General features: G+C 55.0%; 56 protein-coding genes and 1 other RNA gene (1 of these 57 running past the window's edge). 39 read left to right on the forward strand and 18 right to left on the reverse strand.

Features of this window, described 5'->3' with window-relative positions; genetic code table 11:
- Nucleotides 1-332, forward strand: the final stretch of a protein-coding gene (locus DBR37_RS10885) for an enolase C-terminal domain-like protein (RefSeq protein ID WP_124574492.1). It extends 766 nt beyond the left edge of the window; the window shows 332 of its 1098 coding nt (coding positions 767-1098); its start codon lies beyond the left edge, outside the window; it ends in the stop codon at nt 330-332.
- 47 nt (nt 333-379) lie between these two features.
- On the opposite strand, the gene DBR37_RS10890 is transcribed toward DBR37_RS10885, so the two are convergent.
- The 5 genes from DBR37_RS10890 to DBR37_RS10910 all read right to left on the reverse strand — a co-directional run bounded on the left by DBR37_RS10890 (nt 380) and on the right by DBR37_RS10910 (nt 5533).
- A complete protein-coding gene (locus DBR37_RS10890) occupies nt 380-1330 on the reverse strand; it encodes a LysR substrate-binding domain-containing protein (protein ID WP_124574493.1) in 951 nt (316 codons plus the stop codon).
- Nucleotides 1331-1392: 62 nt separating this feature from the next.
- A complete protein-coding gene (locus DBR37_RS10895; protein WP_124574494.1) occupies nt 1393-1857 on the reverse strand; it encodes an NINE protein in 465 nt (154 codons plus the stop codon).
- A gap of 4 nt (nt 1858-1861) precedes the next feature.
- A complete protein-coding gene (locus DBR37_RS10900; protein WP_124574495.1) occupies nt 1862-3148 on the reverse strand; it encodes a cytochrome c in 1287 nt (428 codons plus the stop codon).
- A 12-nt stretch (nt 3149-3160) separates the two neighbouring features.
- Nucleotides 3161-3910 (reverse strand): c-type cytochrome, encoded by a 750-nt coding sequence (locus DBR37_RS10905; RefSeq protein ID WP_233588346.1) that lies wholly within the window; start codon nt 3908-3910, stop codon nt 3161-3163.
- A gap of 207 nt (nt 3911-4117) precedes the next feature.
- Nucleotides 4118-5533 carry a PLP-dependent aminotransferase family protein gene (locus DBR37_RS10910; RefSeq protein WP_124574496.1) on the reverse strand — a complete coding sequence of 472 codons (1416 nt, stop codon included), beginning with the start codon at nt 5531-5533 and terminating at the stop codon, nt 4118-4120.
- Between the two features lie 379 nt (nt 5534-5912).
- Here DBR37_RS10910 and rnpB point away from each other — a divergent pair.
- From rnpB to DBR37_RS10930, 4 genes are all read left to right on the forward strand, one after another.
- Nucleotides 5913-6264: RNase P RNA component class A (rnpB, locus tag DBR37_RS10915), an RNA gene on the forward strand.
- Between the two features lie 181 nt (nt 6265-6445).
- Nucleotides 6446-7000 carry a fasciclin domain-containing protein gene (locus tag DBR37_RS10920; protein ID WP_124574497.1) on the forward strand — a complete coding sequence of 185 codons (555 nt, stop codon included), beginning with the start codon at nt 6446-6448 and terminating at the stop codon, nt 6998-7000.
- A 167-nt stretch (nt 7001-7167) separates the two neighbouring features.
- Complete coding sequence (locus DBR37_RS10925; protein WP_124574498.1) at nt 7168-7320, forward strand: DUF3096 domain-containing protein; 153 nt, start codon at nt 7168-7170, stop codon at nt 7318-7320.
- A 183-nt stretch (nt 7321-7503) separates the two neighbouring features.
- On the forward strand, nt 7504-7953 hold the full coding sequence (locus tag DBR37_RS10930; RefSeq protein WP_124574499.1) for a hypothetical protein: 450 nt from the start codon (nt 7504-7506) through the stop codon (nt 7951-7953).
- Between the two features lie 10 nt (nt 7954-7963).
- Here the strand turns inward: DBR37_RS10930 and DBR37_RS17160 are convergent, their stop codons facing one another.
- The gene (locus DBR37_RS17160; RefSeq protein ID WP_158610247.1) at nt 7964-8131 is read right to left on the reverse strand and encodes a hypothetical protein; all 168 of its coding nucleotides are present in this window, start codon (nt 8129-8131) and stop codon (nt 7964-7966) included.
- 88 nt (nt 8132-8219) lie between these two features.
- Between DBR37_RS17160 and DBR37_RS10935 the strand changes: the two genes are divergently transcribed.
- The 18 genes from DBR37_RS10935 (at nt 8220) to lpxC (ending at nt 28059) form a co-directional block, all read left to right on the forward strand.
- On the forward strand, nt 8220-8726 hold the full coding sequence (locus DBR37_RS10935) for a DUF4124 domain-containing protein (protein WP_124574500.1): 507 nt from the start codon (nt 8220-8222) through the stop codon (nt 8724-8726).
- 542 nt (nt 8727-9268) lie between these two features.
- The gene (mraZ, locus tag DBR37_RS10940; RefSeq protein WP_124574501.1) at nt 9269-9697 is read left to right on the forward strand and encodes a division/cell wall cluster transcriptional repressor MraZ; all 429 of its coding nucleotides are present in this window, start codon (nt 9269-9271) and stop codon (nt 9695-9697) included.
- Between the two features lie 7 nt (nt 9698-9704).
- Entirely contained in the window at nt 9705-10673 is a 969-nt protein-coding gene (rsmH, locus tag DBR37_RS10945) for a 16S rRNA (cytosine(1402)-N(4))-methyltransferase RsmH (protein ID WP_124574653.1), read from the forward strand.
- Nucleotides 10670-10942 (forward strand): cell division protein FtsL, encoded by a 273-nt coding sequence (gene ftsL / locus DBR37_RS10950; protein ID WP_124574502.1) that lies wholly within the window; start codon nt 10670-10672, stop codon nt 10940-10942. Before rsmH ends, ftsL begins: the two co-directional genes overlap by 4 nt.
- Nucleotides 10939-12699, forward strand: a complete 1761-nt coding sequence (locus DBR37_RS10955; protein ID WP_124574503.1) for a penicillin-binding protein 2 — start codon at nt 10939-10941, stop codon at nt 12697-12699. Before ftsL ends, DBR37_RS10955 begins: the two co-directional genes overlap by 4 nt.
- Nucleotides 12699-14225: a UDP-N-acetylmuramoyl-L-alanyl-D-glutamate--2,6-diaminopimelate ligase gene (locus tag DBR37_RS10960; RefSeq protein ID WP_124574504.1), complete on the forward strand. Its 1527-nt coding sequence runs from the start codon at nt 12699-12701 to the stop codon at nt 14223-14225. Before DBR37_RS10955 ends, DBR37_RS10960 begins: the two co-directional genes overlap by 1 nt.
- Complete coding sequence (murF, locus tag DBR37_RS10965) at nt 14225-15592, forward strand: UDP-N-acetylmuramoyl-tripeptide--D-alanyl-D-alanine ligase (RefSeq protein ID WP_124574505.1); 1368 nt, start codon at nt 14225-14227, stop codon at nt 15590-15592. Before DBR37_RS10960 ends, murF begins: the two co-directional genes overlap by 1 nt.
- 1 nt (nt 15593) lies before the next feature.
- Complete coding sequence (mraY, locus tag DBR37_RS10970) at nt 15594-16763, forward strand: phospho-N-acetylmuramoyl-pentapeptide-transferase (protein ID WP_124574506.1); 1170 nt, start codon at nt 15594-15596, stop codon at nt 16761-16763.
- Between the two features lie 10 nt (nt 16764-16773).
- Complete coding sequence (gene murD / locus DBR37_RS10975) at nt 16774-18270, forward strand: UDP-N-acetylmuramoyl-L-alanine--D-glutamate ligase (RefSeq protein WP_124574507.1); 1497 nt, start codon at nt 16774-16776, stop codon at nt 18268-18270.
- Nucleotides 18267-19475 carry a putative lipid II flippase FtsW gene (gene ftsW, locus DBR37_RS10980; protein ID WP_124574508.1) on the forward strand — a complete coding sequence of 403 codons (1209 nt, stop codon included), beginning with the start codon at nt 18267-18269 and terminating at the stop codon, nt 19473-19475. The genes murD and ftsW overlap by 4 nt, the downstream gene beginning before the upstream one ends.
- Nucleotides 19472-20548 carry an undecaprenyldiphospho-muramoylpentapeptide beta-N-acetylglucosaminyltransferase gene (gene murG / locus DBR37_RS10985; protein WP_124574509.1) on the forward strand — a complete coding sequence of 359 codons (1077 nt, stop codon included), beginning with the start codon at nt 19472-19474 and terminating at the stop codon, nt 20546-20548. Before ftsW ends, murG begins: the two co-directional genes overlap by 4 nt.
- The gene (murC, locus tag DBR37_RS10990; RefSeq protein WP_124574510.1) at nt 20545-21945 is read left to right on the forward strand and encodes a UDP-N-acetylmuramate--L-alanine ligase; all 1401 of its coding nucleotides are present in this window, start codon (nt 20545-20547) and stop codon (nt 21943-21945) included. Before murG ends, murC begins: the two co-directional genes overlap by 4 nt.
- Nucleotides 21946-21953: 8 nt before the next feature.
- A complete protein-coding gene (locus tag DBR37_RS10995; protein ID WP_370454248.1) occupies nt 21954-22931 on the forward strand; it encodes a D-alanine--D-alanine ligase in 978 nt (325 codons plus the stop codon).
- Nucleotides 22932-22958: 27 nt separating this feature from the next.
- Entirely contained in the window at nt 22959-23726 is a 768-nt protein-coding gene (locus tag DBR37_RS11000) for a cell division protein FtsQ/DivIB (protein WP_124574511.1), read from the forward strand.
- Between the two features lie 10 nt (nt 23727-23736).
- Nucleotides 23737-24969 carry a cell division protein FtsA gene (gene ftsA, locus DBR37_RS11005; protein WP_124574512.1) on the forward strand — a complete coding sequence of 411 codons (1233 nt, stop codon included), beginning with the start codon at nt 23737-23739 and terminating at the stop codon, nt 24967-24969.
- Nucleotides 24970-25104: 135 nt separating this feature from the next.
- Nucleotides 25105-26289 carry a cell division protein FtsZ gene (gene ftsZ, locus DBR37_RS11010; protein ID WP_124574513.1) on the forward strand — a complete coding sequence of 395 codons (1185 nt, stop codon included), beginning with the start codon at nt 25105-25107 and terminating at the stop codon, nt 26287-26289.
- A gap of 164 nt (nt 26290-26453) precedes the next feature.
- A complete protein-coding gene (locus DBR37_RS11015; protein WP_124574514.1) occupies nt 26454-26957 on the forward strand; it encodes a peroxiredoxin in 504 nt (167 codons plus the stop codon).
- Nucleotides 26958-27123: 166 nt separating this feature from the next.
- Nucleotides 27124-28059 carry a UDP-3-O-acyl-N-acetylglucosamine deacetylase gene (gene lpxC, locus DBR37_RS11020; protein WP_124574515.1) on the forward strand — a complete coding sequence of 312 codons (936 nt, stop codon included), beginning with the start codon at nt 27124-27126 and terminating at the stop codon, nt 28057-28059.
- A gap of 70 nt (nt 28060-28129) precedes the next feature.
- Here the strand turns inward: lpxC and DBR37_RS11025 are convergent, their stop codons facing one another.
- Nucleotides 28130-28630: a DciA family protein gene (locus DBR37_RS11025; protein ID WP_124574516.1), complete on the reverse strand. Its 501-nt coding sequence runs from the start codon at nt 28628-28630 to the stop codon at nt 28130-28132.
- Nucleotides 28631-28678: 48 nt separating this feature from the next.
- Here DBR37_RS11025 and DBR37_RS11030 point away from each other — a divergent pair, with 48 nt between their 5' ends.
- The 5 genes from DBR37_RS11030 to DBR37_RS11050 all read left to right on the forward strand — a co-directional run bounded on the left by DBR37_RS11030 (nt 28679) and on the right by DBR37_RS11050 (nt 35448).
- The gene (locus tag DBR37_RS11030) at nt 28679-29623 is read left to right on the forward strand and encodes a M23 family metallopeptidase (RefSeq protein WP_124574517.1); all 945 of its coding nucleotides are present in this window, start codon (nt 28679-28681) and stop codon (nt 29621-29623) included.
- A gap of 247 nt (nt 29624-29870) precedes the next feature.
- Nucleotides 29871-32633 (forward strand): preprotein translocase subunit SecA, encoded by a 2763-nt coding sequence (gene secA / locus DBR37_RS11035; RefSeq protein WP_124574518.1) that lies wholly within the window; start codon nt 29871-29873, stop codon nt 32631-32633.
- A gap of 173 nt (nt 32634-32806) precedes the next feature.
- Nucleotides 32807-34042 carry a bifunctional glutamate N-acetyltransferase/amino-acid acetyltransferase ArgJ gene (argJ, locus tag DBR37_RS11040; protein WP_124574519.1) on the forward strand — a complete coding sequence of 412 codons (1236 nt, stop codon included), beginning with the start codon at nt 32807-32809 and terminating at the stop codon, nt 34040-34042.
- A 44-nt stretch (nt 34043-34086) separates the two neighbouring features.
- Nucleotides 34087-34959, forward strand: coding sequence for an ATP-binding protein (locus DBR37_RS11045; RefSeq protein ID WP_124574520.1), 873 nt, complete (start codon nt 34087-34089; stop codon nt 34957-34959).
- Between the two features lie 57 nt (nt 34960-35016).
- A complete protein-coding gene (locus tag DBR37_RS11050; RefSeq protein WP_124574521.1) occupies nt 35017-35448 on the forward strand; it encodes an NUDIX domain-containing protein in 432 nt (143 codons plus the stop codon).
- Nucleotides 35449-35462: 14 nt separating this feature from the next.
- Here DBR37_RS11050 and yacG read toward each other — a convergent pair whose 3' ends face one another.
- From yacG to ispB, 7 genes are all read right to left on the reverse strand, one after another.
- On the reverse strand, nt 35463-35657 hold the full coding sequence (yacG, locus tag DBR37_RS11055) for a DNA gyrase inhibitor YacG (RefSeq protein WP_124574522.1): 195 nt from the start codon (nt 35655-35657) through the stop codon (nt 35463-35465).
- A 2-nt stretch (nt 35658-35659) separates the two neighbouring features.
- Entirely contained in the window at nt 35660-36415 is a 756-nt protein-coding gene (gene zapD, locus DBR37_RS11060; RefSeq protein ID WP_124574523.1) for a cell division protein ZapD, read from the reverse strand.
- Nucleotides 36416-36594: 179 nt separating this feature from the next.
- Nucleotides 36595-37221 (reverse strand): dephospho-CoA kinase, encoded by a 627-nt coding sequence (gene coaE / locus DBR37_RS11065; protein WP_124574524.1) that lies wholly within the window; start codon nt 37219-37221, stop codon nt 36595-36597.
- 5 nt (nt 37222-37226) lie between these two features.
- On the reverse strand, nt 37227-38087 hold the full coding sequence (locus DBR37_RS11070; protein WP_124574655.1) for an A24 family peptidase: 861 nt from the start codon (nt 38085-38087) through the stop codon (nt 37227-37229).
- A gap of 2 nt (nt 38088-38089) precedes the next feature.
- Complete coding sequence (locus tag DBR37_RS11075) at nt 38090-39322, reverse strand: type II secretion system F family protein (protein ID WP_124574525.1); 1233 nt, start codon at nt 39320-39322, stop codon at nt 38090-38092.
- Nucleotides 39323-39337: 15 nt separating this feature from the next.
- Nucleotides 39338-41062 (reverse strand): type IV-A pilus assembly ATPase PilB, encoded by a 1725-nt coding sequence (gene pilB / locus DBR37_RS11080; RefSeq protein ID WP_124574526.1) that lies wholly within the window; start codon nt 41060-41062, stop codon nt 39338-39340.
- A gap of 226 nt (nt 41063-41288) precedes the next feature.
- Complete coding sequence (ispB, locus tag DBR37_RS11085) at nt 41289-42239, reverse strand: octaprenyl diphosphate synthase (RefSeq protein WP_370454250.1); 951 nt, start codon at nt 42237-42239, stop codon at nt 41289-41291.
- 291 nt (nt 42240-42530) lie between these two features.
- On the opposite strand from ispB, the gene rplU reads away from it, so the two are divergent.
- The 4 genes from rplU to proB all read left to right on the forward strand — a co-directional run bounded on the left by rplU (nt 42531) and on the right by proB (nt 45554).
- Complete coding sequence (gene rplU, locus DBR37_RS11090; RefSeq protein ID WP_012080843.1) at nt 42531-42842, forward strand: 50S ribosomal protein L21; 312 nt, start codon at nt 42531-42533, stop codon at nt 42840-42842.
- 38 nt (nt 42843-42880) lie between these two features.
- Nucleotides 42881-43138 (forward strand): 50S ribosomal protein L27, encoded by a 258-nt coding sequence (gene rpmA, locus DBR37_RS11095; protein ID WP_124574528.1) that lies wholly within the window; start codon nt 42881-42883, stop codon nt 43136-43138.
- Nucleotides 43139-43228: 90 nt separating this feature from the next.
- Nucleotides 43229-44338: an Obg family GTPase CgtA gene (gene cgtA, locus DBR37_RS11100; protein WP_124574529.1), complete on the forward strand. Its 1110-nt coding sequence runs from the start codon at nt 43229-43231 to the stop codon at nt 44336-44338.
- A 97-nt stretch (nt 44339-44435) separates the two neighbouring features.
- A complete protein-coding gene (gene proB / locus DBR37_RS11105; protein ID WP_124574530.1) occupies nt 44436-45554 on the forward strand; it encodes a glutamate 5-kinase in 1119 nt (372 codons plus the stop codon).
- Nucleotides 45555-45616: 62 nt separating this feature from the next.
- Here the strand turns inward: proB and DBR37_RS11110 are convergent, their stop codons facing one another.
- Together DBR37_RS11110 and DBR37_RS11115 are read right to left on the reverse strand one after the other, a co-directional pair.
- Nucleotides 45617-46177 (reverse strand): CNP1-like family protein, encoded by a 561-nt coding sequence (locus DBR37_RS11110; RefSeq protein WP_124574531.1) that lies wholly within the window; start codon nt 46175-46177, stop codon nt 45617-45619.
- Complete coding sequence (locus DBR37_RS11115) at nt 46170-46754, reverse strand: RNA pyrophosphohydrolase (RefSeq protein WP_124574532.1); 585 nt, start codon at nt 46752-46754, stop codon at nt 46170-46172. Before DBR37_RS11115 ends, DBR37_RS11110 begins: the two co-directional genes overlap by 8 nt.
- Nucleotides 46755-46956: 202 nt before the next feature.
- Here DBR37_RS11115 and DBR37_RS11120 point away from each other — a divergent pair, with 202 nt between their 5' ends.
- Together DBR37_RS11120 and DBR37_RS11125 are read left to right on the forward strand one after the other, a co-directional pair.
- The gene (locus DBR37_RS11120) at nt 46957-48690 is read left to right on the forward strand and encodes a proline--tRNA ligase (RefSeq protein ID WP_124574533.1); all 1734 of its coding nucleotides are present in this window, start codon (nt 46957-46959) and stop codon (nt 48688-48690) included.
- A 140-nt stretch (nt 48691-48830) separates the two neighbouring features.
- Nucleotides 48831-49448 carry a lytic transglycosylase domain-containing protein gene (locus DBR37_RS11125; RefSeq protein ID WP_124574656.1) on the forward strand — a complete coding sequence of 206 codons (618 nt, stop codon included), beginning with the start codon at nt 48831-48833 and terminating at the stop codon, nt 49446-49448.
- Nucleotides 49449-49525: 77 nt separating this feature from the next.
- Here the strand turns inward: DBR37_RS11125 and DBR37_RS11130 are convergent, their stop codons facing one another.
- Nucleotides 49526-49966, reverse strand: a complete 441-nt coding sequence (locus tag DBR37_RS11130; RefSeq protein ID WP_124574534.1) for an SWIB/MDM2 domain-containing protein — start codon at nt 49964-49966, stop codon at nt 49526-49528.
- Nucleotides 49967-50314: 348 nt separating this feature from the next.
- Complete coding sequence (gene ffh / locus DBR37_RS11135; protein ID WP_124574535.1) at nt 50315-51682, reverse strand: signal recognition particle protein; 1368 nt, start codon at nt 51680-51682, stop codon at nt 50315-50317.
- A gap of 345 nt (nt 51683-52027) precedes the next feature.
- On the opposite strand from ffh, the gene DBR37_RS11140 reads away from it, so the two are divergent.
- The 5 genes from DBR37_RS11140 to ampD are packed head-to-tail and all read left to right on the forward strand — an operon-like array spanning nt 52028 to nt 56865.
- Nucleotides 52028-52837, forward strand: a complete 810-nt coding sequence (locus DBR37_RS11140; protein WP_124574536.1) for an inner membrane protein YpjD — start codon at nt 52028-52030, stop codon at nt 52835-52837.
- Nucleotides 52834-53088 carry a PP0621 family protein gene (locus DBR37_RS11145; RefSeq protein WP_124574537.1) on the forward strand — a complete coding sequence of 85 codons (255 nt, stop codon included), beginning with the start codon at nt 52834-52836 and terminating at the stop codon, nt 53086-53088. Before DBR37_RS11140 ends, DBR37_RS11145 begins: the two co-directional genes overlap by 4 nt.
- Nucleotides 53089-53091: 3 nt before the next feature.
- Entirely contained in the window at nt 53092-54792 is a 1701-nt protein-coding gene (locus DBR37_RS11150; RefSeq protein WP_124574538.1) for a PAS domain-containing sensor histidine kinase, read from the forward strand.
- A 29-nt stretch (nt 54793-54821) separates the two neighbouring features.
- Entirely contained in the window at nt 54822-56243 is a 1422-nt protein-coding gene (locus DBR37_RS11155) for a sigma-54 dependent transcriptional regulator (protein WP_124574539.1), read from the forward strand.
- Between the two features lie 4 nt (nt 56244-56247).
- Complete coding sequence (gene ampD / locus DBR37_RS11160) at nt 56248-56865, forward strand: 1,6-anhydro-N-acetylmuramyl-L-alanine amidase AmpD (RefSeq protein ID WP_124574540.1); 618 nt, start codon at nt 56248-56250, stop codon at nt 56863-56865.
- Nucleotides 56866-56872: the final 7 nt, after the last annotated feature.

Here is a 56872-nt window from a genome sequence, read left to right on the forward strand (position 1 = left end):
GGGGGCCGCGTCAGGTGGCAGAGAGCTTGCGCATGAAGGCGTCGGATTACATGATGCCGGATCTGATGAAGATAGGTGGTGTGTCGGGCTGGATGCAGACGGTCGGTTTGTGCGCGGCGAATAATATGCGCGTCTCGAATCACTTCTTCCAGGAAATCAGTGTGCACTTGCTGCGCGTGACACCGACTGCGCATTACATAGAGTATTTCCAGATGGCAGATCCGATACTGGTCGATCCATTGCAGGTGCGCAATGGCAACGCGATCGTACGGGATAGTCCTGGCAACGGTATCCAGTGGAAAGAGGAGGCCGTTGAACGTTACACCCTCTGATGATGGTGTGTCTCTTCAGGCAGTGCCGCGCGCGTGCGAGGTGCTGCCTATTTTTTTCTTTTGCCTGATGGTTTGGCGGCTAGCGCCAATGCCTGCATTGCATCTTCACGCTCAAGGTCGCTGCGCAGCCAGTTGATTACTTCCAGCGACTCCGTATGTTGCAAGGCTTCCGGCAAACAGGTTGCGAAGTAAGAGTATGCAGGTTTCGCACTCAAATCAAATACCGGTACCAGCCGACCGCTGTCTGTCAGTGAGGCTGCCATCTTCGGGCGTGCCAGCGCGACGCCATGCCCCCATGCTGCCGCCTGCATGCAGGAACCGATATCAACGAATTGCAGCGTACCGACCGGCTCGCGCCAGTCCAGTCCGGCCGCCTGGAACCAAGGGTGCCACGGTTCTATCGTGCAGCGTAGCAAGGTCGCGCGCTGCAGGTCTTCATAAGTCTCAAACGGGCCGTGTTGCGCCAGGTATTCCGGGCTGCACATGGGTAGCACATCTTCATCGAGTATGCGCGTGACGTGATAGCCGGGATAGTGGCCTATGCCAAAGCGTATCTCTATATCCGAATCGTCCGCTTTCAAGCCGACCAGTGGTACCGATAGCTGCAATTCAAAGCGCAGTGCCGGGAAGTTTTCCTGCAATAAGCTCAGGCGCGGAATGATGATCTGGTAGGCAAAGGTTGGCGGTGCGGCGATGCGCAATTGCTTTTTGACTTTGCTGCTGGCAGCCGGATTGCGGCCGAAGTGACTCAGTGTATTGAGGGCATTGCGTACAGCTTCCAGGTAAGCCTGACCGTCGGCGGTGAGCACTGCTTCGCCACTGGTCTTGCGGAATAGTTGCAGATTGGTCGCTTCTTCCAGCTGCTTGATGCGATGACTGACTGCACTCGGTGAGATACACAATTCGCGTGCAACCAGTACGCCGCTGCCCAGACGTGCACGCGCTTCAAATGCAATCAGACAGGGAATCGGTGGCAGGCGGAAATCGATAGTAGACATGGACGTGCTAGCTCGATGGTGATGTGCAATGAACGATTATAGAGCGCTATGCGGAGATACGATTAACCGTAAGCACCACCAGTGAGAAATAAATCTGTCATGCGCGCCATGCTGATGACGATGGTGGTGAATGTGCAGGCGAAAGTGAGCACGATCAGAATGACGACAGACCAGCGTGAGTCTGATTGTTGCGCCGAAAGTTCATTATGTTTCGCATCCCATTTTTCATCCGGTGTGAGTCCGATCACGAGCGCTTCTATCCACGCCGCGAAGACAGGAATAGGGAACAGGCTGAGCAAATTCAGCGCCAGTGAATTCGATGTCTGCGCGACGAGCAAGGTCAGCACGAAGAGAACGAAAGCGCAGAAGTAAATCCACGCCCAAAAGTCCTTGCGACCATATAAATAAAAACGATGTGCACCGGTACCGCCGAGCAAGACCGCCAGCAAAGTGGTGCTGGTTTTGCTTTTGTGTCTGCTGCTCAGTAGTGGCGTGTGACGGCTGGAAGAATGATGTGATGCAGGCATGGACTTAACGTGAGCGATAGCGATTGACATCGTTGGGTGATACCGCGCTGGCCTGGTTGCCCCAGGCGTTGCGGATGTAGGTCACGACAGAAGCGACTTCTTCATCCGTCATGGAGTGGCCGTATGGCGGCATGCCATAAGGACGTGGATTGCCTGCAGTGCTTGGCGCATAGCCACCATGCAAGACCATGCGGATGGCATTGGTCGCAATCGGTGTGGTGATGGCGCGACTGCCTGCCAGTGCCGGATAGATGGACGGCACACCTTTGCCGGATTCCTGATGGCAACTGGCGCACTGGTTTTCATACAGCTTGGCGCCGGCCTTGACCATGTTCTTTTTCGTTTCATCCGGCATGCTGTCAGCTGTCACTACTGGCGCCGCGATTTGCTGTGGCAGTGATTTCAGATAGACCGCCATCGCCTTGATGTCTTCATCCTTCGCATATTGCAGGCTGCCGAATACGACTTCCGCCATCGGTCCGCTGACGGAACGACTTGGTGCGACGCCGGTTTTCAGCAGTGCTGCCAGATGTTCGGTTTCCCATTTTCCGAGACTGGTCTGGGCGTCGCTATTCAACGGTGGGGCGTACCAGTTCAGCACCGGAATCATGCCGCCGCCGAGTTCTGCTTTCAGGTCGGTACCACCGAGTCCATCGCGCGGTGTATGACAGGCACTGCAATGGCCCAGGCCTTGCGTCAGGTAAGCACCACGATTCCATTCCACCGATTGCCTGTCGTCATTCGTATACTGACCGGGACGGAAGTAGAGCGCACGCCATACATAGAGTGCAAGGCGATTGTCGTAAGGGGAGCGTAGCTCAGGTGCGCGATTCGGCTGGCTGACGGCGGGCAGGGTTTGCAGGTAAGCGAAGATGGCATCCGAATCCGCACGTGTGACCCTGGTGTAGTTGGTGTACGGGAAGGCCGGATAGAGCAGGCTGCCATCTTTCGATTTGCCGTTGTGCATCGCTTGCCAGAAATCGTCGCTGTTCCATTTACCCAGACCGGTTTCAGCATCCGGCGTCAGGTTGGATGTATAGATATTGCCAAACGGTGTCGGTACCGCACGGCCACCGGCATACGACTCGCCGCCGCGTGCAGTGTGGCAGCTCATGCAATTGCCGACGCGCGCCAGGTAGGCGCCTTGTACCAGTTGCAGGGCCGGATCAGCCGGCGGTACTGACGGCTGGTCGAGGTCAGGGTTGCGATTAGCGAGGAACAGCCAGACGACGAAGACCGTGAAGATGCCGAGCAGCAGAGCGAAAAAGCGCAATAGATAGGATCGTTTCATGAGTCTGCTTCCCTACGGTGCGAGTTTGCCGCATTCCAGCGGGAGCCTAGCCGTAATGGCGGGAGCTGGTGAGGCATCGGCCGGGACGCGCTGTTCGGACAACCATGCAGCGGCGGCGCTGATGTCTTCGGCGCTCATTTTTTTGACGATGTCGGCCATGCAGTCCGGCTTGGCGGCGTGGCGCGTGCCGATTTTCCATGCGCCTATCTGGCCCAGCAGGTAATCGCGTGGCAAACCGATCAGGCCGGGGATGGCGGGTGCAGTGCCTGTCATCTTCGCGCTGTGGCAGGCGACGCAGGCCGGTATGCCTTTGGCCTTGTCACCGTCATGCACCAGGCGGCGACCGCGTTCCAGTTCGGCCGGATTCGATTGCGAGGCTTGCGGTTCAGGGTAGGGCGGGTGCTGATTGGAGAAATATTGTGCGATTTCACGCAGATAGGCATCCGACATGTTTTCCAGCATGGCGGTCATGACCGGGTAAGTACGTTTGCCGTCGCGGAAATTGATGAGCTGGTTATATAGATAGCCCGCCGGTTTGCCCGCGATGCGCGGATAGTAGCCATCGCTGCCGGCGCGGCCTTCCTTGCCGTGGCACACCACACAGGCCGCCACGCGTTGCGCGATGGTGTCGGGGATTTTACCAGTGTCGGGAGCCACGTCAGCTGCAGCAATTGCAGTACCGGCGGCAAGTACGAGGCTGGCGCTTGCGAGCAGGCGTATCAAGGCTGAGCATTTACTACGCATGGTGTGCGATGCACTCATTGTTATAGGTCTCTAGTCTTAGGCCGAGGGACTGATGATGCGTGCTTAACCCTCTGCAGCTTGTCGGATTTTCTACATGATACTGCAAGGGTAAGGGTGCAAGCCTGCTTTGCCTAGCATCAGTAGCTGCGCAAAAAACCATAGCAGTTTGCGTACAAGTGCCTGATAACCATTTTGTGATGATTAAAAAGGCATCGTTGCGCAGGCTCAGACCATCTTTTGTACCAATGCGCCGAGCGTCGCGAGCGCAGTCTCGCTGCGCTGATTCCATGCATGTCCATAGTTCAGGCGTATGCAATTGCTGAAGCCGTGATGGGCAGAAAAGATAGGCCCCGGCGCAATGCTGATGCCCTGTGCCAGTGCCAGGCGGTGCAGTTCCAGCGCGTTCACCGTCGCTGGCAATTCCAGCCACAGGAAATAACCACCTTTCGGCCGGGTCGCCTGCGTACCCGGCGGGAAGTAGCGGGCGATTGCTTCCATGAATAGCGTTTGCTGGACTGACAAGGTGTGGCGTAGCTGGCGCAGGTGTTTGTCGTAGCCGCCTTTTTCCAGATAGGCGGCGAGTGCAGCCTGTGCCGGGGCGGATGCTGCGAGTGTCGTGGTCAGCTTGTGGCGTGCCACGGCGCGGGTAAAACGACCGGGTGCCGCCCAGCCGACGCGATAGCCCGGGGCCAGGCATTTGGAAAAAGACGAGCAATGCATGACCAGACCTTTGCTGTCGTAGGCCTTGGCTGGCATTGGTCGTTTATCATCGAAATACAGTTCGCCATAGACATCATCTTCGATCAGTGGAATGTCGTGTTGCGCCAGCAGCGCGACCAGATCGCGTTTTTTTTCATCCGGCATCAGGCTGCCGAGCGGATTCTGGAAGGTAGTCATCAGCCAGCATGCTTTGGGCTGGTGCCGCTCGATGGCGCGTGCCAGTGCTGCCAGGTCCATACCTTCACGCGGATGGGTAGGTACTTCTATTGCGTGCAGGCCGTTACGTTCCAGCGCCTGCAATGCGGCGTAAAAGGTTGGTGACTCGACCAGCACCGCGTCGCCGGGGCGCGTCACGGCACTCAGACACAGGTTAAGCGCATCCAGCGCGCCGTTGGTGATGACGATTTCATCGGTGTGGATATGTAAGCCGTCGGCCAGGTAGCGTAGCGCGATCTGGCGGCGCAATTGCGGATTGCCGGGAGTCAGGTCATCGACCGCGCTCCACGGATCGAGTTGCTGCACGCTGGAGGCCATTGCCCGCGCCAGCCTGGCCATAGGGAATAGCAAAGGACTGGGGAAAGCCGAGCCGAACGGCACCAGCTCGCGCATCCTGGCGGATTCCAGCACTTCAAACACGCGTTCACTGATGTCGACAGGTGATGATGCTTCATCCGGTTGCGAGGCCTGTTCCGGTTCCGGTGGTAGTTTTTGCGCGGCACCGGCGACGTAGTAGCCGGAACGTTCACGTGCCCGTATCAGGCCGCGTGCTTCCAGCAGGTAGTAAGCCTGGAATACAGTGGACGGGCTGACTGCGCGGCTGGTGCTGGCCTGGCGTACCGATGGCAGACGATCACCTATACGCAAGACGCCATCCTGTATGGATTGCGCGAGTTCGGCGGCGAGCGTTTCATACAATTTCATCTAGAACTCATTTCACAAATATCCGCGAGTGCGAACGCGGCTATTTGGGAGGTAGTGCAAGGCGTGTCGCGCCGCCAAGGGTGGTCCCCTTGGCAAGCGGCGCAACGCAGCAATACGCCCAAATAGCCCGTTCCCTTCGGGTTCTTAGCAAAAGCGGCGCTGGCCGCGTTGCGCTCCTTGCGCATAGGCCACTATGCGACGCGTCGCACGCCTTGCCAGCACCGCTTTTGGTAAGAACGCATCTCACGGATATTTATGAAATGAGTTCTAATGCTCTGCGTGCGGGGAAAGTGGGTGAAATCGGGGAAATTTCTATCGCGCAAGCCATGATAAAACATAATTCACGCTTGCCGACGCCTGCTGGACTACAATGTCGCCTGAAGTAAGCCAAGACAACCGCTGGCTGTCATTTCGGTGATGGCGGGAGGAAGGTCCGGACTCCATAGAGCAGGGTGACGGTTAACGGCCGTCCGCCGTGAGGCGAGGAATAGGGCCACAGAGACGAGTCTTTGGGACCGGGAGGCGCTAGCGCTCCCCGCGTCACAAAGGGTGAAACGCGGTAACCTCCACTCGGAGCAATTCCAAATAGGCACGCGTTGACGTTGCTCGCGGAGCGTGCGGGTAGGAAGCTTGAGCCGTGGAGTAATTCACGGCCTAGAGGAATGGTTGTCATAACGCATGGGCTTGCTCATGCGTCGTAACAGAATCCGGCCTATCGGCTTGCTTCAACTTCTATGCAAAACGGTGCGATGAAAATCGCACCGTTTTTTTTGCGCCATCGGTATTGCCATGCAGCCAGATAAGTTGCTGCAGGCATATATGCAGAAAATACACATGCAAGTAGTTGAATCTATCCGTGTCGGGACACCGTATATCACTACGCAATCCTGCACACTCCGGAAGGAAACGATCATGCGCAAACTTTCTTATGCCTTGCTGCTATCTGCTTCACTCGCTTCAGTTACCTTCGCTTATGCTGCCGATGCCGTGATGGTCGGTGGACAAAGCATGCTGCCCAGTAAGGACATCGTTGATAACGCAGTTAATTCGGCCGATCACACCACCCTGGTCGCTGCTGTGAAAGCAGCAGGCCTGGTGGATACCCTGAAAGGGAAAGGTCCGTTCACTGTATTCGCCCCAACCAATGCTGCATTCGGCAAATTGCCGGCCGGTACGGTAGAGAATCTGGTTAAGCCCGAAAGCAAGGCAACGCTGACAAAAATTCTGACTTACCACGTAGTACCCGGCAAATATGACTTTGCCGCACTCGAAAAAGCTATCAAGAAAAACAAAGGCAGCGCACAACTGGCAACCGCCAATGGTGCAAAACTGACCTTTGTCATGAATGGCAAACACAATATCAATGTGAAGGATGACAGCGGTAATACGGCCAGCATCAGTACCTATGATGTGTATCAGTCTAACGGTGTCATCAATGTGATCGATACGGTCCTGCTGCCGAAATAAATAAATCCTGATGCGATGCCTGAGGGTGTTGCTTGGCGCGCGATCGTTACCGATTGCGCGCTTTTTTATTTGCAGCATGGCGTGCTGTGCAAGTGAACGAGCGATGCGTATAGAGTAAGCTTCTGCCGCAAGAATTTGCCTTGACGGTTTACATATAGGAGTTTGTCTTGAATCTGCACATTACCCTCGCCCCGCTGCTCGCCCTGATCGCCGGTATCCTGATTTTGCTGATGCCGCGTTTGCTGAATTTCATCGTTGCCTTGTATCTGATCGTGATCGGTCTCATCGGCTTGTTCGGCACAGGCCACTTCTTCCGCTGAAACGACGCGCGCATGCGCGTTTGAGGTGTGCTGTAACACTACCGTCTCTTTGCGTATAAGCGTTGCATAACGCATCTATAAGATAGATCTACTAAAAAGGCAGAAAAAAGAGTGTTAAAAGGCGGGATTAGGTACGAAGAAAAATTTAACTGAACTTGTTGGATTTTAATGATGAGGCAGATCATGGAATACTTTGAGTTTTTGGGGCTTTATTACGGTGAAGAAAAGCTCAAGCTCTTGCTTGATGAACTTGCGATCGATAAAGCTCCTGTATTGTCTCGCGGAGATTTTGACACCTATTTGCTGAAAAAGGCTGCTGGGATAGAGCTGACTTTTTCGGATTCTGTTTCACTAAAATTTTCAGAGCGAGCGTATCCGGATAAATCGTTAGTTTTGGTGAACGTTCGGTACTACGGGGAAAAAATACAAGGATTTTCTATTTTTCAAGGCGACCTGCCATATGGCATAGCGTTCGGGCGAAAAAAGGCCGATCTTCTTTTATTATTGGGTGAACCAGAATGGAAGAACCCTGAACAAAGTCGTCTGCGCTGGATACGCGGCAACCATCGCGTTCACCTTACTTTTGATGACAATGACAAAGTCATCATCGTATCGGTTGGATTGCCATTTTAGTTATTTGAAATTAAATCGACATCTGCTCATCCCAGCTGAGTTTGGCGGAACTAACCTTCCATTTTTCAGCGTCGATATTGATAAGTTCACGTAATAACGCACAGCGCTTCCATGCCCATGCTCGCTCAGAGTGATGCGACAAGGAGTACTCATCACGACCAGCACTCCCGTTCGACACCGTATACTTCCTGCGTTGAGGTTGCATGGGCATGCGCGTGTCAGACATGCTATAAAGCTATTACCTGTCCGCGTATACAAGGCGACTCATGGCACACACTTTCCTAACTTTTATCGCTTGCTGCTGCATGGCGTCGGCCGTGCATGCAGATGAAATCTATCGCTGGGTAGATGAAAAAGGGCGTATCCAGTTTTCGGATCAGGTACCTGAGCGCTACCGGAATGCGGCGACCCGGGTCGATACCAATCCGTCTGAATTGACTGATGCGCAGCGCCAGGAAGCGGCTGCGCGTGTCGCGCGGGAAAAGGCGATGGTCGAACGTGCGAGTGAGGAAAGGGCCGTGCCGTTACAACCTGCGGCCGGTGCGGTCATGGGTGCCGGTAGCAGCCTGACGCAGAAAAAGCTCGATTGCGAACGCATGCAGCGTGAGTATCGTGAAAGCCAGGAATGTTTTGCTCCCTTCATCATACGGGGGCGTGATGGTCGTCCGCGTCGGCGCGGCGCTGCAGTACGGGAGGAGGCTTTCCTCTACTGCAAACCGGTCCCTGATCCGTCGCAGCAATGTGGGGCACCGCCACAGTACATCGGGCAGTAAACCCGGGTACTCAATTCCGCTCTTCAGAGCGGCGGCGAATTGTTAAATTGCCGGCAAATACGGTGCCAAATAAGCAATGGAATTGGCTTGTTTTTGCGCCGCATCATATTTTTTTGATATCAAATGCTGCTGCTCGCAGCGAAATTTCCGATATCTGCCAAGAAATCGGCATTAAGCCGATTTTTCCGCGATCTTGACGACAAGACGCATCAAAATCCTACAGAAATTTCCCCATCTTGCACTGCATTTTCCTGGATAAACACATGTGTTTATCTGAAGTGCCACTTTCACTATCAATCATAAGTACTTAATTCTTAGAGGTATTTCATTTACATGTTGCGTCAACGTAATGCGCTAAGTCCTTGACTTCATTGAAAAAATTCTTGTTTTTACCCCTGAATATCGCTTGACCGGTAATGGTGCATCCTCTAAAGTGGGCGACAGTGTGAAAAAGTGTTTATTTGTGGGTATTTGAAACGTAAAAAATAAACGCGGAATCCACCCGATTCAGCATGTAAAACGTACAAAAAAAGGATTTCAGGGTGTTTCAAGGCGCGTCCTCTCTCAATCTCGATGCCAAAGGCCGGATGACTATTCCGTCGCGGCATCGTGACGCACTGCTTTTGCAGTGCGAGGGTCGCGTCACCCTGACCAAACATCCGCACGGCTGCCTGCTGTTCTTCCCGCGCCCGGTATGGGAAACCCATCGCGAGCAAATCGCTGCATGGCCTATGTCTGCGCGCGCGTGGCAACGTATTTTCCTCGGTAATGCTTCCGACGTAGAGATGGATGGCGCTGGTCGCATCCTGATCGCGCCTGAATTGCGTTCGGCTGTAGGCATGACGCGTGACGTGATGTTGCTCGGTATGGGTAGCCATTTCGAGATTTGGGATGCAGCGAAACTGGCGGAAAGCGAAGCGGCGGCCGTAGCCAACGGCATGCCGGATGTACTCAACGATTTTTCTTTCTGACGCCGTGATGAATGCAGATGCGGTGCAGCAATACCAGCACCGTACGGTGTTGTTGGATGAGGCGGTCGATGCGCTGGCGCTGAGTGGTGATCGCGTCAACGGCGTATACGTCGATGGTACCTTCGGACGCGGCGGGCATAGCCGCAAGATTTTGCAGCAACTTGGTAGTGGTGGTCGTTTGCTGGCCTTTGATAAGGATACGCAGGCGATAGCCAATGCAGCGACGATTAATGACCAGCGTTTTGAGATTGCGCACGACAGTTTTGCAACCTTGAGTGAAGCTTTGGCTGTACGCGGTATCAAGCAGGTGGATGGGGTATTGCTGGACCTGGGGATTTCGTCACCGCAAGTTGACGATGCGACGCGAGGTTTCAGTTTTCGCGCAGACGGGCCGCTCGATATGCGCATGGATACAACGCGCGGCATGTCGGCAGCGGAATGGCTGGCGACGGAAACTGAACAAAAAATCGAGAAAGTGATACGAGATTATGGGGAAGAACGGTTTGCTTTTCAGATTGCAAAGGCGATTGTTGCTCGCAGGGCAGTCGAGCCAATTTCAAGCACACGACAGCTTGCCGAGATCGTGGCACGCACCGTCAAAACCCGCGAGAAAGGCAAAGACCCGGCCACTCGCACCTTTCAGGCTATCCGGATTTTCATCAATCAGGAGCTTGAAGAACTCGAAGTAGTCTTGGACGAGGCATATCGGTATCTGGCCCCGCATGGGAGATTGGTTGTGATCAGCTTTCATTCTTTGGAAGATCGCATCGTCAAGCAGTTCATGGCCGGCAAAGCGAATGTGCCGCAGCCAGACCGTCGCCTCCCGATTCGTGCTGTCGATTTGCCGCAACCTGAAATGAAGCTGTTGTCCCGCGTAAAACCATCCGCTGCAGAAATCAGTGAAAACCCGCGCGCGCGTTCCGCCGTGATGCGGGTGGCTGAACGTCTGTCATCCGGTACTGGGGGGGCGGCATGAGCGGCCGTATCTGCTTTGTCCTGACCCTGATCCTGGTCGCCTGCGCGTTGTCGGTCGTTAACGCGCATTACCAATTCCGTCGTCTCTTCATCGAACTCGAGCGTGCCCAGGCACAAGCGCGCCAGCTTGATATCGAATGGGCGCAGCTGCAACTCGATCAATCCACACTCGGCAAACACGCGCGTATTGAAGGCAATGCACGCCGTGATTTGCGCATGGTGCCGGTAACGCCGGCCAGCACGCAGTACCTGACGATGGGGGCTAAATGACGCGTAGTACGTCGCGCACTGCCGCTTCCAAGGGCGTGCCATTCTCGTCGAACCCGGTACTGGCAACCAAGTTGCCAGCCTGGCGTTCGCGGGTCGTGCTATTCCTGATTTTTGCTGCTTTCCTGACGCTGGCTGGCCGTGCCTTGTGGTTGCAGGGCATGTCGACCGAGTTCCTGCAAAAGCAGGGTGCTTCGCGTTACGCGCGTACGCTGGAATTGCCAGCCACACGCGGCAAGATTACTGATCGCAACGGCCAGGTACTGGCTTCGTCGATCCCGGTGCGTGCAGTGTGGGCGATTCCGGAAGATGTATTGGAATCGCCGCCAGAAAAGCTGCAAGCGCTGGCCAAGTTGCTGGATATGCCTGAGCGTGAACTGCGCCGCAAGCTGGATTCGGATCGTACCTTCGTCTATCTGAAGCGTCAGGTTGAACTCGATACCGTCGACAAAATCCTCAAGCTCGGTATCGCCGGTATCGATACCCGTAAAGAATACAAGCGCTACTACCCTGAAGGCGAAGTGATGGCGCACATCGTCGGCTTCACCAATGTGGAAGACAAAGGCCAGGAAGGTATGGAGCTGGCGTATCAAAAGACCTTGGTTGGTGTCACTGGCAGTCGTCGCGTCATCAAAGACCGCCTGGGTCGTATCGTCGAAGATATCGAGTCGGTGCGTGAACCGCATGACGGCAAGGACCTCGCCTTGTCGATAGACAGCAAGATTCAGTACATCGCATTTACCGCCCTGAAAGAGGCAGTCGAAGCGAATAAGGCCAAAGCGGGTGGCATCGTTGTGCTCGACGCAAAAACCGGTGAAGTGCTGGCGCTGGCCAATTTGCCGACCTACAACCCGAACAACCGTTCGGTGCTGACTGGCGCGCAACTGCGCAATCGCGTGATTACCGATACCTTCGAGCCTGGTTCTACCATGAAGCCGTTTTCGGTCGGACTCGGACTGGAAACCAAGCGTGTCACACCTAACACCATGATCCAGACCGCGCCGGGCAAGATGACTATCGGTACGGCAACCATCGGCGATGCCCATGCCTCCGGTCTGTTGACAGTGTCGCAGGTGATACAGAAATCCTCGAATATCGGCACTGCAAAAATTGCACTGCAAATGGAACCACATGAAATGTGGGACATGTTCACCAGCATAGGTCTCGGTCAGCAACCGAAGATCAATTTCCCTGGTGCGGTAGCCGGACGGGTCAGGCCATATAAATCCTGGCGTCCGATTGAACAGGCAACCATGAGTTATGGACACGGTATATCCGTGTCTTTGTTGCAATTGGTGCATGCATATACAGTCTTCGCACGTGACGGTGATTTGATCCCGATTACCTTCCAGCGCACGACCGACCAGCCTATCGGCGAACGTATTTTTAGCCCGACAACGGCGCGTCAGATGCGCGGCATGCTGGAGATGGCGGCGGGTCCTGCTGGTTCGGCACCACGTGCACAAGTGCCGGGTTATCGCGTCGCTGGTAAAACCGGCACCGCTTACAAAATTGAAAAAGGCCAATACGTGAGGAAATATGTTTCTTCCTTCGTCGGCTTTGCACCGGTATCTGATCCGCGCATCATTATTGCCGTGATGATAGATGAGCCGGGCGCAGGTAAACACTACGGTGGTCAGGTTGCGGCACCGGTCTTCGCGACCGTGACGGCAAATGCCTTGCGTTCGATGAACGTCGCGCCGGATTCCAGCGTGACCAACATCATCATCCCGGCCGGGTCGGAACAGGAGAATATGTAATGTCTATCCTGACCACGACCGCACTCGCAAACATCCTCGACTGGCTGGCTGCCAACGCGCCTAAGGCCGAGCTCGCGTCGGATTCGCGTCGCATTGCTCAAGGTGATGCATTCTTTGCCTACCCTGGTGACGAAGCCGATGGTCGCAACTACATCGCCAACGCGATAGAGCGCGGCGCACAGGCAGTAATCTATGAAGCAGCCGGTTGCACCTGGGATGCGGAGTGGGACGTGCCGCACCTGGCTGTGGAGAATCTGAAAGCGCATGCAGGCGAAATCGCCGCGGCGTATTACGCATACCCTGATCGCTCGATGTTTACGGTCGCAATCACTGGTACCAACGGCAAGACCTCGTGTGCGCAATGGCTGGGCAGTGCCCTGTCGCGTCTGGGGCAGCCGACCGCAGTAATCGGTACGCTGGGCGTCGGTATTTTCACCAATGGCGGATCCGGTGAGTTCGACGTCACTGGTTACACCACGCCGGATGCAGTCTTGCTGCAACGTTCTTTGGTGAATGTACGTAATCTCGGCGCAAGCGCACTGGCGATAGAAGCATCGTCTATCGGTTTGCATCAGGGGCGCTTGTCCGGCATGCATTTCGATATGGCGCTGTTCACCAACTTCACGCGCGATCACCTGGATTACCACGGTGATATGGCGGCGTATGAAGAAGCCAAGGCGATGCTGTTTGACTGGCCGGGACTGCAACATGCTGTCATCAATCTGGATGATGCGATGGGTCTGCGCCTGGTGCAGCGCTTGCAAGGCAAGCAGGCAGATACCGCGATTACCGGTTACACCCTGTCCGATCAAAAGATCGATGGTATTGCAATGCTGCGTGCGACGGATATTCGCAGCAGCCAAAGCGGTACTGCCTTCCATCTCGAATCAGCGGCGGGCAGCACACAAGTCAAAACGCAACTGGTGGGCCAGTTCAATGTCAGCAATGTGCTGGGCATTATCGGCATCCTGTTGGCGAAAGGTATCAGCTTGCATGATGCGGTCAGCGCAATCGAAGCGTTGACTGCCGTACCTGGTCGCATGCAGCAACTCGGTGGCGCTGAAGCCCCGCTGGTCGTGATTGATTACGCACATACACCGGACGCGCTGGAAAAAACACTGGCTACCTTGCGCAACGTTGCGAATGACCGTGGCGGTGAATTGTGGTGTGTATTTGGTTGTGGCGGTGATCGTGATCCGGGCAAACGTCCGCAAATGGGCAAGGTCGCGATGGCGGCTGACCATATCGTGGTGACGACAGACAATCCGCGCAATGAAGAGCCGACCGCCATTATTAACGATATCGTGGCCGGCATTACTGCGGCAAAAAATGCGCCACAAATCATAGAAGATCGCGCCAGCGCGATTCTGTGGGCCGGACGTCATGCAGCACGGCAAGACGTCATCTTGCTGGCTGGCAAAGGGCATGAAGCGTATCAGGAAGTGAAGGGCCGCAAATTGCCTTTCCTCGACGCTGACCATGCAGCACTGGCTTTGTCGACACGTGTCATGCAGGGAGCGAGCTGATGAACTCTACATTAGCCATCCTTCAGGCCGCACTGCCGGGCGCACGCATAACGGCTGACGCAGCCTTTGACGGCGTCTCGACCGACAGCCGCACCGTAGGTGCAGGCAATCTGTTCGTCGCCTTGCGTGGTGAGCGCTTTGACGCGCACGACTTCCTGCCGCAAGTAGCGGCGCACAAGGTCGCCGCTGTCGTCGCAGAAACAGTGCCGGCAGGCATGACAGTACCTGCGTTGATCGTGCCGGACACCCGTGTTGCCCTGGGGCAGATTGCGCATTACTGGCGTCAGCAATACGCTATACCTGTGATCGGTGTGACCGGCAGCAATGGCAAAACCACGGTCAAGGAAATGATCGCTGCGATCCTGGAAGCAGCATGCGGCGTCGATAACTATCTGGCGACACGCGGCAACTTCAATAACGATATCGGCGTGCCTTTGACGCTGATGCGTTTGCACAAGGCTTGCAAGGCTGCAGTCATTGAGTTGGGTATGAATCATCCGGGTGAAATCGCCGTGCTGTCTGCAATTGCGGCCCCGACTGTGGGTCTGGTGAATAACGCGCAGCGCGAACATCAGGAATTCATGGCAAGCGTGGAAGCAGTCGCCAAGGAAAACGGCGCAGTGCTGGCCAGTTTGCCTGCTGACGGTGTCGCAGTGTTTCCGGCCGATGATGAATTCACGCCCTTGTGGCGCACGCTGGCAGCACAGCGCAAGGTGCTGACTTTTGGTTTTTCGGATGATGCAGATGTACGTTGCAGCTATAGCGCGAATGTATTCGGTAGCGATATGGAAGTGACGGCAGGCCGTCAGCAATTTTCATTGGCGCTGGCTGCTGCTGGTGTACATAACGTACGTAATGCGCTGGCGGCGATAGCGTGCACGCTGGCGATCGGCATTTCGACCGATGCCATCGTGCGTGGTTTGCAGGCGTTTGCGCCTGTCAGTGGTCGCTTGCAGCGCAAACATGCAGCGAATGGCGCATTGGTGATAGACGACACCTATAACGCCAATCCGGATTCGGTACGGGCGGCAATCGATGTGCTGGCGCAGATGTCGGCGCCGCGCATCCTGGTGCTGGGCGATATGGGCGAAGTCGGCAATGACGGTCAGCAGTATCACGAAGAAATTGGTGCGTATGCGCGTACCAAAGGTATAGAGCATGTGCTCGCACTGGGCGATATGACGCGTTACATCGTCAGCGCCTTCGGTGACGGCGCACATCACTACGATAGCGTAGAAGAATTAAACAATGCATTGGCCGGAATCTTTACGGCGGATGCAACGGTGCTGGTTAAAGGATCGCGTTTCATGAAGATGGAACGTGTGGTCCAGCACTTACTCGGTCAACAAACTCAGGAAGCCCATTAATATGCTGCTCTGGCTGGCACAATATTTTCAAGACGAACTAGGGCCACTGCGGGTCTTTAATTTCATTACTTTCCGCGCCGTGTTCGCGACTCTGACTGCGCTCGTAATCGGCCTGGTGACCGGGCCGGCCGTGATACGCATGCTGACCCGCCTGAAGGTTGGACAAGCAGTGCGCACCGACGGTCCACAAACACATCTGGTGAAAAGCGGCACGCCGACCATGGGCGGCGTGTTGATTTTGGTTTCCATCGGCATTTCGACTCTGCTGTGGACTGATCTCAGTAATCGCTTTATCTGGGTGGTGCTGATCGTGACGCTGGGTTTTGGTGCTGTCGGCTGGGTCGATGATTACCGCAAGGTAGTCTACAAAGATCCGAAGGGCATGGCCTCGCGTGAGAAGTACATGTGGCAATCCATCATCGGTTTGTTTGCTGCTATCTACCTGGCGTTCTCGGTCTCCGCACCAAGCAATTCGCAATTCCTCGATTTGTTTGTAGCCTGGGTACAGTCCGGCTTCAGCATGGACTTGCCGCCTAAAGCCGATCTGATCGTTCCTTTCTTTAAAACCATCAGCTATCCGCTGGGCGTCTGGGGCTTCATCGCGTTGACTTACTTCGTCATCGTCGGTACCAGCAATGCAGTCAACCTGACCGACGGCCTGGACGGCCTGGCGATCATGCCGACCGTGATGGTGGGTACTGCGCTGGGTCTGTTTGCTTACCTGACCGGTAGTGCCAACTATTCGAAATACCTGTTTATCCCGCATATTCCGGGTGCCGGCGAATTGATCATTTTCTGCGGTGCGATGGCAGGTGCAGGCCTGGCCTTCCTCTGGTTTAACGCGCATCCGGCACAGGTCTTCATGGGCGACGTCGGAGCACTGGCACTGGGCGGCGCACTCGGCACCATCGCCGTCATCGTACGTCAGGAAGTCGTGCTCTTCATCATGGGCGGCATCTTCGTGGTGGAAACACTGTCCGTCATGTTGCAGGTTGCCTACTTTAAATACACCAAGATGCGCACCGGTATCGGCAAGCGGGTGTTGCTGATGGCGCCTTTGCACCATCACTTTGAACAAAAAGGCTGGAAAGAAACACAAGTCGTGGTGCGCTTCTGGATCATCACGATGATGCTGGTGTTGTTTGGTTTGTCCACTTTGAAATTACGTTAATCAAGATTTTATGAACTACGCAGGTAAACACGTTCTGGTTTTAGGGCTCGGTGAATCCGGGCTGGCGATGGCGCAATGGCTGGTCCGTTGCGGCGCGTCTTTGCGTGTTGCCGATACACGTGAGCAACCGGAGCGCTTGCCGCAGTTGCGCGAGATCGCACCGCAAGCGGAGTTTGTCCCGGGCGCATTTGACGCTGCCTTGCTGGATGGAATTGACTTTGTTGCTGTCAGCCCTGGCTTGATGCCAGCGCGCGAACTGGCCGCGATTATTCCGGCTGCCGCAGAAAAAGAAATCCCGGTCTGGGGCGAAATCGAATTGTTCGCGCAGGCTCTGGCTGCACTGAAAGAAGAAAAAGAGTACGCGCCGAAAGTGATCGCCATCACCGGCACCAATGGCAAAACCACGGTCACCAGCCTGGTCGGTTTGCTATGCCAGCGTGCTGGTTTGACAGTGCAGGTAGCGGGCAATATCAGCCCGGCCGCACTGGATAAATTGCATCAGGTGCTGGCCGACGATCAATTGCCGCAGGTCTGGGTGCTCGAGTTGTCCAGCTTCCAGTTGCATACGACTTACAGCCTGCAAGCTGATGTCGCAACCGTGCTGAACCTGACGCAGGATCACCTCGACTGGCATGGCGACATGGCTGCTTACGCGGATGACAAGGCACGTATCTTCGGTAGCAATACGGTACGTGTGCTGAATCGCGACGACGCGCTGGTCATGCAAATGGCTAGTCCGCTGGCGAAAGTCATCACCTTTGGTGCGGATGAAGCGGAGCAGGCAGATTGCCTGGGCCTGGTCGATGAAAATGGCATGCGCTGGTTGTCGGTTGCGGTAGAGGAAGAAGAGCCGCAAAAGAAACGCCGCAAGAAAGACAATGTCGAGCTGGCCGTATCGACCAATAAGCTGATGCCGGTAGATGCACTCAAAATTCGTGGTCAGCATAACGCGATCAATGCCTTGTCGGCGCTGGCACTGTGCCGCTCTATCGGCCTGCCATTTGCGCAGTTGTTGCACGGCTTGCGCGAGTACCACGGCGAGCCGCATCGCGTTGAACATGTGATGACGATAGGTGGCGTCGATTATTTCGACGACAGCAAAGGTACCAACGTCGGCGCGACGGTGGCGGCATTGAATGGTTTGGGTGCGAGCCAGGACGGCGCTTCCAATCACCTGGTGCTGATTGCTGGTGGCGATGGCAAGGGGCAGGACTTTTCGCCACTGGCGGATCCGGTCGCCAAGTATGCGCGTGCTGTGCTGCTGATCGGCAAGGACGCCGACAACATACGCGCGGCCTTGCAGGCGACCAGCGTTGAGTTGATCAACTGCGCGACTTTGCAGGAAGCAACCAAAAAAGCGGCAGAACTGGCGCAGGCAGGCGATGCAGTATTGCTGTCGCCGGCGTGTGCCAGCCTGGATATGTTTAAAAACTATGCGCACCGGGCGCAGGTTTTTGTCGATGAAGTACGTGAAATCGGTTTGTCGCGCGGCGAGGTCTCTGCATGAAATTCGCCTTCCCATCATTCTCCGGCGCTGCGGCTAAAAAAGCCGTGACCAGTCTCGACCAGCGTTCGAAGATGATGGCTTACGACCAGCCTTTGGTTTGGGTGGTCGTGTTGCTGATGCTGTTTGGCATGGTGATGGTGTACTCGGCCTCGATTTCGTTGCCGGATTCGCCGAAGTATGCGCGTTACGACAATGCGCACTTCCTGACCCGCCAGGCGATGTTTATCAGTGTGTCGCTGGTGGCTGGTTTGCTGGCATTCCGCGTGCGCATCGAAACCTGGCAAAAGCTGGCGCCTTACCTCTTCGTGGCGACGCTGATTTTGCTGGTGCTGGTATTGGTGCCGGGCGTAGGTAAAGGTGTGAATGGTGCGCGTCGCTGGTTGTCGTTCAAAGTCTTCAACCTGCAACCATCGGAGCTGATGAAATTGTTTGTTGTTTTGTACGCAGCGGATTACACCGTGCGCAAGCAACAGTACATGCACAAGCTGACCAAAGGCTTTATGCCGATGACGCTGGCGATCGGTTTTGTTGGTTTGCTCTTGCTGCTGGAGCCGGATCTGGGCGCTTTCGGTGTGATCGTTTGTATCGCGATGGGTATCTTGTTCCTCGGCGGTATCAACGGTATCTGGTTCGGTGGCATAGGCGCGACGCTGGTTGGCATTTTCAGCATGGTGATCATCTTGTCACCGTGGCGACGCGAACGAATATTTGCTTATCTGAATCCGTGGGATGAAGAGAATGCATTGGGCAAGGCGTATCAGTTGTCGCATTCACTGATTGCCTTTGGTCGTGGTGAATTGTTTGGTGTCGGCCTCGGCGGTAGCGTGGAAAAACTGCATTACCTGCCGGAAGCGCATACCGACTTCCTGCTGGCGGTGATCGGTGAAGAACTGGGCTTCGTCGGCGTGCTGGTCGTGGTGGCGCTGTTCTACTGGCTGATTAAGCGTGCATTTGAAATTGGCCGTCAGGCGATTGCGATTGATTTGACCTTTGCCGGTTTGACGGCGAAGGGCATCGGTATCTGGATAGGCGTGCAGGCTTTCATCAATATGGGCGTGAACCTCGGCTTGCTGCCGACCAAGGGTTTGACGCTGCCATTGATGAGCTATGGCGGTTCGGGTGTGCTGATTAACTGTATAGGCCTGGCGATTCTGTTGCGCATCGATTACGAAAATCGCGTCCTGATGCGCGGAGGTCGTATATGAAACGACTCGTGATCATGGCGGCTGGTACCGGCGGACATATTTTCCCGGGACTCGCGATAGCGGAAACGATGAAGGCGCGCGGCTGGCAAGTGAGCTGGCTCGGAACTTCGCACGGGATGGAACGTGATCTGGTGCCTAAAGCGGGCGTCGAGATGGACACCATCGAGTTCAGCGGCCTGCGCGGTAAGGGTTTGCGTCACACGATTACCGGAGCGTTCAAGCTGGTGGCGAGTTTTGCGACTTGCTTCTCCATCCTGAAGCGGCGCAATCCCGGCATCGTGCTCGGCATGGGTGGTTATGTGACGGTGCCTGGCGGCTTCATGGCGAAGCTGCGCGGTGTACCGGTGGTACTGATTAATGCGGATGCTGCGTTGCAGTTGTCGAACAAGACTTTGACCCCGGTGGCGGAACGCGTGTTGTTCGGTTTCCCGGCAGATTTTGGCCCGGCTGCGAGCAAGGCTTTGGTGACCGGTAATCCGGTGCGTCAGGAAATCATTTCGCTCCCGGCACCATCAGAGCGCTATGCACAGCACAGTGGCCCTTTGAAGGTGCTGGTAGTCGGTGGCAGCCTGGGTGCAAAAGCACTGAATGATGCGATGCCTTTGGCGTTGGCGATGTTGCCAGCGGAGCAGCGACCAGTGGTCACGCATCAGTCGGGCAAGAAGAATATCGATGCTTTGCGCGCCAACTATACGCAAGCAGGCGTGGAAGCAGAAGTCCTCGATTTTATCGATGACATGCCACGTCGTTATGCAGAAGCAGATCTGGTGATTTGCCGCGCTGGTGCGATCACGGTATCGGAATTGACTGCTGCAGGTGTGGCCAGTGTGCTGGTGCCGTTGCTGGTATCGACCACGACGCATCAACGCGATAACGCGCAGTGGATGGAAAAACAAAATGCGGCTATCCATCTGCCGCAAACCGAATTAAGCGCGCAGGGTTTGGCAGAACTGCTGCAAAACATGACGCGCGAGAAATGCAAGCAAATGGCCGAGGCAGCGTATGCCCAGGGTCGCCGCGATGCGAATGCCGCTATCGCCGATGTACTTGAAAAGTTAGTGAAGATCACATGAAGCACAAAGTCAAAAATATTCATTTCGTCGGTATCGGCGGCAGCGGCATGAGTGGTATCGCTGAAGTGCTGTTGAATCTCGGCTACACGGTGTCAGGCTCCGACCTCGGCAGTAATGCCGCGACCCGTCGCCTGAGCGAACTGGGTGCCAAAGTGATGCTGGGCCATGCGGCTGAGAATGTAGAAAAAGCGGATGCCATCGTCACTTCGACCGCGGTCAAGGAAGACAATCCGGAAGTCATCGCCGCACGCGAGAAACACATCCCTATCGTGCCGCGCGCTGTGATGCTGGCCGAACTGATGCGTCTGCGCCGCGGTATCGCGATCGCCGGTACCCACGGCAAGACCACCACCACAAGCCTGGTTGCCAGTGTGCTGGCCGAAGGCGGCCTGGACCCTACCTTTGTGATCGGTGGTTTGTTGAATAGCGCGGGTGCCAATGCCAAGCTCGGTACCGGTGAATTCATCGTGGCCGAAGCAGATGAGTCGGATGCGTCCTTCCTGAATCTGTCGCCAGTGATCGAAGTCATCACGAACATCGATGCCGATCATATGGAAACCTATGGCCACGACTTTGAAAAACTGAAACAGGCTTTCATCGAATTCACGCAACGTCTGCCGTTCTATGGCGTCGCAGTGCTGTGCCTGGACGATGCGACGATACGCGAAATCATGCCGCGCATCTCCAAGCTGATCACAACTTATGGCTTCCACGAAGACGCGCAGGTACGCGCCATTGATGCGCAAGCGATAGCTGGCCACATGCATTTCACCGTGCTGCAGCAAGGTTATGCACCGATGAAAGTCAGCCTGAATCAGCCTGGCATGCATAACGTACAGAACGCCTGTGCCGCGATTGCGATTGCACGCGAACTGGGTGTCGCTGATCAGGCAACACAAAAAGCACTGACCGAATTCAATGGTGTGGGTCGTCGCTTCACACGCTATGGAGAAATAAGCATACCGGCTGTCAACGGCAAGTCTGCTGGCTCGTTTGCTCTGGTGGACGATTACGGGCATCACCCGGTGGAAACTGCAGCAACGATAGCCGCGGCACGTGGTGCTTATCCGGGCCGTCGCCTGGTACTGGCATTCCAGCCGCATCGTTATACGCGTACCCGTGATTTGTTCGAGGACTTCGTCAAGGTTTTGTCGACCACCGACATGCTGGTACTGGCTGAAGTGTATGCCGCAGGTGAGCAGCCTATCGTTGCCGCCGACGGCCGCACGCTGGCGCATGCGCTGCGGGTGGCCGGCAAGGTAGACCCGGTGTTCGTGGAAAAAATTGCCGATATGCCGGCGACCATCATGAACATCATCAAGGATGGTGATGTGGTGATCACGATGGGTGCAGGATCGATTAGTGGCGTGCCAGCCAAATTGGCAAAGCCTGAGTGAAGATGACCATGACTACAGAGCAAATGAAAAAGGAATTTGGCAAAGTCGGCGTACTGTTCGGCGGTCGCTCTGCCGAGCGTGAAGTTTCGCTGATGTCGGGCAAAGGCGTGCTGGCGGCTTTGCTGTCCAAAGGCATAGACGCGCATCCGTTTGATCCGGCTGAACGCAGCCTGGCGGAACTGGCAGCTGAAAAATTTGATCGTGTCTTTATCGCCTTGCATGGCCGCTTTGGCGAAGACGGCAGCCTGCAAGGTGCGCTGGAACAACTGGGCATCCCTTACACCGGACCAGGTGTGATGGCGTCGGCGATTGCGATGGATAAAGTCATCACCAAACGCGTGTGTCTGAGCCAGGGTGTGCCTACGCCGAAGTTCACGGCGCTGGAAGTGGAAGCGACGACGCCAGAGCAATTGCAGGCGATTGCAGCCGAATTCGGTATGCCGCTGATGCTGAAGGCACCGCATGAAGGTTCGACCATAGGTATCGCCAAGGTCGAAACCGCGGAAGGGATGCAAGCTGGTTTTGATTTGTGCGCCAAGTACGACGACGTGGTGCTGGTTGAGCAATTCGTCAAAGGACGTGAGCTGACCGTGCCGGTACTGGGTAGTGGTCGCAATGCACGTGCGTTGCCAATAGTGGAAATCAGGGCGCCGCAAGGTAACTACGATTATGAGCACAAGTATTTTAGTGATGACACTGAGTACCTGTGCCCGGCACCGTTTGACGCAGCATTTACCAAGCGTGTGCAGGCGTTGGCGGTCAGCGCGTTCAATGCGGTGGGTTGCACCGGCTGGGCGCGGGTTGATTTCCTGGTGCGTGAATCGGATAACGAACCCTTTCTGCTGGAGATTAATACTTCGCCGGGCATGACCGGTCACTCGCTGGTGCCGATGTCGGCCAAGGTGGCGGGTACTGCTTATGAAGATTTGTGCGTGGAAATCCTGCGCATGGCCAGGCTGGGCCTGAAACCAGTGCAACACAAGTAATCAGAAAACGGGACGATAGATAACGCTATGTGGCAAGACATCAGAACCCTGAACGCAACCGCCAATGCCTTGTTCGGCCTGGTTGCGCTCGCGCTGGTTTCTTGCTGCCTGTGGTGGATAGCGCAACGGCCTTATTTCACCTTGAAGGTGATACGCATAGAAGGTGCGGAGCAGGCGCAGTTGCGACATATCAATCCGTTGACGGTGCGCAGTGCGGTGCTGGCGCGTATCAAAGGAAACTTTTTTACGGCTAACCTGGATACGGTACGTCAGACATTTGAATCAGTGCCTTGGGTGCGCAAGGCAACGGTGCGTCGCGACTGGCCGAACCAGTTGACAGTCACGCTGGAAGAGCACACGCCGCTCGGTACCTGGGGTGAGGATGGACGTTTGCTTTCGACCAAGGGCGATGTGTTCACCGCCAACCTGGCCGAGGCGGAAGAAGATGCAAACCTGCTGGCCTTTAACGGCCCGGTCGGAAGTGAAAAAGAAGTGGTGGCGCGCCTGAATGATTTGAATGAATGGTTCGCTCCGCTGAACTTAAGCACCGAAGCGCTTTCATTGTCGGGCCGCTATGCGTGGACCGTGAAGTTGAGTAATGGCGTGACAGTGGAGTTGGGCAGGGAGAAAAGCAGTACGACTTTGAAGGAACGCGTGGATCGATTGGTGGGGATATATCCGCAATTGCTCGCACGCTTGCAGGACAGAATCGAAAATATTGATATGCGTTATCCGAACGGACTGGCTCTGAAGGCGCAGGGCTTGAAGGTCGGATCGGACAGTAAAAAAAAGTAAGCGGAAAAACATGACTAAAGACGCAAAAAACCTGATCGTCGGTCTCGACATCGGCACCTCGAAAGTGGTGGCTGTAGTGGCGGAAGTAATGCCCAACGGCCGACACGAAGTGATTGGTCTGGGCCAGCACGAATCCAAGGGGCTGAAGAAGGGGGTCGTCGTCAATATCGAAGCGACCGTCGAATCGATACAGCGCGCACTGGAAGAAGCAGAGCTGATGGCGGACTGCAAGATCCGCAATGTGTATACCGGTATCGCCGGTAACCACATCCGCAGCTTTAATTCCAGCGGCATGGTGGCGATCAAGGACAAGGAAGTCACGGCGACCGATGTGGCGCGCGTGATCGAAACCGCGAAAGCCGTCAACATTCCTACCGATCAGCAATTGCTGCACACCGTGCCGCAGGAATTCATTGTCGATAATCAGGAAGATGTGCGTGAACCTATCGGCATGAGCGGTATCCGACTCGAGGTGAAGGTGCACATCGTGACGGGCGCAGTGTCTGCAGTACAGAACATCGTCAAATGTATCCGTCGTTGCGGTCTCGAAGTATCCGATCTGATTTTGCAGCCTATGGCTTCAGCCGAAGCAGTGTTGACGGCGGATGAAAAAGAACTGGGTGTGGTGCTGATCGATATCGGCGGCGGCACGACTGACGTTGCGATTTTCACCGAAGGTGCGATTCGTCATACCGCAGTGATTCCGATTGCCGGTGACCAGATCACTAACGACATCGCGATGGCGGTGCGTACGCCGACCGCAGAAGCGGAAGAGATCAAATTACGTTACGGCATGGCCAAGCAAGTGCTGGCTGATCCGGGCGAAACGCTGGAAGTGCCGGGTCTTGGTGATCGCGGTACCCGTGCCTTGTCACGTCAGGCCTTGGCTGCAGTCATCGAGCCGCGTATCGAAGAACTGTTTTCGCTGGTGCATCAGGTGGTGCGTGAGTCCGGTTACGAAGAAGTGCTGTCGTCCGGCATCGTCCTGACCGGCGGCACGGCAATGATGCCGGGTATGGCGGAACTGGCAGAAGATATTTTCTTAAAGCCTGCGCGTTTGGGTACGCCCGAATACAACGGCCAGTTGGCAGATGTAGTCCGTAGTCCGCGGTATGCAACCGTATTGGGTTTGTTGTTGGAAGCGAAAAAGCAGTATCTGCGTGGACACATCGTCACGCGTCAGGATGGCTCGACGGTCGCAGTTTTCCGTCGCATGAAGGAATGGTTTTTAGGTAATTTTTAAGTTCGTATTTGGTTTCGTAGTAAGTATTTAATTTTGTCTTAACTCATTTTGTAATAACCCGCAGTTAGCAGTTGCTAGTTGTCACACCGCGTGAGAACTATCAACTGGAAACTGCATAATCTTTAAGGAAATATCATGGAAATCGACATGCTCGAAAATGTGGCACAAGGAACCGTGATCAAGGTGGTTGGCGTTGGTGGTGCTGGTGGCAACGCTGTACAACACATGATCAATAAAGGCGTGAACGGCGTTGAATTCATCGTCGCCAACACCGATGCGCAAGCATTGCAATTATCGAAGGCGCACAACATCATCCAGATCGGTGAAACCGGTCTGGGCGCTGGCATGAAGCCTGCGGTAGGTCGTCAGCTGGCGGAAGAAACCCGTCCACGCATCGAAGACGCATTGCGCGGCGCGCACATGGTCTTTATCGCAGCAGGTATGGGCGGCGGCACCGGTACCGGTGCAGCACCTATCATCGCGCAAATCGCGAAAGAGCAAGGCGCGTTGACAGTGGCGGTAGTTTCCAAGCCATTCTCGTACGAAGGCCGCAAGTGCATGGACATCGCCGACGAAGGTCTGGAAGCATTGGGCCAGCACGTTGATTCGCTGATCATCATCCTGAACGAAAAACTGGAAGAGATCTACGAAGACGACAGCATGATCGAATGGCTGCAACACGCTGATGACGTATTGAACAATGCTGTTGCCGGTATTGCAGAAATCATCAACGTACCAGGTCATATCAACGTCGACTTCAATGACGTGAAAACGATCATGGGCGAACAAGGCAAGGCGATGATGGGTACGGCAACTGCACAAGGTATTGATCGTGCACGTATCGCAGCTGAGCAGGCAGTTGCCTCGCCATTGCTCGACGGCATCGACTTGTCCGGCGCGCGCGGCGTACTGGTCAACGTGACCGCCAGCCGTGGCCTCAAAGGTAAGGAAATCAAGGAAGTAATGGCTACCGTGCGCGCATTCGCAGCACCAGACGCATCGATCGCGCAAGGTATCGCGTACGACGATGAAATGGGCGACGATATCCGCGTGACTGTGGTGGCAACCGGCCTGGGTCGTGCGCGTAAAGGCGTACAACTGGTACAGACTCCGATGTTGCGTACCGGCACCCATAACGAACCTATGATGGCCAACACCGGCATGCTGCAAGGCGCAGCGCAACCTGCCGCTTCGTTCGACGGTTTGAAGGCGCCGGCAGTATGGCGTCGTGAATCGGCGTCCGATACGGTACGTGCGCTGGAGAAAAACGGCATGGAAACCTACGATATTCCTGCCTTCCTGCGCAAGCAGGCTGACTGATTCCGTATGGCATTTTGCGGGTAGTTGGACGGTAGGATAGCGATTTCTTGTCAAACTACCTGCAAAATTGAACGGAACAAGGCATACTTCGGTTTCTACGCCGCGCCAAGTGCGCGGCGTTTTCTAGTCGGCTATGCCGGTAAAACTAATCAAAGGAATTCGCAATGACAATCAAAGTTGGTGATCAGCTGCCAGAAGCGCGGCTCGCAGAATACGTCGATGTAGCAACCGAAGCTTGCTCCGTTGGCCCAAGCAAAGTCATGGTGCACGAAGCAACCAAAGGCAAAAAAATCGCAATTTTTGCAGTTCCTGGCGCATTTACGCCAACCTGCTCCGAAACACATGCTCCTGGCTACATCCAGGCAGCTGACCAGTTCAAAGCCAAAGGCGTTGATGAAATCTGGTGCATCTCGGTTAACGATCCGTTCGTTATGGGCGCATGGGGCCGCGAACAAAAAGCAGCTGGCAAAGTACGTTTCATCGCTGACGGCAGCGGTACTTTCACCAAGGCACTGGGTCTGGAATTCGATCTGACCAAAGGCGGCCTGGGTGTACGTTCGCAACGTTACTCGATGCTGGTTGAAGACGGCGTCGTCAAACAATTGAACGTTGAAGACAGCGGTCACCTGGAAGTATCGACAGCAGAAAAACTGCTGGCACAAATCTAAGTTCCTGTTTCCACAGGAAAATATAAAAAACGGCGCCTGGTGCGCCGTTTTTTTATGCCTGCGCCAACAGCAAGCGAGTCCCGCAGTGCTGCCCGGCTGTTGTTTTAGATGTCAGCAGGCGTAACAGTGGCGGGTGATTTCCGGCTTAGGTTGCTATAATCGCAGCATGTTAAAACAACGCACCATCAAACAAGTAGTCAAGTCCGTTGGCGTCGGTCTGCATTCCGGCACCAAGGTCGAACTGACCATGCATCCTGCACCGGTTGATGCCGGTATCATATTCCGTCGCATCGATCTCGATCCGGTGGTCGAATTGCCTGCGCAGGCGACTATCGTCGGCGATACGCGTATGGCTTCCACGCTGCAAAAAGGCGAGGCCAAGGTTTCCACCGTTGAGCACCTGATGTCGGCTTGCGCTGGTCTTGGAATAGACAATCTGTATGTCGACCTGACGGCAGAGGAAGTGCCGATCATGGACGGCTCGGCCTCTTCCTTTGTCTTCCTGCTGCAGCAAGCTGGTTTGCAGGAACAGGACGCGCCGAAGAAATTCATCCGCATCAAGAAAACGGTGGAAGTGCGCCAGGGTAGCGGTGATCGTGAAATCTGGGCGCGACTGGAGCCATATGAAGGCTTCAAGCTCAAGTTCTTTATCCAGTTCAATCATCCTGCGGTAGACGGCACCGGCCAGACTGCAGAAATTGATTTCAGCTTCGAGTCCTATGTAAAAGACGTGGCACGCGCCCGTACTTTCGGTTTTATGCAGGATATGGAAACCTTGCGCGGCATGGGGCTGATCCGTGGCGGCTCATTGGAAAATGCAATCGTGATGGATGAATACCGCATCCTCAATACCGATGGTTTACGCTACGACAATGAGTTTGTGCGGCACAAGATCCTGGATGCGATCGGTGATTTATATCTGGTTGGCCATCCGCTGATCGCCAGCTACAACGCGCATAAATCCGGTCATATGCTGAATAATCTGCTGGTGCGGGCGTTGCTGGAACAGCCCGATGCGTATGAAATCGTTACGTTTGAAAAAGTAGAAACCGCACCTACCGATTATGCCCGTCAGGCCAGCCTTGAATGGGCGCTGACTTAAGCAGTTCTTCCCCTGGATTATTTGATGCTCTGCTGCATCAAATAATCCGAGTCAAATCACATCCCGGATTTCATTTGGCACTGCGATGACGTTGCATCATCGTTCCGAGTGCAGCCTTCAATGCCTTGTTACGCGGACTGTCTTCCAGCGCCTCGCCCAGTTCTGCGAACGCGGAAAGCGCTTGTTTGGGCAGTACCAATTGCTTGGAAGCTGTTGATTTTATAAGGGTTTTGGCAACTTGCACTTTGAGGCGGATTGCGTTAACCTGCCAACCCCGCTGCTGTAATTCATCTTGTAATTTTGGTAATTGTTGTTTCAGTCGTGCTGCCAATGCTGCATTTGGCGTAGACAAAACCAGCTGGTTCGCCTCAAACTGCAGCACCGCACAGTGTGCAAACATGGCCGGTAACGCAGCAGCGCAATCGTTCTGCAGCGACGCCATGCGTGCAACTGCCGGTAACAGTGCCGCAAGCTTGTCGTGCGAGCGCAAGAATTCCGCAGCGCCCTTCGCAGGTTTTTGCGTAGTGGTGCTTTGTTTGAATGGGATAAATGAGGATGGTCGCATCGTCATGAAACCTTATCACACCTCGTCCAGAAGCGGCGAGCCTAGGGAGTCGCGATGCAGATAATTTTGTTGCACCCTCGTTTTACCCATGCCAAGTCAGTCACGCTGACGCGGCGACATTTGCTGGCGCTCTTTGCCAGCTTCGTAGTCGCAGTCATACTCGGCGCTTCCTTCCTGTCCTACCTCGTATTCAGCAATGCTGCCAGCATGCCGTCGCCAGTGCGCGAACTGGTAAGCGGTGGCGCCGGCGGCGAAGAAGCCAATAAAGACAAATTCCTTAAAGAAAACCTGGCGCTGATGGCGCGTCGCCTCGGTGAAATGCAGGCGCAACTGATGCGTCTCGATGCCTTGGGTGAGCGGGTGCAAGGTCTGGCCGGGGTAAAACCGACCGAATTCAATTTCCGTGAAATGCCTGGTCGTGGCGGCATAGAGCCGATGGACGGCACCAGCAGCCGCGATCTCACCATGTCCGAATTCAAGGCGTTGCTCGATGCCATGGCGCATGACGTCGAACGCCGTGCCGACTATATGAATGTGGTTGAGTCGACGCTGATGGGCGACAAGATCAAATCCAAGCTGCTACCGACGATCCAGCCGGTTAACGTCAGCTATAACGCCTCGACCTTTGGTCGTCGCCTGGATCCGTTTTCGGGGCGCAGTGCGATGCATGAAGGGATCGATTTTGCTGCGCCTATCGGTACGCCTATTGTGGCGGCCGCAGGCGGCGTGGTGACCGTGGCTGAATTCCATCCGCAATACGGCAATATGATGGAAATCGACCATGGCAATGACATGATTACCCGTTATGCGCACACCTCCCGCCTGTTGATGCAGGTCGGTGACATCGTGCGGCGCGGCCAGCATATAGCCGATATCGGTACCACCGGGCGTTCGACCGGGCCGCATCTGCACTTCGAAGTGCGGGTCAAGGGGGTGGCGCAGGATCCGCATAAATTCCTGTTGGCAGGTGCAAATCAGGCGCGACTGGCTGCGAAATAAGGTTTTATACCCGAGCGAGAACTAAGGGTATTCAAGTGGCGGGCGAACAAAAGTCACTGTGACGGGTCAGATCAGACGCTGCTTAGTGCAAAAGCGATTGCAAAAGCTATTGTTTCCGGACTGATAAGCCCAATATGCTGGAAACGACATGATAAAATCCACCATTTAGCCCAAGCCCAATTCGATGCAGGCAAGGTATAGCTTGCTGCATCAGGTTGTTTCAAGGCGCCTTTTTTAGAATCCAAGCATGTCATTACTGACTCAGATTTTCGGTAGCCGCAATCAGCGCTTACTCAAGCAATACCAGAAGACCGTTCGTGAAATCAATGCTCTTGAACCGGCGCTGGAACAATTATCCGACGAGGCCCTGAAGGCCAAAACCCCGGAATTCAAGGAGCGTCTCGCGAAGGGCGAGGACATCGACCAGCTCCTGCCGGAAGCATTTGCGGTTTGCCGCGAAGCCAGCAAGCGTATCCTCAAGATGCGCCACTTCGACGTGCAACTGATAGGCGGCATGGCGCTGCACTACGGGAAAATCGCCGAAATGGGTACGGGTGAAGGTAAAACCCTGATGGCAACGCTGCCAGCCTACCTGAATGCATTGGCCGGCAAAGGCGTGCACGTGGTGACGGTCAATGATTACCTGGCCCAGCGCGATGCCGAATGGATGAGCACCCTGTACGGCTGGCTCGGCCTGACGACTGGTATCAACCTGTCGCAAATCGATCACGAAGCCAAGCAGACCGCGTACAACTCCGACATCACCTACGGTACCAACAACGAATTCGGCTTTGATTATCTGCGCGATAACATGGTCTACGACACGGGCGATCGCGTCCAGCGTGGCCTGCATTACGCGATTGTCGATGAAGTTGACTCCATCCTGATCGACGAAGCGCGTACCCCGCTGATCATTTCCGGTCAGGCTGAGAACCACACTGACCTGTATCACAAAATCAATGAAGTGCCGCCGCTGCTGTCCTTGCAAATCGGTGAAGAGACACCGGACGGCAAAGGCAAGATAGAAGTGCCGGGCGACTACACCAAGGATGAAAAATCCCATCAGGTCTTGCTGACCGAAGCCGGTCACGAAAAAGCCGAACAAATCCTGACACGTATGGGCTTGCTGCCGGAAGGCGCCTCGCTGTACGACGCTGCCAACATCACCCTGATCCACCATTTGTACGCTGCCTTGCGCGCGCATACGCTGTATCACAAGGATCAGCACTATGTAGTGCAAAACGGTGAGGTTGTGATCGTCGATGAATTCACTGGTCGTCTGATGACCGGTCGTCGCTGGTCCGAAGGGCTGCACCAGGCGGTGGAAGCGAAGGAACACGTCAAGATCCAGAACGAAAACCAGACACTGGCTTCGATCACCTTCCAGAATTACTTCCGTATGTACACCAAGCTGTCCGGCATGACCGGTACAGCGGACACTGAAGCTTACGAATTCCAGGAAATCTACAAACTGGAAACCGTCGTTATCCCGCCGAACCGTCCTAGCCAGCGCAAGGATCGCCAGGATCAGGTTTACAAATCGTCGGAAGAAAAATACGGCGCGATGCTGAAGGATATTCAGGATTGCTACGAACGTGGCCAGCCGGTACTGGTGGGTACGACTTCGATTGAGAATTCCGAGCTGTTGTCCGGCATCCTGACCAAAGCCAAATTGCCGCATAACGTGCTGAATGCGAAACAGCATGCACGCGAAGCGGAAATCATTGCACAGGCAGGTCGTCCGAAAGCCATCACCATCGCCACCAATATGGCGGGTCGTGGTACCGATATCGTCCTCGGCGGCAACGTCGGCAAACAGGTGCAGATCATCGAAGCCAATGAGGCTTTGAGCGATGCGGATAAAGCAGCGCAAGCGCAAACCTTGCGTGATGAATGGCAGTCCTTGCACGATCACGTCGTGAACGCAGGTGGCTTGCACATCATCGGTACCGAGCGCCACGAATCGCGTCGCGTTGATAACCAGTTGCGTGGCCGTTCCGGTCGCCAGGGTGATCCGGGTTCTTCGCGTTTCTACCTGTCGCTGGATGACGCCTTGCTGCGTATCTTTGCCGGTGACCGCGTACGCGCGATCATGGATCGTTTGAAAATGCCGGAAGGCGAACCGATCGAAGCAGGTATCGTGTCGCGTTCGATTGAATCGGCACAACGCAAGGTGGAAGCGCGTAACTTTGATATTCGTAAGCAATTGCTCGAATACGATGACGTCGCCAATGACCAGCGTAAAGTGATTTACCAACAGCGTAATGAATTGCTCGAAACCACCGACGTTTCCGAGATGATCACTTCCTTGCGCCAGGGTGTCTTCACCGACTTGTTCCGCACCTATGTGCCGGAGCAATCGATGGAAGAACAATGGGATCTGCCGGCGCTCGACGCTGTACTGCGCGACGAGTGGAAAGTCGATTTCTCGCTGGTTAAAGTGCTGGAAGGCGAGCCGAATATCACTGACGAAGACATGCTCGAACGCCTGGTGAAATTCACCGACGACATCTATGCGCAGAAAATCGAGATCGTCGGCAAGGATGCCTTTGCCGGATTCGAGCGCAGCGTGATGTTGCAGGCGGTCGATTCGCACTGGCGTGAACATCTGGCGGCGCTGGATCATCTGCGTCAGGGTATCCATTTGCGTGGTTACGCGCAGAAGAATCCTAAGCAGGAATACAAGCGCGAAGCATTTGAACTGTTTGGCCAGATGCTGAACCTGATCAAGGATGAGGTCGTCAAGATCGTGATGACGGTACGCATCCAGTCGCGTGAAGAAATTGATGCGGCAGAAGAGCAGTTGTCGCAGTCGCATGTCGAGAACGTGCACTACCAGCATGCTGATTTCGACGCTGATGCAGCGCCGGAAGAATTGCTCGCGCCGACTGCAGTTGCAAGCGAAGCGAACCACACACAAGTGAATGCCTTGCCTAAGGTCGGTCGCAACGATCCATGCCCTTGCGGTAGTGGCAAGAAGTACCAGCAATGCCATGGTCGCCTCGCTTAATCGCGACCTGATGCGTTGAAACCGGAAGGGCGGGCTTATCCCGCCCTTTTGCTTTGGTAGTCCGCCTGTGGGCCTGATGCATGCATATGCCCGCTAGCGATTACAATATTGATCTGATCTGTAGTCCGCTTTGGTAGTCTGTCTTATTAACCCTCTGATATAGAAAACTTGCGATGGCCGTTAATCTTCCTCTCCCTATTCCTGAAAATCTGACCGCTGTAGCCGGTATTGAACTCGGTCATGCCGAAGCAGGCATACGAAAAGCCAATCGCAAGGATGTGCTGGTCATGAAGCTGGCACCGACCGCAACCGTCGCCGGTGTGTTTACGCAAAACCGTTTTTGCGCGGCGCCGGTGCAAGTCTGCAAAGAACATCTGGGCAAGCTGCAAGCCAGCGCACCGATACGCGCACTCGTGATCAATACTGGTAATGCCAACGCAGGCACCGGCGAAACCGGTCTGGCGGATGCGAAGGCGACCTGTAGCGCACTCGCTGGCCTGCTGGGCTGCGACGCGTCGCAAATCCTGCCATTCTCGACTGGTGTGATCCTGGAGCCGCTGCCTATCGAGAAACTGAAAGCCGGTTTGCCACAAGCTATCGCCAATCTTAAATCGGATAACTGGCACAACGCTGCCTTGTCCATCATGACCACCGACACCCAGCCGAAAGCTGCTTCGCGTCAGGTCAGCATCAATGGCCAGACCATCACACTGACCGGTATCAGCAAAGGTGCCGGCATGATCAAGCCGAACATGGCGACCATGCTGGGCTTTATGGCGATGGATGCGAAAGTGGCGCAGCCGGTGCTTGATCATTTGACTAAGGAAGTAGCAAATCGCTCATTCAACTGCATCACCATCGACGGCGATACATCGACCAATGACTCCTTCATCGTGATTGCGACCGGCGCTGCCAGCGTTGAAGTGAATGCGATCGATACGCCGGAATACCAGGCACTGGCCGCCGCAGTACTGGGCTTGTCGCAAGAGTTGGCGCAAATGATCGTGCGTGATGGTGAGGGTGCAACCAAGTTCATCACCGTCACGGTAGAAGAAGGCAAGAACGTTGAAGAGTGCCGCAAGATTGCTTACTCGATTGCGCATTCACCATTGGTTAAAACCGCTTTCTTTGCATCTGATCCTAACCTCGGTCGTATCCTGGCTGCGATTGGTTACGCTGGCGTTGATGATCTCGACGTGACTACCCTGAACCTGTATCTGGACGATGTATGGGTCGCCAAAAATGGCGGCCGCAATCCGGATTACCAGGAAGCGGATGGTCAGCGCGTGATGAAGCAAAGCGAAATCACGGTGCGCGTCAAACTCGGTCGCGGTAAGGCAGACGCCACCATCTGGACCTGCGACTTGTCGCATGAGTATGTAACGATCAACGCTGACTATCGTTCCTGATCTGCTTTTGATTCGCTTCTGATTAATTAATACGCTCGATTACGATGACACAACTTGAACAGTTTTTAACGCGGGCTGAAGCCTTACTCGAACGTCTCGAATCTTTCCTGCCACCGGCGTTGCCGACACCGGACTGGAATGCGGGAATCGCTTTTCGCTGGCGCAAATCCAGCGGCAATGGTCGCGGTTATCTGCAACCGGTGGCGCATTTGGCGCCTATCGCTTTGGACGATCTGCACAATATCGGACCGCAAAAACAGCAGATAGAACAAAACACCCGGCAGTTTGTTGAAGGCGTACCTGCCAACAATGTCTTGCTGACTGGCGCGCGCGGTACCGGCAAGTCTTCACTGATCAAGGCTTGTCTGAATCAGTTTGCCGATCAGGGCCTGCGTCTGATCGAAGTTGACAAGGATGACCTGGGTGATCTGGCTGATATCGTGGATCTGGTTTCCGGTCGTCCTGAACGCTTCATTATCTTCTGCGACGATTTGTCGTTTGAAGAAGGCGAGGGCGGATACAAGGCATTGAAGGTGGCGCTGGATGGCAGTATCTCTGCGCAGTCGGACAATGTCCTGATTTATGCGACCTCGAATCGTCGTCATTTGCTGCCGGAACGCATGTCGGACAATGCCGGTTACAAGACCGACGATAACGGCGATCTGCATCCGGGTGAAACCGTGGAAGAAAAGATTTCGCTGTCCGAACGCTTCGGCCTGTGGGTGACGTTCTATCCGTTCCGTCAGGATGATTATTTGGATATCGTCGCGCACTGGCTCAAGCACTTCGGTTGCAACCCGCAACAGATAGAAGAGGCGCGTACCGAGGCCTTGCAATGGGCCTTGCAACGTGGCTCACGTTCCGGTCGTGTGGCCTGGCAATTCGCCAAAGACCACGCCGGAAAAATGCCCAAGTAATCCACTACGGGTGCCTGGCCTGACCGGGCACCTGCTTAGCTTTCTTCTGGTCTCCCCATGTCCGAAACCAAATCCACCCCCATCGATGTCGCAGTCGGCATACTCATGAAGCCGAATGGTGATGTCTTGCTCGGCCAGCGGCCAGACGGTAAGCCATATGCCGGTTACTGGGAATTCCCAGGCGGCAAAGTCGAATCCGGTGAAGCCATCATCGATGCGCTGAAGCGCGAATTTGTCGAAGAACTCGGAGTGGAAGTGCTGTCAGCGGAGCCATGGTGCGGCGTTGAACATGTTTATCCGCATGCGCATGTGCGCCTGCATTTCTACATTAGCCAGGAGTGGCGCGGCGAGCCGCAGAGCCTGGAAAATCAGGCGTTTGCATGGCAGGGGAGTGTCGGGGTGGAGCCGCTGCTGCCAGCTACGATACCGTTGATAGAGTGGCTCGATAAGCTACGTTATCCGGGGACATCCCCGGCAGCATCCGTTTAAAGCCTCAGCCCTGTTCAGGGTTGCGGTGGTGGTGGAATATCATCATCCAGGTCGTCCAGTGGATTGACGACCGGAATCACATACTTCTCTTCGGCCCAGGCGCCGAGATCTATCTGTTTGCATCGGTTGGAGCAGAACGGGCGGAATTTACTCAGCTCTGTCCATTCCACTTTGGTGCCGCAGGTAGGGCAATTGACTGTCGTAACCATAATCAGAAACTACACAAGCTCAGTTCAAAAGGTACGTCGCCTTCAAAGGCTTTCGGTTTCATGTCGCCGTCCTGCGAGGTAAAGCGTACCCACAGCATGTATTTATTGGCGGAAATCTCAGGAATCGCGCCCAGCGTTTCATCGATATTCAGGCGCAGCATCTGATAAGCCTTGCCTTGCAGCATTTGTTGATAGCTGCCGGTTTGCGCAATCATTTTGACCGGACGACCGGATTCGCGCAGCAGGCGCAAGACCATGCCGATTGCGTCGAACAGCGGTGCCAGCGGGGTAAACCATTTATGGATGTCAGCCAGGCGTTGTTCTGCCGAATCATGCTGCCACGCATAGTACGAGGGCAGATCGAATTCACAGGCGCCGCCCGGGATGATGGTGCGGCCGCGTATGCTCATCAGCCATTCGTTTTCACGGATGTGCTGGCCGGTTTTGCCTTGCGAGGCGATCAATGCGCTACTGATGCGATCCAGGTCAAACAGGATGGCATCCAGCATTTCTGCTTCGACGTTCGGATTGGATTTGAAACCGAGTAGGGTTTGTTTTTGACGTTCCAGCTCTTGCAACAGGTCGGATTTGAGGTCGGCACGACCAGCCACCTCCAGCATTTCGAACATGGTGGCAAGGGCAACGTGGTGATGCTGCGGATGATCCTGACCGATAAAGAAAGCGAATTTCTCGTACAGGTCTTCTAGCCGCAACAACGTGCGAATACGCTCGTTGAAAGGGTATTCGTAGACAATCAAAGTGGCATCCCTTAAAAGTTAAAACCGGGCAATACGAGCTAATGTTGTGATTCTGAACGAAGCCGCGACAAAATACAAATGATGCAACGATTTTGTTTGGCATTCATTAAAACGGGCTGCGTTTTTGTTCTGATTCTGGTGCCGGATTGCAGCTATAGACAGCGGCCCGGTGCTAACGTTCACTCGGCCTGCGCCAGCTTCAGATAGTGGCGGTGCAACTCCAGCACTTGCGGTAATAGCGCTGTGCTATCACCCTCGTTATTGATCACATCGTTGGCCGCTGCCAGACGCTCTGCACGACTGGCCTGACTGGCGATAATGGCACGCACTTGCTGCTCACTGAGCTTATTGCGCTGCATCACACGACGTATCTGTACTTCTTCCGGGCAATCAACAGTCAGCACTCGCGATACACGTTGCTGCCACAGGCCCGACTCCACCAGCAGCGGCACTACGAAGAGCAGATAGGGGCCTTCGGCCTGGTCTGCCGCTGCGCGTGTGAACTGGCGTATTAGCGGGAACAGGATCGCTTCCAGGCGCTTTTTATCATTCGGATCGGCAAATACGCGTTCGCGCATGGCCGCTCTGTCCATCGCACCGTCCGGCAGAATGAGTCCGGCACCGAACGCTGCGCGGATAGCCGGGATGGCAGCACCGTCGGGCGCGGTCAGTTGATGCGCTATCAGGTCGGTGTCGACGACAGCCGCGCCTTGTTCGGCAAACAGATCGGCCACCGTGCTTTTACCACTGCCTATGCCACCGGTCAGGCCTACGGAAAAGCGATTGAATGTGCCCAGTTCGTCCATGCTGCCTAGTAGAAGCCCAGATAAGTTTCGGCCAGTGATTTGCCATATACCAGGGCTATCATACCGGCCGCAGCGAGATAGGGGCCAAACGGAATCGGGATGTCGCGCCCGCGCTTGGCCAGCACGATGAGGGCGATGCCGACTACGGCACCGACCAGCGACGATAAGAGAATGATGACGGGCAGCATCTTCCAGCCGAGCCAGGCGCCGAGTGCGGCCAGCAGTTTGAAGTCGCCATAGCCCATGCCTTCCTTGCCGGTCAGCAGCTTGAACAGCCAGTAAATCGACCATAGGGTGAGGTAGCCAGCCGCCGCACCGATGACGGCTTCATGCAGCGGGACAAAAGTGGCGTTCAGATTCAACAGCAGGCCCAGCCAAAGCAACGACAGTGTCAGATCATCCGGCAGTAGTTGCGTATCGGCATCAATGAAGGTCAGTGCGATCAGCAAATAGGTAAAGAGCAGGGTGCTCAACCCCAGCAAGCCACTGCCGAAGTGCCAGATCAGGAACGCCGACAGCACGCCGCTCAATAGTTCGATGATCGGATAGCGTATTGATATTGGTGTTTTACAGGCAGTGCATTTGCCGCCTATTGCGAGGTAGCTGACGACCGGGATGTTTTGCAGTGCGCTGATCTGATGGCCGCATTGCGGACAGGCCGAGCGCGGCACGACGAGGTTGTAACGATCTTCGTGCGGCAGCGGCTGGCCGCTCTCACTGGCGACATAATTGTCAGATTCACGTTGCATCATCTTCGGGATGCGGTGGATCACGACGTTCAGGAAGCTGCCTATCAATAAGCCAAATACGCCTGCGACGATAGCAGGTAATGCGCTGCCCGCAGGGGCAGACCAAAGTAAATCCATCATCAGACCACAGAACCCAGTTTGAAAATAGGCAGGTACATGGCGACTACCAGGCCGCCTATCAGTACGCCCAGTATGACCATAATCAGCGGCTCCATCAGACTGGAGAGCGAGGCGACGGCTTCATCCACTTCATCTTCATAGAAATCTGCGACTTTGCCCAGCATGTTGTCGAGCGAGCCGGATTCCTCACCGATGGAAACCATCTGCGTCACCATATTCGGGAAGACGTCCGAGTTCTGCATCGCCACCGTCAGGCTGGTGCCGGTGCTGACTTCGGTCTGTATCCGTTTGGTGGCGTCCAGATAAACAGCGTTGCCGGAGGCGCCGCCTACCGAGTCGAGTGATTCGACCAGCGGTACGCCAGCCGCAAACATGGTGGCCAGGGTACGCGTCCAGCGTGCGATGGTGGCCTTGCGTATGACGGCGCCGAAGATGGGCAGTTTCAGCAATAACTTATCCATCGAACGCTGCATTTTGAGCGAGCGTTTCCACGACTGGAAGAACAGGTAGAGGCCGCCGAACAGCAGACCGAAAATAATGTACCAGTTGGCCACCATGAAATCAGACATGGCCATCACCATCAGCGTCGGGGCCGGCAGATCGGCGCCAAAGCTTTTGAATACTTCCTTAAAGGCCGGAACCACCCAGATCATGATGACGGCGGTCACGATGAAAGCGACGGCCAGGATCGATACCGGATAAAACATCGCGGACTTGATCTTGGCCTTGATGGCCAGGGTTTTTTCCTTGTAGATCGCGAGCCGGGTCAGCAGGTCTTCCAGGATACCGGCTTGCTCACCGGCGCCGACCAGATTGCAAAACAGCGGATCGAAGTAGAGCGGAAATTTGCGGAAAGCCTGATTCAGGCTGGTACCTGTTTCGACATCGGAGCGGATGTCCTGGACCAGCTTGGATACGGCCGGGTTGTCATTGCCCTTGGCGACGATATCGAAGGATTGCAGCAGCGGCACACCGGCTTTCATCATGGTGGCCAGCTGGCGCGTAAATAAGGTGATGTCCTTTTCGGAAACCTTCTTGCCGCTGCGATAGGTTTTCTTTTTGACCTTGGTGACCAGCACGCCCTGACGACGCAAGGTTGCGCTGACTACCGATTCGCCACCGGCACGTAATTCGCCGCGCACGATCTTGCCGGATTTGTCCTTGCCCTCCCAGGCGAAGACAGACTCCTTGGGTAGTGTTGCGCTTCCGACCTTACGTGCGGATGTTGCCATGCATAGACCTCTTTATTATTCGTTGGTGCAGCCGAGAACTTCTTCCAGGCTGGTCAGTCCCAGTTTGACCTTTACCAGGCCTGATTCACGCAAGTTACGCACGCCGTCCTTTTTGGCTTGCGCTTCAATTTCCATCGACGTACCGTGATTCAGGATGATGGCTTCGATCTCTTCGCTGATCGGCATGATTTGATAGATGCCGACCCGGCCTTTGTAACCACTGCCGCTGCAACGTTCGCAGCCGACCGGTTTGTATGGCAACCAGGTGCCGTCCAGATCATCTTCGCTAAAGCCTGCTTCCAGCAGTGCTTCGTCCGGAATCACCGTGGTTTGTTTGCAGGAGCAAAGCCGGCGTGCCAGACGTTGCGCGGTAATCAGAATGACGGACGATGCAATGTTGAACGGCGCGACTCCCATATTCATCAGGCGTGTCAGCGTCGCTGGTGCATCGTTGGTATGCAGCGTGGAAAACACCATATGTCCGGTTTGCGCTGCCTTGATCGCGATATCGGCGGTTTCCAGGTCGCGGATCTCACCCACCATGATGATGTCGGGATCCTGCCGCAGGAATGCTTTCAGCGCGACCGGGAAGGTCAGTCCGGCGCGGTCATTAACGTTGACCTGATTCACGCCTGGCAGGTTGATCTCGGCCGGATCTTCCGCGGTCGAGATATTGATGCCGGGTTTGTTCAGGATGTTGAGACAGGTGTAGAGCGAAACGGTTTTGCCGGAGCCGGTCGGGCCGGTGACCAGCACCATGCCGTAAGGGCGCTGGATCGCAGTGAGCAGAGTTTCCTTTTGATCCGGGTCGTAACCCAGCGCTTCGATCCCCATTTGCGCCTGTGAACCGTCGAGAATACGCATGACGATTTTTTCGCCGAACAGGGTAGGCAAGGTGCTGACGCGGAAGTCGATGGAGCGGGTCTTGGACATCACCAGCTTCATGCGGCCGTCCTGCGGTACGCGTTTTTCCGAGATGTCGAGTTTGGAGATGACCTTGATGCGCGATGCCAGCTTTTCCTTGATCGCCAGCGGAGGTTGCGCGATATCGCGCAGCACGCCGTCGACGCGGAAGCGGATACGGTAAAACTTTTCAAACGGTTCGAAGTGCAAATCCGATGCACCCAGGTTGATCGCATCGACCAGGATCTTTTGCAGGAATTTGACGATAGGCGCATCGTCGATATCGGCAGTGCCGCCATCGACCGGGACCGCCAGTTCTTCCTCGATGAAATCGATATCAAGGTCTTCGCCTATCAGCTCATTCAGGCCTTGCTCGGCACTTTGACCGAGTTTGTCGATGATTTTGAGCAGTGTCAGGTGATCGACGATGATGGGTTCGACCGCCAGCTGCGCCTGGAATTTGATCTGATCCAGCGCCTGCGAATTGGTGGGATCCGAGATCGCAATCGAGACTTTATTGCCGCGTTTGGCCAGCGCGATCACGTGCTGGCTTTGCATCAGCTTTGCATCGATGATTTTTTCGGGCAGCAGGCTGGTATTGAAGGCTGCCAGATCCAGCAGTGGATAGCCGAAAGTTTCAGAGCAAAAGGCAGCGAGTTTGCCGGAATCGATCACGTCGCTTTTCAGCAAAATATCAATAAACGGACTTTTTTCGTTGGCAGCTTGTTTGCTAATGGCGTCGGCTTGCTGTTGCGTCAGCCGCCCAGCTTGCAAGAGTGCGCGGGCGAGGCCTGGCATTGCATTATTTGATGCCGAACTAGGAAGGACTGCAGCCATGTATTTACGCCAGGAGCATCAAGAGGTGCATTAGATAATGCCTCTAGGCACCTGTTTTGTAAAGATATCCTGCGGGAAATGTTACTTTCTGCGCATAAAATGCAACGCCTGTCACCGCCTGTTTGGCGAGCAGCGTTTTAACAGTGTTGGCGACTGCTGCGGATGCGGGATGTGATGGTGTAATCGCAGGCGGTGCGCATGCACGGAGCATGGCACCGCTATCGTTTTAGTGATTGCGGTTGACCGCGAAGGCGCTCAGTTTGAGCAAGGCATCCTTATAGGCATTCTCCGGCAAGCCGGCGATGGATGCGGTGGCGCGAGCGGATGCTTCTTCCGCCTTGCGTTTGGTGTAGTCGAGCGCACCGGATGTGGTCACGGCCTGCAATACTGCGTCGAAATGCTGTTCGTCGCCGTTTTCGATGCAGCTGCGCACCAATTCCCGCTGTTCCGCGGTGCCGTGCTCCATCAGATAGATTAGCGGCAGGGTCGCCTTGCCTTCACGCAGGTCGTCGCCGACGTTTTTGCCGATGTCGTCAGCCTGACCAGAGTAGTCGAGCACGTCGTCTATCAGCTGGAAGGCGGTGCCCAGTGAGCGGCCATATTCCGCTGCTGCTTCGATTTGCTCGTCCGTCGCGCCAGCGATGAGCGTGCCGAGCTGGGCTGCGGCTTCAAACAGTTTGGCGGTTTTCGAGCGGATGACCTGCGTGTAGCGTTCTTCCGATACATCAGGATCATGCATGTTTAACAACTGCAGCACTTCGCCTTCGGCGATGACATTGGTTGCGTCCGCCAGGATTTGCATGATGCGGATATCGCCAACCGACACCATCATCTGGAAAGCGCGCGAATACAGGAAATCGCCTACCAGCACTGAGGCGGCATTGCCGAACAGGGCGTTGGCGGTCTTGCGGCCGCGACGCAGCGACGACTCATCGACCACGTCATCGTGCAGCAATGTTGCCGTATGGATAAATTCCACGACGGCTGCCAGTTGATGGTGATCGGTGCCGCGGTAGCCATAAGCGTTGGCCATCAGCAGGACCAGTACCGGACGGATGCGTTTGCCACCGGCGCTGATGATGTAGTCGGCGATTTGATTGACCAGTGCTACTTCAGAGTGCAGCTTCTGACGTATCACGGTATCGACGGCATTTAAATCAGCTGCGATGGGTTGTATAAGCAGGTTTTGAGCGGAGGGTGCGGAAGCGGAAACCAAGTTGAGCCTGATTAATAAGCGTTAATAAGCGTTAATTTAGGGAATTATACGACGAGCCGGGGCAGAAACGTTGCTTGCCCGCCACGAAGCAGGGGTTATGGAGGCTCTGGAAAGCTGTCTTTTTACTACAGTAATACAGGCTTTGACCGGGATCCTAAGTCCATGTATAATTGGAGGTTTTCCCGATTCCGTCTGCGCAGTTCTGGTCGGTCTCAAGAGAAAAAGTCCTTAAATCATTTGATGAGGTTTCACATGTACGCGGTCATAAAAACCGGTGGCAAACAATATAAAGTTGTCGCTGGTGAAAAATTCAAAGTAGAACAGATACCGGCAGACATTGGATCCGAAATCACCTTAGATCAGGTGCTCGCATTGGGCGCTGGAGAAACCATCAAGTTTGGTGCTCCGCTGGTCGCTGGTGCTACGGTCCTTGCTACGGTTGTCTCCCATGGTCGTCACGACAAGGTAAAGATTTTCAAGATGCGTCGCCGTAAGCACTACCAGAAGCACCAAGGCCATCGCCAAAATTACACCGAATTGCAGATCGTTTCGATCAACGGCTAAGCCGCTGACTCGGACTAACCAGATACAAGGAGTCAGAAATGGCACATAAAAAAGGCGGCGGCACTACGCGAAATGGTCGTGACTCAGAGTCAAAACGACTGGGCGTTAAAGTCTACGGTGGTCAGGCCATCAACGCAGGCGGCATCATTGTTCGCCAACGCGGTACCAAAATGCACGCAGGCGAAAACGTCGGTATCGGCAAGGATCACACCTTGTTCGCACTGACCGACGGCAAAGTTGCATTTGTTACTAAAGGCGCGTTGAAACGTCATTACGTCACTGTAGTACCTGCTTAATTCATTTAAGCTCGCAAGGTAAGGCGAAAGCCTTCAATCGAAAGGCTCTGCCCCAGGTAGAGCCTTTTTAGTTTTATAACGGCAAATATTATGAAGTTTATCGACGAAGCAAAAATCGAAGTCATTGCCGGTGATGGCGGCAACGGCGTCGCATCCTTTTGTCGTGAAAAATTCAGGCCGTTCGGTGGGCCGGATGGCGGCGACGGCGGAAAAGGCGGCAGCATCTATGCGGTAGCAGACCGCAATATCAACACGCTGGTTGATTTCCGCTTTGCCAAAATGCACAAAGCCAAGAATGGCGAAAATGGTCGCGGTGCTGATTGCTACGGCAAGGGCGCGGACGACATCAAATTGCGCATGCCAGTCGGCACCCTGATTATTGATAACAACGATGGTGAGCTGATCGCCGATCTGACCGAGCACGGGCAGGAAGTCCTGATCGCCAAAGGCGGCGAGGGCGGCTGGGGCAATATCCATTTCAAATCATCGACCAACCGCGCACCTCGGCAAAAATCCGAAGGCAAGGAAGGCGAACGACGTGAACTGCGGCTGGAGCTGAAAGTGCTCGCCGATATCGGTTTGCTCGGTATGCCGAATGCAGGTAAATCCACCTTCATTACGGCTGTATCGAACGCGCGTCCGAAGATTGCAGACTATCCATTTACCACGCTGCACCCGAACCTGGGTGTGGTGCGCGTCAGCCACGAAAAGAGTTTCGTGATTGCCGATATTCCTGGCCTGATCGAAGGTGCGTCCGATGGCGCCGGCCTGGGTATCCAGTTCCTGCGCCATTTGCAACGCACCCGTTTGCTCTTGCACATCGTTGATCTGGCACCGTTCGACAATGTCGATCCGGTCAAGGAGGCGAAAGCTATCGTCAAGGAATTGCAGAAATACGACGAAGCCCTGTTCGACAAGCCGCGCTGGCTGGTGCTGAACAAACTGGATGTGGTGCCGGAAGATGAGCGCAAAAAACGCGTGAAAGATTTCATCAAACGCTTTGGCTGGAAAGGCCCGGTATTTGAGATTTCGGCACTGACACGTGACGGCTGTTCCGATCTGGTGAACGAAATCTACGAATACATCGCGGTACAACGTCAGGCTGAACAGCGCACTGAAGAAACCCCGCAAATGGTTGAAGAGGCACGTGGTATCGACTCTATCGATCCGGATGATCCTCGCTTCAAGATCATCGACTAAAAGTATTAAAAAGCTGTAAGGGATTGCCGGTAATCGGCAATCCTGCATCCTCACCGTTCAGGTACATCAAAACTAAAACAGAGCCGGGTTACTAAGCATGGACTCCGTCATTCAAGAAGCCAAACGCGTCATCATCAAAGTCGGTTCTTCCCTCGTCACCAATGACGGTAAGGGCCTGGATGCACTAGCCATCCAGAAATGGGCGGCACAAATCGCGCGTTTGCGCGCACTGGGTAAGGAAGTCGTGCTGGTGAGTTCCGGCGCTATCGTCGAAGGCATGCAGCGCCTCGGCTTTGACAAGCGTCCGGTGGGTATCCATGAATTGCAGGCATGTGCTGCGGTCGGGCAGATGGGCCTGGCGCAGATATATGAAACCAGTTTTCGTCAGCACGATGTACGGACGGCGCAGATTTTGTTGACGCATGCCGATCTGGCTGATCGCGAACGCTATCTGAACGCGCGCTCTACCTTATTCACGCTGCTGCGTCTGGGCGTCGTCCCCATCATCAATGAAAACGATACTGTCGTCACCGATGAAATTAAATTTGGCGACAACGACACCCTGGGTGCGTTGGTAGCGAATCTGATCGAAGCGGATGCATTGATCATTCTCACCGATCAGCGTGGTTTGTTCAGCGCTGATCCGCGTAAAGACCCGAACGCGGTCTTCATCCATGAAGCCAAGGCGGGTGATGTCGCGCTGGAAGCGATGGCTGGTGGTGCTGGCAGCAGTCTCGGACGCGGCGGCATGCTGACCAAAATCCTGGCGGCCAAACGTGCCGCCTTGTCCGGTGCGCATACCGTCATCGCCTGGGGCCGGGAAGATAATGTCCTGACGCGTCTGGCTGGTGGCGAAGCTATCGGCACGCAATTGACGGCACAAACCGCGCAACTGACGGCGCGCAAGCAATGGATGGCGGATCACTTGCAAACAGCCGGTGCAGTGGTGCTGGATGCTGGTGCAGTGCAAAAGTTAACGGCTGAAGGCAAGTCGCTGTTGCCTATCGGTGTGACCGATGTGACGGGCAGTTTTGGTCGTGGCGATGTAATTACGTGTGTCGATCAGACTGGTCGTGCGCTGGCACGCGGGATCAGCAATTACGCAAGTTCGGATGCGCGTCGCATCATGCGCAAACCTTCATCGGATATTGCTGCGATACTCGGTTTTGTTGAAGAACCTGAGTTGATACATAGGGACAACCTGGTCCTGCTGTAATCTCTGGTGCAGTCAGGCGCGAGCGGCATGCTGAGCGCCTGACGGTTAGACTTTATTCTGCTTTATTCGCGTAACAAATCATCAGTCAGCGTGCGGCGGTACTTCATGCGCTGCAACATATCCTTTTCATTCCCGACTATCGTCAGATTGCTGCAAAAGTAATCCTGCGCCAATGCTGCGTGCTGGCGATTGACCTTGCTGCGCACGATAGGCTCCCACTGATTGCGGCGTGATGGTGCCCATGTGCCATCGTCGCGGCCCAGTGCATAAATCTTTTTCTCGAAGCTGGCGCAGCGTATGCCTTCATAGCTGATGTTTTTGGCGCCGCCCTGGCTGACTGCAACCAGCGTGTAGCGGATCACACCATCTTTGCCGATCGCCAGCGATTTGGTATCAATCGCAAATTCCTGGGTAGCGGTCGGGCCGACATAGAAGGGCTGCAGGTTTTCGGCCTTGGGTGCAGGTGGCAGTTCAGCTTGCAGCTCTATCCATTCCTTGGGCTCGTCGTCAAAGCCCTTGTTGTATTCCAGCTGTTGCGCGCTGGCAATCTGGGCGACGGTCAATAACGCTGCTGTTAGCAGTGCCGGCATCAGTTTGCGCGAGGGGAGGAAAGACTTATTCATTGTCAGGTTTGGTTTTTGCGGTAGATGGTTCGTCAGGTTTGCGCGATGCGTGCGTCTGGCGCAGGTAGCGCGCGGTATTGTGCTGCGGCGGGACATGTTGCGTCGGGCGTGACAGGAAACGTGATAATTCCTGCAAGGCGCGCTGGTAAACATCCCGTTTGAATTCGATCACGACATCCAGCGGCACCCAGTAATCATGCCAGCGCCAGGCATCAAATTCAGGGTGTTCGGTCATGCGCAGATTGACATCGCAATCGCGTCCGACCATGCGCAGCAGGAACCAGATCTGCTTCTGGCCCTTGTAATGACCGCGGATTTCCCGTTTGATGAAATGATCCGGCACCTCGTAACGGAGCCAGTCGCGGGTGCGACCTATGATTTTGACGTGCTCCGCCCGCAAGCCGACTTCTTCTTCCAGCTCGCGATACATCGCCTGCTCAGGGGTCTCGCCAAATTTAATGCCGCCCTGTGGGAATTGCCACGAATGCTCGCGCACCCGCTTGCCCCACCACACTTCATTCCTGGTGTTGATCAGAATGATGCCGACGTTAGGGCGAAAGCCTTCACGGTCCAGCATGTTGTACCTCAAAACTTTCTGCGGCTAACGGACCCTCAATCGAACATCGTCACCTGTACGGCCTTATACCGTCGGCCCGCGCAATGACGCGCGAACAACGGAGAGAGCAATCAATTGTACGAAGAGTGGGTGCATCAGCCAGCTAATCCTTTAAAATTGAGTTGATTATAACCCTCTCTCTTTTTAAAAAGAATTCATCGTCATGCGCGCATCCCGTTTTTTCATTTCCACTCTCAAAGAAGCTCCTTCCGACGCAGAAATCGTCAGCCACAAGCTGATGATGCGCGCCGGCATGATCAAGCGCATCGGTTCTGGTATTTATACCTATATGCCCATGGGTTTGCGCGTGATCCGCAAGGTCGAGGCGATTATCCGTGAGGAAATGAATAATGCCCACGCCATCGAGCTGCTGATGCCATTAGTGCAACCGGCCGAGCTGTGGCAGGAAACCGGCCGCTGGGACAAAATGGGTGCCGAGCTGATGCGCGTCAAGGACAGGCATGGTCGTGAATTCGCGATCCAGCCTACCTCGGAAGAAGTCGTTACCGACGTGGTACGGACCGAAATCAAGTCCTACCGCCAGTTGCCTATCAATTTTTATCATATCCAGACCAAGTTCCGTGACGAGCGCCGTCCGCGCTTCGGCCTGATGCGTGGTCGCGAATTCACCATGAAGGATGCCTATTCCTTCGACCGTGATATCGATGGTCTGAAGCGTTCGTATCAAATCATGTTCGATGCCTACGTCAAGATTTTCAATCGCTTCGGCCTGCAGTTCCGTGCTGTGGCAGCCGACAACGGTGCGATCGGCGGTTCCGGCTCGCATGAATTCCACGTGATTGCAGATACCGGCGAAGACGCCTTGGTCTACTGCCCGAACTCCGACTACGCCGCCAATATGGAAGCGGCTGAAGCCTTGCCACTCAACACTGAGCGTGCAGCGCCGACCCAGGCCCTGACCAAGACTGCGACACCGGGCAAAGCCAAGTGCGAAGACGTGGCAGCCTTGCTGAACCTGCCTTTGGCGCAAACCGTGAAATCCATCGTATTGACGGTGGAAACAGAAGATAAAGGCGTGACCAGCAAGCAAGTCTGGCTCCTGCTGCTGCGTGGTGACCATGAATTGAATGAAGTTAAAGCTGCGAAGATTCCTGGTATTGCCGGTTATCGCTTTGCCAGCGAGGCAGAAATCGTTGAGTGGTTCGGTACGCCACCTGGCTACCTCGGCCCTATCAACACCAAGAAGCCGGTCAATGTGGTGGTCGATCGTACCGTTGCCAATATGCATGACTTCGTCTGCGGCGCGAATGAAGTTGATTTCCACTTTACGGGTGTGAACTGGGGACGTGATTTGCCGGAAGCGCAGGTATTCGATATCCGCAATGTGGTCGAAGGCGATCCGTCACCGGATGGTAAGGGTACGCTGGCAATTCAGCGTGGTATCGAAGTCGGCCACGTATTCCAGCTCGGTACCGCTTATTCGGAATCGATGAAAGCGACTTACCTCGACGAAAACGGCAAGCCACAATTGATTCAGATGGGTTGCTACGGCATCGGCGTGACCCGCATCCTGGGCGCAGCGATCGAGCAGAATTTTGATGATAAGGGCATCATCTGGCCGACCGCACTGGCACCGTTTGAAGTGGTGCTGTGCCCTATGGGTTACGACCGTAGCGAAGGCGTCAAGGCTGAAACCGATAAGCTGTACGAAGGCTTGCAAGCGGCAGGCGTCGATGTGATCCTGGATGATCGCGGTGAGCGTCCGGGTGCCATGTTTGCGGACTGGGAATTGATCGGTGTGCCGCACCGTATCGTGATCGGCGATCGCGGCCTGAAAGAAGGCAAGCTGGAATATCAGGGCCGTCGCGATGCGGCAGCGACGCCGGTTGCGCTGGAAGAGATGCTGGCTTTCGTTAAAGCCAAGCTGGCTGAGTAATCACCACGATGCGTCAGGACAGCATGCATGTGATGAGGCACGACTTGAGTAGTCATCAAGTTACCTCGCCCATATGTGCTGTGTCCGATACATCGTTGCCGGGCTATCGTAAATATTGGACTGGTCTTGCTTGCTCCTTGATGTTCGCGTTGCTGAGTAATACTGCAGACGCGGGCAATCAGAAAGAAGAGGCGATGGCCGATGGTGTCCGCATAGCCTTATCGCGTGCGATTACTGATCCGCGGCCACCGATACCGCAATTCGCCGGCATCGATGAACGACTCGAGTATTTGCACTGGCTGGGTGAGATGTCGGACCGGTTGTACAAGAAGCTGCCGGATCGTCAGATTCGCCTGGAGTTCCTGCGCACGACCTGGTATGAAGCGCGGCGTGCAGGTCTGGACCCTGCGCTGGTGCTGGGCTTGATACAGGTTGAGTCAGCCTTCCGCAAATATGCGGTATCGCCGGTCGGTGCGCATGGCTATATGCAAGTGATGCCGTTCTGGACGCGCGTCATAGGGGATGGTGATCGCAGCAAGCTGTTCCATATGCAAACCAATTTGCGTTTCGGTTGTTCTATCCTGCGCATGTATCTGGATATGGAGCGTGGTGATTTGTATCTGGCCCTGGGTCGGTATAACGGTAGTCGTGGACGCCCGGAATATCCGAATGCCGTGCTGGCTGCATGGAAGAAGTGGGAGCATCAGCGCGCACCTATTACCAGTGTGGTGGCAGAAACCGGTGCGGAGCGGAAGTAAAGCAGCGTCGCAGATTCAACTGACAGATACAAAAACGCCCGCGCGATGCGGGCGTTTTTGTTTGGCGCAGAGGCAAATTATTTCAGGTGGCCAGAGATGAGTTTTGTCATCTCAAACATGGACACTTGTTTTTTACCGCCAAAGACAGCTTTCAGCTTTTCATCCGCATCGATCATGCGTTTGTTAGCTTCGTTTTGCAGTTTGAACTTCTTGATGTAGTCCCACACTTTTTTGGTGACTTCAGTGCGTGGAGCTGGCGATGCACCGATAACAGCGGCCAGAACTGCGGACGGGGTTACTGGTTTCATGAATGCGGCGTTAGGCTTGCGTGCGGCTGCTGGCTTTTTCGCTGCAACTTTTTTCGCTGCTGGCTTTTTAGCGGCTACTTTTTTAGCAGGAGCGGCTTTCTTTGCCGGCGCTGCTTTTTTTGCTGGTGCTGCTTTTTTCGCTACGGGTTTTTTCGCAGCTGGTTTCTTGGCGGCCGGTTTAGTGGCCGCTGGTTTTTTGGCTGTTGCCATCTTCAAACCTCCTTCACATTGTGTTGGGAAATTGCGCCAATTCACGCACCGTCAATAGTGGTGTGGATTTTCTTGCTACGCAAGTGTTTTTTGTGCGTTTCCCTCTGTATTTGTAGGCTGCAAGCCACGTATAGCGTAGCGTCGGAAGTGCGGATGGCTTATTCGATTCGGCAGCGCAGTTTTTTCATCTCTGTATGCGACATAAAACCGGCAGATTTTTGCGATGTCGCCGACGGGAAAATGACGACGTATCCGCCCGATTTTTGTGCGTGCTTTTGCAAAGAGCAGGGCAGAATAAGAAAAAGCCCGGTCTCTCGAGCCGGGCTTTTTCTATAAATGGCGAAAAAATCAGCGCATGCCGGGCAGCATACCCTTCATACCGCGCATCATTTTCATCATATTGCCGCCTTTGAGCTTCTTCATCATGCTCTGCATTTGATCGAATTGCGCCAGCATGCGGTTGACTTCCTGCACCTGGACGCCTGCGCCGGTGGCGATACGGCGTTTGCGCGAAGCCTTGATCAGCTCAGGTTTTGCACGTTCTTGCGGCGTCATGGAGTTGATGATGCCTTCCATCCGGACGACCTGTTTGTCGGCCATGCCCATATTGGCACCGGCAGCTGCCTGTTGCAGTTGCGCCGGCAGTTTATCCATCAGGTTGGACATGCCGCCCATTTTCTTCATTTGCGCCAGTTGCGATTTGAAGTCGTTCAAATCGAATTTGCCGCCGACCTTGATTTTATTGGCCAGGCCCTGCGCCGCTTCCATGTCGACGCCTTTGCGCGCTTCTTCCACCAGCGCCAGGATGTCGCCCATGCCGAGGATACGGTCGGCCATACGGGCCGGATCGAACGCTTCCAGGCCATCGAGTTTCTCTGCAACGCCAGCGAATTTGATCGGTTTGCCGGTGATGTGGCGTACCGAAAGCGCGGCACCGCCACGTGAATCACCGTCCAGTTTGGTCAGCACGATACCGGTCAGCGGCAGTGCATCGCTAAAGGCTTTGGCCGTATTGATCGCATCCTGACCCAGCATCGCATCGACCACGAACAGGGTTTCTATCGGTTTGACGGCGCCATGCAGGGCTTTGATTTCCTGCATCATCGCTTCGTCGATGCCGAGGCGACCAGCAGTATCGATGATCAGTACATCGTGGTAATGGCGTTTCGCATAGTCCAGCGCAGCCAGTGCGATGTCGACCGGTTTGTCAGTCGCTTGCGACGGGAAGAAGTCAGCGCCGACTTGTGCGGTGACGGTTTCCAGCTGGCCGATCGCGGCCGGGCGATAGACGTCGGCGGAAACGGTCAGGACTTTTTTCTTCTTTTGCTCGCGCAGGTATTTGGCGAGCTTACCGACGGTCGTGGTTTTACCTGCACCTTGCAGGCCGGCCATCAGGATGATGGCTGGCGGTTGGGTCGCGAAATTCAGTTGCGATGCTTCAGGGCCGAGATCGCCACCCATGATGGCTGCCAGTTCGCGTTGCACGACGCCGACCAGTGCCTGGCCAGGTGTGAGCGAGCCGACTACATCTTCGCCCATCGCTTTTTCTTTGACGCGGCTGATGAACTCGCGCACGGCGGGCAGGGCAACGTCGGCTTCGAGCAGGGCCAGACGGACTTCGCGCAGCATTTCTGCAGTATTGGTTTCCGTCAGGCGCGCTTCTCCGCGCATGGTTTTGACGGCTTTGGCTAAGCGTTGGGTGAGATTGTCGAGCATGGATAGTGGCTGGTGTGAGTCTGACTAAACGGTGGTGCCATGGGCGACAGCGGCAAAACGGCTTGTGGCGCAGTATGGCGAAAGTCTCATTTTAACCGATGCGCTGGCGGATGCGCCGGCTCGCCTGAGATAGTTGCAGGCCTGCTATCTATATAGTGTGTGCCGCTGAGCATTTGCTCGGGCCAGCCCTTGCCTGCCAAATTTTTATCATCCAAACGCATCTAGTGCGCGCGTTTGTGTCCGGCTAGTGGTAATGTCACGGGAGCAATTTCATGGCGGACACAAAGCTGCTGCCAGCCGCTTGTACCGAGCGGGCACAAGCCTTACATGGTGTAAACTTAAGCGATGTACACATACTTCTTTGTCTTGGCTGCATTGTTCTACGCAGCTTGCGCATTCTTGCCGTCGAAGCAACGTACGGCAATTTCTACCGGCACCCTGATCGGCTGGCTGTTGCACGGGGCTGCGTTATGGGTCGATATGATCGGGCATGGTGCCTTGCGTATGGGCTTTGCCATCATGCTATCCGGTGCACTGTGGATTTCGGTTGCGATTTACTGGCTGGAAAATCGTAATTTCAGTCTCGATGGTTTACGTATTCTGGTCTTGCCGAGCGCCGCCATCGGGGTATTGCTGCCGACGGTTTTCCCCGGCAGCATGATTCCGCTGGACGGCAAGTCCGCACTTTTCCCCTGGCATATTGCGATTGCGATGCTGGCTTACAGCACGCTGACCATTGCTGCTTTCCACGCGGTCTTGATGGCTTTGCAGGAATCCAAGCTGCATACCCGCCTGAGTGTGCAAAAGACGGGCTGGTTTGCGCTGGCCATCGATCGCCTGCCAGCCTTGCTAACGATGGAAAAACTGCTGTTCCGCCTGATCGGCATAGGCTTCTTTCTGCTGACGCTGACGGTATTGTCGGGCGTGGTGTTTTCCGAAGAATTATTCGGCAAGGCATTTAAGTGGGAGCATAAAACCATCTTCACGATGCTGTCCTGGATCTTGTTCGGCGTTTTGCTGGCCGGACGCCGATGGCGTGGCTGGCGTGGCAAGACGGCACTCAGCTTTACGCTGACCGGTTTTACCACCCTGTTCCTGGCGTATGTCGGCAGCCGTTTTGTATTTGAAGTGATACTGCACCGGAGCCTGGCATGAAGTTGTTGTTATGGGCAGGCGTGATCGTTGCGGTGATTTGGATCCTGCGCAGCAAAAAGTCGAGCAAGGCCGCGCCACCGAAGACGCCGCCTCCAGCGCCAACGCAAGCACCGTCGGCGGCAGGCGAGGCGGAAAAGATGCTCAGCTGCGCCTATTGCGGCACGCATTTCCCGGCATCCGAAGCAGTGTCGGGTAGTTCCAATCTGGTCTTTTGCAGCGATGAACATCGCCGTCAGTATCTGGCGCGCTGATACATGGCGAATAACAAACCGGTAGCAGACGATACGCGGGATACTTTCTGGCGTACTTTGCAAGCCTTTGCGCTGACCCGTACCCTGATTGCCGCAGTTTTGCTCAGTTACTTCGGCATGGGTTCTGCCAAGCTGTGGCTGCACAAAGATAACTTCTGGGGCGCCTGCGTGGTGTACCTGGTACTGGCACTGTTGTTTGTGGTCTTATCCTTGTACTGGCGACGGCGCTTCCTGTTCCAGGTAGTGGCGCAGGTATCGGTTGATATCGTCGCCATCTCCATGCTGTACCTGACCGCCGGTGGGATCAAAAGCGGTCTCGCCATCCTCTATTTATTCCCGCTTGCTGGTGGTGCGATTCTGGCGCCGCTGGTGCTGGCGCTATTCTTCGTGTCTACTGCGACGCTGGTACTGCTGGCAGAAAACGGCTACCAATTACTGAACGACAGCGCCGACATTTCATCTTCGCAGGTGGGTTTGTACGGCGCCGCATTCTTCATCATTATCTTTGCCATCAACCGGCTGGCCGCACGCCTGATCAAACAGGAAACGCTGGCGCGGGGACGCGGTCGTGCCTTGCATGTGCAGCAGGCGATCAATCGCCTGGTGATTGCAGATATGGAGGACGGTATTTTGGTGGTTGACCGTAAAGGGCGCGTCCTCACCAGTAACCCGGCGGCGGCCCGTATGCTGGGTTTGTCTTTCCCGCATACAGGCGATTATGGCAAGTTGTCCGATATGGTGTGGCTGGCGCCAATAGCTGCAGCTTATTCGGCCTGGGGGGCAAGGTCCGGTTTGCGCGCACCGACGCAGCCAAACACGCAGCAGCAGACACCGACTTTTGTCTTCATCAAACACACGGAAGAAAATACGTTGCAAGGCGGCAGCACCATCATGGGCGGCCGCCGGGAATTGATGACGCATTTGAAGTTACGGTTCGCACGGGTGGATGCGGATGGTTTACAGGAAGACCGGGTCGTGATTTTCCTGCAGGATGTCAGCGAAATCGAAAACCAGGCACAGCAATTAAAGCTGGCCTCGATGGGGCGGCTGACCGCCAGCATCGCGCATGAGGTGCGCAATCCCTTATCGGCGATAGGGCATGCGACTTCATTGCTGAAAGAAGATGAACTCAGTGCCGGCCAGCAGCGTCTGCTCGCCATCATCAGTGACAATGTGACACGCCTGAACAGGATGATAGAAGACATCCTGAAGCTGTCGCGCAAGGCGCACCAGTACCACGAGCCGCTATGCCTGGCTTTGTTGTTTGAAGATATCCTGAGCGAGTTAAATGAACTGCACGAGATCAAGGATGGCATGATCGCGGTGTCGGACATGAAGCCGTATAAAGTCCGTTTCGATCCGTTGCATTTGCGCGAAATCGTCTTGAACTTACTGACAAATGCGTTACGCTACGCCAGTGGAGCACCTGCCAGCATACGTATATATATAGTGGCGACGCCAGGGCATCGCCTGGAGTTGCATGTACAGGATGACGGCGCGCAGATCACTTCTGCGGTACGCGCCCATTTGTTCGAACCGTTTTATACGACTTCCAACAAGGGCACCGGCCTGGGCCTGTATCTGGCACGGGAGCTTTGCCTGAATAACAGCGCGATGCTGAACTATGAATGCCGGACAGATGAAGAACAAGGTTCGCCTTCCGGTCGGTTTGTGATTACTTTTGCCACTAACGAAGCTGTTTAAATGTTCTTCAACCCTACACGCTGCGTACTATGACTTCTCCTCGTATTCTTATTGTTGATGATGAGGCAGACCTGCGCGAGTTGCTGGAAATTACACTCGTCAAAATGGGCCTGGATATCGATAGCGCATCCGATCTGGCGACGGCGCGCAATTACCTGAAACAGCATGAATATGCATTGGTATTGACGGATATGCGTTTGCCGGATGGTCTGGGTATCGAGCTGGTACAGGAAATTACAGCGCAATATAAAAATACCCCGGTCGCTGTCATCACCGCTTTCGGCAGCGCCGACAATGCAGTGGTGGCGTTGAAAGCCGGTGCCTTCGACTATCTGTCGAAACCGGTCGGGCTGGAGCAATTGCGCGTCATGGTGCGCTCCGCCTTACGTATCAGTCAGACGGATGAGCAGCCGAGTGCAAAAGTGGCGGCACCGCCGGCGCTGCGTTTGATGGGACAGTCGGAAGCTATGCAGGCTTTGCGGGCGCAAATTGCCCGGCTGGCGCGCAGTATGGCGCCGGTTTCCATCAGTGGTGAGTCCGGCAGCGGCAAGGAATTGGCGGCGCGCGACATTCATGTCCAAAGTGGTCGCAGCGACAAACCGTTTGTCGCTGTTAACTGCGGTGCGATTCCGGAAGCGCTGATGGAAGCGGAATTCTTTGGTTACCGTAAAGGCGCGTTTACCGGTGCGGTCGATGACCGGGATGGTTTCTTCCAGGCGGCCAACGGTGGCACCCTCTTGCTGGATGAGGTGGCAGACCTGCCGCTGGCGATGCAGGTGAAGCTGCTGCGCGCGATCCAGGAGCGCCGGGTGCGCAAAGTCGGCGCGACGGTGGAGGAGCCGGTCGATGTACGTATTATTAGTGCGACGCACCAGAATCTGCTCGATTGCGTGGGGCGCGGTACCTTCCGTCAGGATTTGTATTACCGCCTGAATGTCATCGAATTGAATTTGCCGCCTTTGCGCGAGCGCCTCGACGATATAGCCTTGCTGGCGCAAGCCATCCTGGCCCGCCTGGATGCAGGACAAGTCAGGCTGGCGCCGGCAGCGCTGGACGCTTTGCTGGATTATTCATTCCCCGGCAATGTGCGCGAACTGGAAAATATACTGGAACGTGCGCTGGCCTTTGCCAACGATGGTGTAATCGAAGTAACTGACCTGGTATTAAAGGCTGCACATACGCCGAAGGTGGTGCTTGCACCGGAAGTCACGGAATTGACCGCAACGCCGGTCGAGTCTAAAGCGATAGTGCAGGATGCTCCGGTGTTGACGGCCATTAACGATATACCCGGCTCCTTGCCGGATCACCTGGATGAGGTGGAGCGTGAAATCATCCGGCGCGCCTTGAGCAAGACCCAGTTTAACCGTACCCAGGCGGCTGAACTGCTCGGCATCAGCTTCCGCCAGTTGCGTTATCGGATGCAGCGGCTGGACATCAACGCACCGGAATAAGACTTTGGACACATCCTCAGCGCAGTTCCAGATCGACGCCGCAGGCTGGGCCGTCGGCGCGCAGCATTTGCCTTCGCCCAATTTTGACGCACGCGCGGAAGGAACAGAAATTGCATTGCTGGTGATACATAACATCAGTTTGCCGCCATCGCAGTTTGGCGGGCCGTATATTGCTGACCTGTTCCTGAACAAATTGGATTATGATGCCGACCCGTATTTTGATCAGTTGCGTCCTTTGCGCGTATCTGCGCACTTCCTGATTCGGCGTGACGGTACGGTGCTGCAATTCGTTTCTGCGCATGACCGGGCCTGGCATGCCGGGGTTTCGTCATTTTGCGGGCAGGAGCGGTGCAACGATTTTTCGATAGGCATCGAATTGGAAGGCACCGACTTTGCTGCTTTTGCGGATGTGCAATACACCGCGCTGGCGGCTTTGACGGTAGCGCTGAATGCGGCTTACCCGCTGAAGCATGTAACCGGGCACGAAGATATTGCACCTGGTCGCAAAACGGATCCGGGTCCTTTTTTCGATTGGGTCGAGTATCAAACGCGCTATCGTTGGCAGAAAAAACAGGCAAATACCGGTGAGGCCGCACCGGATTTGGCTTTCCGCTTAATGTAAAAAATAC

Origin of the sequence: Herminiimonas sp. KBW02, from assembly GCF_003852535.1 — a bacterium.
Lineage (GTDB): Bacteria > Pseudomonadota > Gammaproteobacteria > Burkholderiales > Burkholderiaceae_D > Oxalicibacterium.

What these genes read in the sequence shown, in the direction of transcription:
- DBR37_RS10890 (WP_124574493.1), bottom strand. Translation starts at nt 1,330, where the DNA reads ATGTCTACTATCGATTTCCGCCTGCCACCGATTCCCTGTCTGATTGCA.
- DBR37_RS10895 (WP_124574494.1), bottom strand. Translation starts at nt 1,857, where the DNA reads ATGCCTGCATCACATCATTCTTCCAGCCGTCACACGCCACTACTGAGC.
- DBR37_RS10900 (WP_124574495.1), bottom strand. Translation starts at nt 3,148, where the DNA reads ATGAAACGATCCTATCTATTGCGCTTTTTCGCTCTGCTGCTCGGCATC.
- DBR37_RS10905 (WP_233588346.1), bottom strand. Translation starts at nt 3,910, where the DNA reads ATGAGTGCATCGCACACCATGCGTAGTAAATGCTCAGCCTTGATACGC.
- DBR37_RS10910 (WP_124574496.1), bottom strand. Translation starts at nt 5,533, where the DNA reads ATGAAATTGTATGAAACGCTCGCCGCCGAACTCGCGCAATCCATACAG.
- DBR37_RS10920 (WP_124574497.1), top strand. Translation starts at nt 6,446, where the DNA reads ATGCGCAAACTTTCTTATGCCTTGCTGCTATCTGCTTCACTCGCTTCA.
- DBR37_RS10930 (WP_124574499.1), top strand. Translation starts at nt 7,504, where the DNA reads ATGGAATACTTTGAGTTTTTGGGGCTTTATTACGGTGAAGAAAAGCTC.
- DBR37_RS10935 (WP_124574500.1), top strand. Translation starts at nt 8,220, where the DNA reads ATGGCACACACTTTCCTAACTTTTATCGCTTGCTGCTGCATGGCGTCG.
- rsmH (WP_124574653.1), top strand. Translation starts at nt 9,705, where the DNA reads ATGAATGCAGATGCGGTGCAGCAATACCAGCACCGTACGGTGTTGTTG.
- ftsL (WP_124574502.1), top strand. Translation starts at nt 10,670, where the DNA reads ATGAGCGGCCGTATCTGCTTTGTCCTGACCCTGATCCTGGTCGCCTGC.
- DBR37_RS10955 (WP_124574503.1), top strand. Translation starts at nt 10,939, where the DNA reads ATGACGCGTAGTACGTCGCGCACTGCCGCTTCCAAGGGCGTGCCATTC.
- DBR37_RS10960 (WP_124574504.1), top strand. Translation starts at nt 12,699, where the DNA reads ATGTCTATCCTGACCACGACCGCACTCGCAAACATCCTCGACTGGCTG.
- murF (WP_124574505.1), top strand. Translation starts at nt 14,225, where the DNA reads ATGAACTCTACATTAGCCATCCTTCAGGCCGCACTGCCGGGCGCACGC.
- mraY (WP_124574506.1), top strand. Translation starts at nt 15,594, where the DNA reads ATGCTGCTCTGGCTGGCACAATATTTTCAAGACGAACTAGGGCCACTG.
- murD (WP_124574507.1), top strand. Translation starts at nt 16,774, where the DNA reads ATGAACTACGCAGGTAAACACGTTCTGGTTTTAGGGCTCGGTGAATCC.
- ftsW (WP_124574508.1), top strand. Translation starts at nt 18,267, where the DNA reads ATGAAATTCGCCTTCCCATCATTCTCCGGCGCTGCGGCTAAAAAAGCC.
- murG (WP_124574509.1), top strand. Translation starts at nt 19,472, where the DNA reads ATGAAACGACTCGTGATCATGGCGGCTGGTACCGGCGGACATATTTTC.
- murC (WP_124574510.1), top strand. Translation starts at nt 20,545, where the DNA reads ATGAAGCACAAAGTCAAAAATATTCATTTCGTCGGTATCGGCGGCAGC.
- DBR37_RS10995 (WP_370454248.1), top strand. Translation starts at nt 21,954, where the DNA reads ATGACTACAGAGCAAATGAAAAAGGAATTTGGCAAAGTCGGCGTACTG.
- DBR37_RS11000 (WP_124574511.1), top strand. Translation starts at nt 22,959, where the DNA reads ATGTGGCAAGACATCAGAACCCTGAACGCAACCGCCAATGCCTTGTTC.
- ftsA (WP_124574512.1), top strand. Translation starts at nt 23,737, where the DNA reads ATGACTAAAGACGCAAAAAACCTGATCGTCGGTCTCGACATCGGCACC.
- ftsZ (WP_124574513.1), top strand. Translation starts at nt 25,105, where the DNA reads ATGGAAATCGACATGCTCGAAAATGTGGCACAAGGAACCGTGATCAAG.
- DBR37_RS11015 (WP_124574514.1), top strand. Translation starts at nt 26,454, where the DNA reads ATGACAATCAAAGTTGGTGATCAGCTGCCAGAAGCGCGGCTCGCAGAA.
- lpxC (WP_124574515.1), top strand. Translation starts at nt 27,124, where the DNA reads ATGTTAAAACAACGCACCATCAAACAAGTAGTCAAGTCCGTTGGCGTC.
- DBR37_RS11025 (WP_124574516.1), bottom strand. Translation starts at nt 28,630, where the DNA reads ATGACGATGCGACCATCCTCATTTATCCCATTCAAACAAAGCACCACT.
- DBR37_RS11030 (WP_124574517.1), top strand. Translation starts at nt 28,679, where the DNA reads ATGCAGATAATTTTGTTGCACCCTCGTTTTACCCATGCCAAGTCAGTC.
- secA (WP_124574518.1), top strand. Translation starts at nt 29,871, where the DNA reads ATGTCATTACTGACTCAGATTTTCGGTAGCCGCAATCAGCGCTTACTC.
- argJ (WP_124574519.1), top strand. Translation starts at nt 32,807, where the DNA reads ATGGCCGTTAATCTTCCTCTCCCTATTCCTGAAAATCTGACCGCTGTA.
- DBR37_RS11045 (WP_124574520.1), top strand. Translation starts at nt 34,087, where the DNA reads ATGACACAACTTGAACAGTTTTTAACGCGGGCTGAAGCCTTACTCGAA.
- DBR37_RS11050 (WP_124574521.1), top strand. Translation starts at nt 35,017, where the DNA reads ATGTCCGAAACCAAATCCACCCCCATCGATGTCGCAGTCGGCATACTC.
- yacG (WP_124574522.1), bottom strand. Translation starts at nt 35,657, where the DNA reads ATGGTTACGACAGTCAATTGCCCTACCTGCGGCACCAAAGTGGAATGG.
- coaE (WP_124574524.1), bottom strand. Translation starts at nt 37,221, where the DNA reads ATGGACGAACTGGGCACATTCAATCGCTTTTCCGTAGGCCTGACCGGT.
- DBR37_RS11070 (WP_124574655.1), bottom strand. Translation starts at nt 38,087, where the DNA reads ATGGATTTACTTTGGTCTGCCCCTGCGGGCAGCGCATTACCTGCTATC.
- DBR37_RS11075 (WP_124574525.1), bottom strand. Translation starts at nt 39,322, where the DNA reads ATGGCAACATCCGCACGTAAGGTCGGAAGCGCAACACTACCCAAGGAG.
- pilB (WP_124574526.1), bottom strand. Translation starts at nt 41,062, where the DNA reads ATGGCTGCAGTCCTTCCTAGTTCGGCATCAAATAATGCAATGCCAGGC.
- rplU (WP_012080843.1), top strand. Translation starts at nt 42,531, where the DNA reads ATGTACGCGGTCATAAAAACCGGTGGCAAACAATATAAAGTTGTCGCT.
- rpmA (WP_124574528.1), top strand. Translation starts at nt 42,881, where the DNA reads ATGGCACATAAAAAAGGCGGCGGCACTACGCGAAATGGTCGTGACTCA.
- cgtA (WP_124574529.1), top strand. Translation starts at nt 43,229, where the DNA reads ATGAAGTTTATCGACGAAGCAAAAATCGAAGTCATTGCCGGTGATGGC.
- proB (WP_124574530.1), top strand. Translation starts at nt 44,436, where the DNA reads ATGGACTCCGTCATTCAAGAAGCCAAACGCGTCATCATCAAAGTCGGT.
- DBR37_RS11110 (WP_124574531.1), bottom strand. Translation starts at nt 46,177, where the DNA reads ATGAATAAGTCTTTCCTCCCCTCGCGCAAACTGATGCCGGCACTGCTA.
- DBR37_RS11115 (WP_124574532.1), bottom strand. Translation starts at nt 46,754, where the DNA reads ATGCTGGACCGTGAAGGCTTTCGCCCTAACGTCGGCATCATTCTGATC.
- DBR37_RS11120 (WP_124574533.1), top strand. Translation starts at nt 46,957, where the DNA reads ATGCGCGCATCCCGTTTTTTCATTTCCACTCTCAAAGAAGCTCCTTCC.
- DBR37_RS11125 (WP_124574656.1), top strand. Translation starts at nt 48,831, where the DNA reads ATGTTCGCGTTGCTGAGTAATACTGCAGACGCGGGCAATCAGAAAGAA.
- DBR37_RS11130 (WP_124574534.1), bottom strand. Translation starts at nt 49,966, where the DNA reads ATGGCAACAGCCAAAAAACCAGCGGCCACTAAACCGGCCGCCAAGAAA.
- ffh (WP_124574535.1), bottom strand. Translation starts at nt 51,682, where the DNA reads ATGCTCGACAATCTCACCCAACGCTTAGCCAAAGCCGTCAAAACCATG.
- DBR37_RS11140 (WP_124574536.1), top strand. Translation starts at nt 52,028, where the DNA reads ATGTACACATACTTCTTTGTCTTGGCTGCATTGTTCTACGCAGCTTGC.
- DBR37_RS11145 (WP_124574537.1), top strand. Translation starts at nt 52,834, where the DNA reads ATGAAGTTGTTGTTATGGGCAGGCGTGATCGTTGCGGTGATTTGGATC.
- DBR37_RS11150 (WP_124574538.1), top strand. Translation starts at nt 53,092, where the DNA reads ATGGCGAATAACAAACCGGTAGCAGACGATACGCGGGATACTTTCTGG.
- DBR37_RS11155 (WP_124574539.1), top strand. Translation starts at nt 54,822, where the DNA reads ATGACTTCTCCTCGTATTCTTATTGTTGATGATGAGGCAGACCTGCGC.